The following is a 56,701-nucleotide window of genomic DNA, read 5'->3' as shown; positions in this document are numbered from 1 at the left end:
CTGCGGTGCAGGGAGAGGGCAGTGAGGCCATCCTGCGCGCGCAGTGTGCGCAGGCCTTCGCGGGCCAGGTAGGCCGCGACGATGTCGGCGATCTCGGGTTCGTCCTCGACGATCAGGACCAGGGCATTGAGCGAATGATCCCAGCGCGCGGTCGGGGTGCCGGGTAGATCGGAGGCGGGCATGCAGGGCAAAGGCGGAAGGTGCTTGGGCTCCATCGTATCTCCACACTTCCTCCATCGAAACCCCACCGAGGCCGCGCAGACTGCCGCCATCGTGATTTCGGCCGGTGTTCCGGCAGCTGTGCAGATGAAGAGCAGGAAGAGGCATGCCGCCCTGGTGGCGGCAATCCAGACGCTGGGCGTGCACGCCAGCGGGCCGCGACGATGATGTCCGGTGCGCCCATGAGCGCGATACTGCAACCGGCGCACGTGGAGGCGGCCGAGGCGCGGCTGTGGGACGCGCTGATCCAGTGGCAGCCGCAGCAGGTGAACGCACTGCTCTCGCCAGCGCTGTTCCTGACCGACTACGATGGCCGGCGGCAGGATGCCTCGGCGTTGCTGGCGGGCTGGAATGCGCGACGCATCCGCATCGTTGCCATCGAGCGGCAGCAGACCGAGCAGCTCGCCTGCGGCGCCATGGTGCTGGTCACCGGCGAGATGCGCCTCCATCTCGACGGCGAGCACGGTCGGCAGCTGCATGCGATGCGGCTGCTGCGGGTCTGGGCGCGCTGCACGGGCGCACCCGGCGTGCATCTGCTTTCGCTGTGCGTGCTGCCGGCCGCGCCGCGTGCGCACTGAACCGCGTGTTCAGGCCTGCCGCCGGGGTCAGCCTCGCTTCACCCGCTCTCACGGCGCGGCAGGTACGATCAAGTGTTGTTGACGTTATCGCAAGGAGTTCCTCATGCGCGCATCTCCCTGGCTGTTGAGCCTGGCCATTACCGGCGCACTCGCCGCCTGCCAACCGGCCACCGAGAGCCGCCCTGCCGCCGATGGCAGCGAAGCGCCCCCACCGATGGATGCCTCCACCACCGATGAGCGCAGTTACGCGTTCCGCTGTGGCGAGCTGGAAGTGCATGCCACGTATCGCGGCCAGGATTCGGCCACGGTGGTGGTTGCCGATCGCACGTTTGCCATGTCCTCGCAGCCGGCCGCCTCCGGCGCGAAATACGGAGACGGGCAGGGCAACGAATTCTGGACCAAGGGCACCACTGACGGGATCCTGATCCTCAAGGGCGAGCCCGATCGCACCTGCACCGGTACCGGCGAGCAGGGCGGCGAAGCGCCGCCGGCCAATGCGGCCGCCAAGGCCGATACTGAAGCCGGCGCCGATGCAGCCGCCGGGTTCCGCGCGACCGGCAATGAGCCCGGCTGGCTGGCCCAGGTCGGCGCGGGGGCCACCCCGGCGCTGCACATCGAGATGGATTACGGCGAGCGCAAGCTCGAGATCGCCAGCCCCACCCAGGGCCGTGATGGCTGGTCCGGTACCGCTGCTGACGGCACCCCGGTGAAGCTCACCTTCCAGCGCACCGTGTGCCAGGACAACATGAGTGGCCAGGCCTTCGGCGCCACGGCCATGCTTACCGTCGGCGCGCGCCAGTACCACGGCTGCGGCGATTTCGCCGGTGCGCCGTCGTTGGCTGCCAAGCCCTGATCGAAGGGAACGCACCGGATTGCGCACCTGCGCGTCCGGTGCAGGGTCACAAGCCGCGTGGGCAGGGGTTGGGTTGCGCCCGGCTGTCCGCATCCAGCGCGAGCTCGTTACGCGTGCCCAGCAGCATCAGCTCGGTGTGCACCAGGCAGTTGTCGGCGTGGCGCTGCAGCAGCTGATTGAACAGCGCAGCCCGGTCGTCGCAGGTTTCGTGGATCGCATACGCCAGTTCGCGGGCGCGGTCCTCGTCATAGGCTTCTTCGCCAGCGAAGTGCTGGCAGGCGCTTTCGCGCGTCAGAAACGCCTGCACGTCGCCCGGCATCGCGCAGTACATGCGGATGTCCTCGGCCACGAAGATCTCTGCAGGCACTTCGCAGCGCGCATCAGCGGTGTTACCCGCCGGCGCTGTGCCCGTCGCCGAAGGCACGGGCGCCAGCGTCTCGCTCTCCACTGCCCGCGGCGAACACGCCGCGAGCAGCAGGAGCAGGACGGTCGGTGCGGCGCGCTTAGTCGGCACGGCCGGCGAATTCACCGGTGGTGGTGTTGACCAGTACGCGTTCGCCGTTGGCGATGTACTCCGGCACCATGATTTCGATGCCGGTGTTGAGCTTGGCCGGCTTCGGGCGCTTGGTGGCCGTGCCACCCTTGAGTTCCGGCGGGGTCTCGACCACTTCCAGCACCACGCTGGTCGGCAGCTGCACGCCCACCGGGGTCTCGTCGATCACCTGCACGTAGATGCCGGTCAGGCCGTCGGTGATGTAGCCGGCGTCATCGCCGAGCACATCGGCATCGACCATGTACGGGGTGTAGTCCTCGTCATCCAGGAAGACGAAGGCATCGCCGTCCATGTACGAGTAGGTCGCCTGGCGGCGCAGCAGTTCGACTTCCGGCAGGTTGTCGTCGGCGTCGAAGCTGGAATCGAGCTTGTTGCCGCCCGGCACGCTGTACATGATGAAACGGAAGCGGACATTGCCGCCGCGGCCCTGCGGGGAGCTGCGTTCGATGTCGCGGATCTGGTAGACGCCGTTGTTGAATTCGACGACGTTGCCTTTCTTGATGTCGCTGGCTTTCATGGGAATGAAGGTCGGTTCGTGGAGGTGGCGGGTGCCGGAACCGGGCACCCTGCGGGTTGCGTGCTCGCTTACTTCGGCGCCAGACGCACGGCGCCGTCAAGGCGGATGGTCTCGCCGTTGAGATAGGTGTTGCCCAGGATGTAGGCAACCAGCCCGGCAAAGTCTTCCGGCTTGCCCAGGCGCGGCGGGAACGGGATGGAGGCGGCCAGCGATTCCTGCACCGCCGGTGGCATGCCATCGACCATCGGCGTCCAGAAAATGCCCGGGGCGATGGTCATCACGCGGATGCCGAAGCGCGACAGCTCGCGTGCCATCGGCAGGGTCATGCTGACCACGCCGCCCTTGGAGGCGGCATAGGCGGCCTGGCCGATCTGGCCTTCATAGGCGGCAACGCTGGCGGTGTTGATGATCACGCCGCGCTCGCCATCGTCGCCCAGGGTGTTGTGCTGCATGCGGTTGGCGGCCGCCTTGGCGACGTTGAAGCTGCCGACCAGGTTGACCATCACCGTGCCCTGGAAGTTGGCCAGCGGCATCGGCGCCTCCTTGCCCAGCACGCGCCCGGCGCCCAGGATGCCGGCGCAGTTGATCGCGGTGTTCAGCCCGCCCAGGAAGTCGCAGGCGGCATCGATCTGCGTGGCCACGGCGGCCTCGTCGCTGACATTGGTGCTGTAGTAGCGCGCGTTGGCTTCGCCAAGCGCGGCCACGGCGGCCGCACCCTTGTCGTCATTGAGATCGAACAGGGCCACCTTGGCGCCGTTGGCGACCAGGTGCTGGGCCACGGACAGACCAAGGCCGGAGACACCGCCGGTGATGACGGCGCGGACAGAAGACAGCTGCATTGCACGATCCCGCTGGTTCAAGAACCGCTGATTCTAGCGGAAGCGGCCGCCATCACCGTTGTGCACTGCCCACCGCGACCCGGGCTCGCAGCGCCAGGCGCCGCGCGAACTCGTCCGGCGCCAGCCCGGGCGCGAACAGGAAGCCTTGGCCGACCGAGACCCCCAAAGAGGTCAGGAACTGGCGCTGGGCCTCCGATTCGATGCCTTCGGCCACCAGGCCCAGCCCGAGGCTGCGGGCGATCCCGCAGACCGCCTCGCACACCGCCACATCCGAGCGGTTGGCCGGCACCCCCTCGACGAACAGCTGGCTCAGCTTGAGGCCATGGATCGGCAGCCGGCGCAGATAGTTCAGCGCGCTGTAGCCCTCGCCGAAGTCGTCGATGGTCAGCAGCACGCCCATCTCGCGAAGCTGCGCGAAGGTGCGCAGGGTGTCCGGGGCATCTTCGATCAGCACCCGTTCGGTGAATTCCAGTTCCAGCGCGCTGCCGGGCAGATGGAACTCGTCGAGCACCGCGCGGACATGCCGGGCCAGGTCCTCGCCCACGAACTGCCGGTAGGACACATTGACCGCCACCCGCACGATGCCCAGCCCGTCATCCTGCCACTGGCGGACCTGCCGGCAGGCTTCGCGCAGCACCCACAGGCCGATCCGGACGATGTCACCGGTGCTCTCGGCATGGCCGATGAAGATGTCCGGGCGCAGCTCGCCGAGCTGGGTATTGCGCCAGCGGATCAGCGCTTCGGCCGCGATCAGCTGGCCGCTGTGCAGGTTGACCTGCGGCTGGTAGACCAGATGGAACTCGTCATCGTCCAGCGCCCGGTGCAGCCGGCTCTCGATCTGCAGGCGGTCATGCTGGCGCTGGGCCAGCTCGGGCGAGAACACCTGCCAGCCGTTGCGGGTGCGCCGCTTGCAGTCGTACATGGCGATGTCCGCGTTCTGGATCAGCTGCTGCGGGCGCAGCCCATCCTGAGGCGCACGCGCGATGCCGATGCTGGTGGTCACCGGGAATTCGTCGGCACCGAAGCGGAACGGGGTGCTGAACGCACGGGTGATCGCATCGGCCAGCCGCTCGGGTTGATCGGCCTGGTCGCGGGTATCGCAGATCACCAGGAACTCATCGCCGCCGAACCGGGCCAGCAGGCCTTCGGTGCCGATCGCGGTGGCGATGCGGCGGGTGGCGTCGATCAGCAGTTCGTCACCGGCGTTGTGGCCCAGCAGGTCGTTGACGGTCTTGAACCGGTCCAGGTCGATGTACAGCACCGCGACCCGGCAGTGGGTCGGGTTGGCCAAGCGCATGGCCAGGTCGTTGAGCACCGCATCGCGATTCATGATCCCGGTGAGCGGATCGGTGCGCGCCTGGATCCGCAGCGTCTCCTCGGCCTGCTTGCGCGCGGTGATGTCCTGCACGGTGCCGGCGATGCGCGCGGCATCGACATCCCCGGCCTCGGCCTCGCCGATCATCCGCACCCAGAACGAATGCCCATCGCTGCGCTGGCCCTGCAGCTCCAGTTCGAACGAGACCTGGCGGTCGACCACCTCCAGCAGCGCCTGCTGCAGCTGCGCGCGGTCGTCCACGCGCAGGCATTCCAGCAGTTCGGCCATGTCGCGCATCGGCAGCTCCTGGCCGAGGATGCGGGTCGCCTCGTCGGTCAGGTACAGCCGCTGCAGGCCGCGGTCCCACTCCCAGCCGCCGATGTGCGCCAGCGACTGCGCGCGGTCGAACAGCGTGTTGTTGCGTTTGAGTTCGGTGATGTCGCTGAACAGGCCGAACACATGGTCCGGCGCATCGCGCCCGTTGCCGTACACCGGCACGTTGGTGGTGGAGATCCAGATCATCCGGCCGCGCGGGCGGTGGTACAGGCCGACGATGGTGCTGCGCACGATGCGCCCACTGTGCAGCGAGACGCTGGCCGGCCATTGCTCGCGGGTGAGCGGGTGGCCGTGCTCGTCCACGCTGATCCAGTCTTCCGGGGCAAGCATTGCCTGCAGGCTGCCGCCAGTGCCGGCGGTGCCGAGAATGCGATGCGCGGCCGGGTTGGCCGAGACCACCCGCAACTGGCGATCGAACAGGATCACGCCCTTGTCGATGGATTCCATCAGCAGCCGGTAGCGCGATTCGGCCTGCCAGCGGCTGCTCAGGTCGCGCGCCACCGCCACGATGCAGTGCTCGCCCTGGTGCTCGAAGCCGGCCGAATGCACCTCCACCGGGAAGCGGCTGCCATCGCCGCGCATGTTGGTGACCTCGATGACATAGGTCTCGCCCCGGTGCAGCGCCTCCCAGACCGGATCGAGGTGGTCGCCCGGCAGGTCCGGGTTCAGCAGCTCGATCGGTTGTCCGACGATTTCCTCGCGGGGACGGCCATAGGCGCGCACGCCAGCCTTGTTGAGGTCCAGCACCACGCCGCGTTCGCTGAGGATGCTGACCGGGTCCGGGACCGCATCGAACAGCGCGGCATAGCGACGCAGCGCCAGCTGGCGCTCGTCCATGGCTTCCTGCAGGGCCTGCTGCACTTCCTCCAGCAGGCCGCGCAGATCGCCCGGTGACTGTGCCAGGGCGCGTTGCAGGGCGGCCAGCGCGTGGACGTGGGCGGTGAGATGATCACCTACCGCAGCGTCCTTGCGCGGGCCGCCGCTTTTCATGTCGCCGCCAGCGCCCTGCCGGTCTTGCTGCCGGTCTCGCGCCCCAGCCGTGCGGCCAGCCAGCGCCCGGTGGCGGCCAGCGCCGGCAGATCGATGCCGGTGCGCATGCCGATGCCATGCAGCATGTAGACCACGTCTTCGCTGGCGACGTTGCCGCTGGCGCCCTTGGCATACGGGCAGCCGCCCGCTCCGGAGACCGCCGAATCGACCACGCGCACGCCTTCTTCCAGGCAGGCATCGATGTTGGCCAGGGCCTGGCCATAGGTGTCATGGAAGTGCACAGCCAGCGCGGCCATCGGCAGTTCGCCGGCGACCGCCTTGAGCATCGCGCGGGCCTTGCGCGGCGTGCCGACGCCGATGGTGTCGCCGAGCGAGATTTCGTAACAGCCCATCTCGTACAGCGCGCGCGCGACGCGCACTACCTCGCTCACCGCGACCTCGCCCTGGTAGGGGCAGCCAAGCACGGTGGAGACGTAGCCACGCACCTTCACCCCGTCGGCCTTGGCCCGCTCCAGGATCGGTGCGAAACGGGCCAGCGATTCGTCGATGCCGGCATTGGTGTTGGTGCGGTTGAAGGTTTCCGAGGCGGCCGTGAACACCGCCACTTCCTGCACGCCCACCGCGCGTGCGCGGTCATAGCCCTGTTCGTTGGGGACCAGCACCGGGTAATCGATGCCCGGGCGGCGCTCGATGCCGGTGTACACCTCGGCGGCGTCGGCCAGTTGCGGCACCCAGCGCGGGCTGACGAAACTGGTCGCCTCGATGGTGCGCAGCCCGGTCAGCGAGAGTTGGCGGATCAGTTCGATCTTGTCGGCGGTGGCCACCGGCTGGGCTTCGTTCTGCAGCCCGTCGCGCGGGCCGACCTCGACGATGCGGACGAAGTCATCCATGTGCCGGCCCTCCGCGAACGGAGCGACGGACGACCAGCAGGGGGCGGGGTGGGGTAGAGGTCACGGAGATTCCTGTCAGGCGAATGGCGGCCCACGTTCCCCGGCGGGCCACGAAAAGGGGATACGCGGGATGGGCGACAAAGCGGCCATCCCGCCGGCGTACGCGGTCAGCCGGGGTGGTGGCAGACCGCTTCGATGTTGTTGCCGTCCGGATCGAGCACGAACGCCCCGTAATAATCGGGGTGGTAATGCTCGCGGATGCCCGGGGCGCCATTGTCGGTGCCACCGGCCGCCAGTGCCGCACGGTGGAAGGCGTCCACGTCGGCCCGCCGGGTCGCGCTGAAGGCCAGGTGCACGCCGCCATGGGCGCCGGGGGCGTTGCTGATCCAGAAGTCCGGTTTGCCGCTACTCCCGAAGCCGGCGTGGTCATGCTCGCCGGTCTGGGCGGCCGAGACCTGCATCACCACGGTGATGCCCAGCGGCGCCAGGGCCTGCTGGAAGAACGCCAGGCTGCACCCGAAGTCGGCGCAGCGGATACCTACATGGTCGAGCATGACGCTGTCCTCAGTCCTGGGTGACCCAATGCGGGGAGCGCTTGTCGAGGAAGGCCCCGAGGCCTTCCTGGCCTTCGGCCGAGACCCGCAGGCGGGCGATCAGCGCCGCGTTGTCGCGGTCGGTGGCGTCCCGGTCGCGGCCCAGCGCCACGCGCCGGACCAGGTCCTTGGCCGAGGCCGAGGCCACCGGGCCGGCCTTGTCGAGCAGGCCGAGCTGGCGCTGGACGGCCTCGTCGATCCGTTCCGGCTCGATCAGCTGGTGCACCAGGCCGATGCGCAGGGCGGTTTCGGCGTCGAAATGCTCGCCGGTGGCAAACCAGCGGCGGGCCTGGCGCGGGCCGATCGCGTCAATGACATAGGGCGAGATCACCGCCGGCAGCAGGCCCAGGCGGCTTTCGGTCAGGCCGAAGCGGGCGCTGGTGCTGGCGATGGCGATATCGCAGCAGGCCACCAGGCCGACCCCGCCACCGAAGGCGGCACCCTGCACGCGGGCGATCGTCGGCTTGGGCAGCTCGTCCAGGGTCCGCATCAGGCGGGCCAGGGCAAGCGAATCCTGGCGGTTGTCCTCCTCGCTGGCGGCGGCCATGCCACGCATCCACTGCATGTCCGCACCTGCCGAGAAGGAGGCGCCTTCCCCGGCCAGCACCACCGCGCGGACATGGTCGTCGCGTCCGGCGGCCTCCAGTGCGGCGGTCAGCTGGGCGATCAACGAGGCGTCGAAGGCATTGTGCAGGGTCGGGCGGTTCAGCCACAGGGTCAGCACCGAGGCGCTGCGTTCAATCCGTAATGCGTCACTCATGGGCGGGTTTACTCCATACATGTACAGATCATAGCGGGCCGTTGGTCACGGGCAATGACGCGGCGCGGCGATGGTAGAATTGATAACCATTCCTATCATCGAGAAGGCGCTCCGTGACGTTGTCCGATCTGGCGCTGTACAGCTCCGCCCTGGTGGAGTCCGTGCAGGAACTACACGCAAACGATGCGATCGCCCGCCGCCTGAAGGAGCTTGGCTTCGTCAAAGGGGAAGAGGTCCGTCTGGTAGCCCGTGGTCCGGTCGGCGCCGAGCCGCTGCTGGTGCAGGTCGGGTTCACGCGCTTCGCCCTGCGCCGCAGTGAGGCCGCCCGCATCGTGGTCACCGCGCTGCAGGGCCAGGAGGCCCGCGCATGAGCGCTGCCGCCAACGCCCTGCGCATCGCCCTGGTCGGTAATCCGAACAGCGGCAAGACCGCGCTGTTCAACCAGCTGACCGGCAGCCGCCAGAAAGTAGCCAATTACACCGGCGTAACCGTGGAGCGCAAGGAAGGCCGCCTGCGCGCGCCGTCCGGCCGCGAATTCGCCGTCCTCGATCTGCCGGGCGCCTACAGCCTGCAGCCGGCCAGCCTGGACGAGGCGATCACCCGGGACCTGTGCCGGGGCTTCTACCCGGGCGAGGCCCCCCCGGACGTGCTGCTGTGCGTGATCGATGCCACCAACCTGCGCCTGCACCTGCGCTTCGCGCTGGAACTGCGCGAGCTGGGCAAGCCGATGATCGTGGCGCTGAACATGGTCGATGCGGCCGAGCGGCGTGGCATCAAGATCGACGTCCAGGCGCTGGAACAGGCGCTGGGCGTGCCGGTGGTCGAGACCGTGGCGGTGCGCCGCAACGGCGCGGCCAGGCTGGTGGAGCGCCTGGATGCGATGGTGCCGCACCTGCAGGCCCCGGTGGCGGTGCCCGCGGCGCAGGCCGACTACCACGCCCAGGTGCGTGACATCCTCGCCGCCTCGGTCAGCATGCCGACGCGGACGGCGAAGATCGACGACGCGCTTGACCGCTGGCTGCTGCACCCGGTGTTCGGGCTGCTGACCCTGGCGGTGGTGATGTTCCTGATCTTCCAGGCGGTGTATGCCTGGGCCACGCCGGTGATGGACCTGATCGAGGCCGGCACGGCCGCGCTGGGGGGCTGGATCGGCGGCGCGCTCCCCGAGGGCCCGCTCAACAGCCTGCTTACCGACGGCATCATTGCCGGCGTGGGGGGCGTGATCGTGTTCCTGCCGCAGATCCTGATCCTGTTCGCCTTCATCCTGGCGTTGGAAGAATCCGGTTACCTGCCGCGCGCGGCTTTCCTGCTGGATCGCATGATGGCCGCGGCCGGCCTGTCCGGCCGTTCGTTCATCCCGTTGCTGTCCAGCTTCGCCTGCGCGGTGCCGGGCATCATGTCCACCCGCAGCATCCAGGACCCGCGCGACCGGCTGGCCACGATCCTGGTCGCGCCGCTGATGACCTGTTCGGCGCGCCTGCCGGTGTATGCGCTGCTGATCGGCGCCTTCATCCCGCAGAAGCAGATCTGGGGCGTGTTCAACCAGCAGGGCCTGGTGCTGTTCGGGTTGTATGCGGCCGGCATTCTCAGCGCGCTGCTGATGTCCTGGACCATGAAGAAGTGGCGCCGCGACAAGAGCGAGCATCCGTTGATGCTGGAACTGCCGTCCTACCGCATCCCGCACCCGCGTGATCTGGCGGTGGGCCTGTACGAGCGCGGCATGATCTTCCTCAAGCGCGTGGGCGGCATCATCCTGGCGCTGACCATCCTGCTGTGGTTCCTGCTGTCCTTCCCGGGCGCGCCGGAGAACGCGACCATGCCGGCGATCGACTACAGCTTCGCCGGTCAGATCGGCCACGCCATGGCGGTGTTCTTCGCGCCGCTGGGCTTCAACTGGCAGATCTGCATCGCGCTGATTCCGGGCCTGGCCGCGCGTGAAGTCGCGGTGGCCTCGCTGGCCACGGTCTACGCACTGTCGGCCGCCGATGACGATGCCGCCAGCCAGGCGCTGACCCCGCTGATCAGCGATGGCTGGTCGCTGGCCACCGCGCTGTCGCTGCTGGTCTGGTACATCTACGCGCCGATGTGCATTTCGACGCTGGCCACGATCAAGCGCGAAACCAACTCGTGGAAGCAGATGGGCTTTGCCACCTTCTACCTGTTCGCGGCCGCGTACATCGCCTCGCTGATCACCTACCAGGTGACCGTGGCCTTGGGTGGCGGCTGATGGAGACCGGCCTGCTGCTGCAGTACGCCGTGATCGCGCTGGCCGTGCTGGTCAGCGCGTGGGTGGTGATGAAGAAGCAGTTCCCCGGCACCGTGCGCAAGGCGCGCGGGGCGATCGCGCTGGGGCTGGTGAAGCCGCAGCGCGCCGCCTGGCTGCAGGCGCTTGGCCGGAAGATCGCACCACCTGCCACGGGTGGCGGTGGTGCGTGTGGCGGCTGCGACAGTTGTGGGCCGACGCCCCCGAAGCAGCACTGAGCCGCCAGGGCAGGGCTGCGCCAAAACCTCTTGTGCAGCCTCACCACCACCCGCTAGCCTGCGTGCATGACTACCACTCCCCTACGTTTGCTCATCCACGGTGCCTCCGGCCGCATGGGCCAGGCGCTGCTCCGTCTTGCCGCCGACAATCCCGCCCTGCAGGTCGTGGCCGCGGTCACCCGCCGCTCGCCTGCCCAGCGTGTGGTGGACGGCGTGCCGCATTTCGCCAGCAGCGAGCTGGCCGGCGCGCCCCAGTTCGATGTCGCCATCGATTTCAGCCTGCCCGAGGGCTTTGATCCGGTGCTGGCGCTGTGCGTGGAGCGCGGTGCGGGCTTCGTGTCCGGCACCACCGGCGTCAGCGAGACGCAGCGCCAGGCACTGATCCAGGCGGCGGGCCGGATTCCACTGGTCTGGGCCTCGAACTTCAGCCTGGGCGTGGCGGTGCTGGATGAACTGGTGGAGCGGGCCGCAGCGGCGCTGGCCGGCTGGGACTGCGATATCGTCGAATCCCACCACACCCAGAAGAAGGATGCGCCTTCCGGTACCGCCCTGACCCTGGGCGCCGCGGCGGAGAAGGGCGGGGCGCACCCGCACTACGCCAGCCTGCGTGCCGGGGACATCGTGGGCGAGCACCTGGTGCAGTTCACCGGGCTGGGCGAGCGCATCGAGCTGACCCACCGCGCCACCAACCGCGACATCTTCGCCCGTGGCGCGCTGTTTGCCGCGGCCCAGCTGCCGGGCCGCGCCCCGGGCAGCTATCGGGTCCGCGACCTGCTGGATGGCGCCAGCCCGCCGCCCGCCGTCTGAATGGGGCCCGCGCGGCCAGCTGGGGCAGGCGCCTGAACCGGCGCCATGCCCTCTGTCGGGCTGAATAGGGCAATTGCACGCGGATACTGGCGTCGAACCCGGCTTCCCTTTACAATTCCCGCTCGCCGAATCACGACAGCCGGACCGGTCCAGAACCGCAGTCCGCGCTTTTTTGCAGCCGCTTTTTCGTGAAGCGCAGGCGTGACTTCGGCGACCCCTCGGTAGCCAAAGTGAGATTTCCGTGACCCAAGCCGCAATCCTCGTCCTCGAAGACGGCACCGTATTCGAGGGCGAATCCGTAGGCGCGCCCGGCCTGTCCGTTGGTGAGGTGGTGTTCAACACCGCCATGACCGGCTATCAGGAAGTGTTGACCGATCCTTCCTACGCCCGGCAGATGGTCACGCTGACCTACCCGCATATCGGCAATACCGGCATGACCGACCAGGACGACGAAGCGGCCAAGGTGTGGTCGGCCGGCCTGATCGTGCGCGATGTGCCGCGCCGCCCGAGCAACTGGCGCAGCCAGGTGTCGCTGCAGGATTGGCTGATCCAGCGCGGCGTAGTCGCCATTTCCGGGATCGATACCCGCAAGCTGACGCGCATCCTGCGCGAGCGCGGCGCCCAGAACGGTGCGCTGATGGCCGGCGAAGGGCTGAGCGTGGAAACGGCGCTGGAAGCGGCCCGCACGTTCCCCGGCCTGAAGGGCATGGATCTGGCCAAAGTGGTCAGCACCGACAAGCGCTACACCTGGACCGAGGGCCAGCTGGATCTGGACAGCAACGCCTTCGTCAACGCCGCACCGCGTTTCAAGGTGGTGGCCTATGACTTCGGCGCCAAGCTCAACATCCTGCGCATGCTGGCCGAACGCGGCTGCGAGCTGACCGTGGTGCCGGCGCAGACCCCGGCCGCCGAAGTGCTGGCGATGAACCCGGACGGCGTGTTCCTCTCCAACGGCCCGGGCGACCCGGAACCGTGCGATTACGCGATCGCCGCCATCAAGACCTTCCTCGAGAAGAAGGTGCCGACCTTCGGCATCTGCCTGGGTCATCAGCTGCTGGCGCTGGCCTCCGGTGCGAAGACGGTCAAGATGGGCCACGGCCATCACGGCGCCAACCACCCGGTCCAGGACCTGGACGGTGGCCGCGTGATGATCACCTCGCAGAACCATGGCTTCGCGGTGGATGAAGCCTCGCTGCCGGCCACCCTGCGCGTGACCCACCGCTCGCTGTTCGACGGCACCAACCAGGGCATCGCCCGCACCGACGTTCCGGCGTTCTCGTTCCAGGGCCATCCGGAAGCCTCGCCGGGCCCGCATGACGTCGGTCCGCTGTTCGACCGCTTCGTGACCCTGATGGCCGAGGCCAAGGCGTGATGCGCAGCCCCGTGCTGCTGCTGTCGCTGTTGTGCTTCACCGGTGTGGCCCAGGCCGCACCGGCCACGGATGCGGAGGTGCGGGCGGTGGTCCAGTCGCTGGGCCTGGGCACGCTGGGCACGGACATGGCCAAGCTGATGGTCGACAACGTGCCCGCGCTCAATGCGCTGCCCGAGACCGATCGCCAGTGCGCGCATGCGCCGATCAAGAGTCTGCTCGACGCACAGTTCCGTCGTTCGGTGATCTCCGGCCTCGGCAACGACGGCGACGAGGTGATCGCGGAGTGGTCGCGCTTCCTGGGCACCCCCGGGGGCAAGAGCCTCTCCTCGGCCTTCGCCGCTGCGAATCCATCGACGATCGCCGAAAAGTCCAACGTGGATCTGAGTGAAGCTGAGCGCGCCGAAGTGGCTGCGTTCCTGGCCAGCCCGGCCTACACCCGCTTCATCGCCACGCTCGACATCGAATCGGAGCTGCCCGACGACATCGGCGTGCAGCTGGCCAAAGGACTGCAGGACCAGTGCCGGATCGCGCTGAACCCCGACGATATTTCCTGATCGACAGCGTGCGATCACCCCCATCTGCCTCGCTGTCCAGACTTAGAGAAGACAATGCCCAAGCGCACTGACCTTAAAACCATCCTCATCATCGGTGCTGGCCCGATCGTCATCGGCCAGGCCTGTGAGTTCGACTACTCTGGCGCGCAGGCCTGCAAGGCACTGCGCGACGAGGGTTACCGCGTGGTGCTGGTCAACAGCAATCCGGCCACGATCATGACCGACCCGGAGATGGCCGACGCCGTCTACATCGAGCCGATCAACTGGCAGACGGTCGAGAAGATCATCGCCAAGGAAAAGCCCGATGCGCTGCTGCCGACCATGGGTGGCCAGACCGCGCTGAACTGCGCGCTGGACCTGGCCGACAACGGCGTGCTGGAGAAGTACAACGTCGAGCTGATCGGCGCCAAGCGCGACGCCATCCGCATGGCCGAAGACCGCGAGCTGTTCCGCGTGGCGATGGGTGAGATCGGCCTGGAGTGTCCGTCCGCCGCGGTGGCGCACACGCTGGAAGAAGCAATCGAGATCCAGACCCGCGTCGGCTACCCGACCATCATCCGCCCCAGCTTCACCCTGGGCGGCAGCGGTGGCGGCATCGCCTACAACCGCGAAGAGCTGGTCGATATCGTGACCCGCGGCCTGGAGCTGTCGCCGACCACCGAAGTGCTGGTGGAAGAGTCGGTGCTGGGCTGGAAGGAATTCGAGATGGAGGTGGTGCGCGACACCGCCGACAACTGCATCATCGTCTGCTCGATCGAAAACCTGGACCCGATGGGCGTGCACACCGGTGACTCGATCACCGTGGCCCCGGCCCAGACCCTGACCGACAAGGAATACCAGCGCCTGCGCGATGCCTCCATCGCCGTGCTGCGCAAGATCGGTGTGGACACCGGCGGCTCGAACGTGCAGTTCGGCATCAGCCCGACCACCGGCCGCGTGGTGGTGATCGAAATGAACCCGCGCGTGTCGCGCTCCTCGGCGCTGGCCTCCAAGGCCACCGGCTTCCCGATCGCCAAGGTCGCGGCCAAGCTGGCCGTGGGTTACACCCTGGACGAATTGAAGAACGAGATCACCGGTGGCCTGACCCCGGCCTCGTTCGAGCCGTCGATCGACTATGTCGTCACCAAGATCCCGCGCTTCGCCTTCGAGAAGTTCCCGGCCGCCGACGCACGCCTGACCACCCAGATGAAGTCGGTGGGCGAGGTGATGGCGATGGGCCGCACCTTCCAGGAGTCGCTGCAGAAGGCCCTGCGTGGCTTGGAAACCGGCAAGATCGGGCTGGACCCGACCGGCCTGGACCTGGCCAACGAAGACGACATCACCACCCTCAAGCGCGAGCTCAAGGCCCCGGGCCCGGAGCGCCTGTTCTTCGTGGGTGATGCGTTCCGCGCCGGCTTCAGCGTGGAAGAGGTCTTCGCGCTGTCGCACATCGACCCGTGGTTCCTGGACCAGATCGAAGAGATCATCCAGGCCGAGGCCGAGGTGGCCGCCGACGGCATCGATGCACTGGACGCCGCACGCCTGCGCAAGCTCAAGCGCGCCGGTTTCTCCGACGCCCGCCTGGCCGAACTGACCGGCACCAACGAAGCGGCCGTGCGCGCGCTGCGTCGTGCCCACAAGGTACGCCCGGTGTACAAGCGCGTGGATTCGTGCGCCGCCGAGTTCGCCACCAGCACCGCCTACCTGTACTCGACCTACGAGGACGAGTGCGAAGCGGCCCCGAGCAACCGCGACAAGATCATGATCCTGGGCGGCGGTCCGAACCGCATCGGCCAGGGCATCGAGTTCGACTACTGCTGCGTGCACGCCGCGCTGGCGCTGCGCGATGATGGCTTTGAAACCATCATGGTCAACTGCAACCCGGAAACCGTCTCCACTGATTACGACACCTCCGACCGCCTGTACTTCGAGCCGCTGACGCTGGAAGACGTGCTGGAGATCGTCGAGCTGGAACAGCCCAAGGGCGTGATCGTGCAGTACGGCGGCCAGACCCCGCTGAAGCTGGCGCGCGCGCTTGAAGCCAACGGCGTGCCGGTGATCGGCACCTCGCCGGACTCCATCGATCTGGCCGAAGACCGCGAGCGTTTCCAGCAGCTGGTGGACAAGCTCGGCCTGAAGCAGCCGCCGAACCGCATCGCCCGCAACGACCAGGAAGCCCTGCTGCTGGCGCGCGAAATCGGCTACCCGCTGGTGGTGCGCCCGAGCTACGTGCTGGGCGGCCGCGCGATGGAAATCGTGTACGGCGAATCCGACCTGGCCCGCTACGTGCGTGACGCGGTGAAGGTGTCCAACGATTCGCCCGTGCTGCTGGACCGCTTCCTGGACAATGCCGTGGAAGTGGACGTGGACATCATTGCCGACAAGGACGGCAACGTACTGATCGGCGGCGTGATGGAGCACATCGAAGAAGCCGGCGTGCATTCGGGCGATTCGTCCTGCTCGCTGCCGCCGTACTCGCTGTCCGCTGAAACCCAGGCCGAGCTGCGTCGCCAGGTGGTGGAGCTGGCCAAGGCCCTGAACGTGGTCGGCCTGATGAACACCCAGTTCGCGATCCAGGCCGGCGAGAACGGCGAAGACATCGTCTACCTGCTGGAAGTGAACCCGCGTGCCTCGCGCACCGTGCCGTTCGTCTCCAAGGCCACCGGCATGCCGCTGGCCAAGATCGCCGCGCGCTGCATGGCCGGCAAGACGCTGGCCGAGCAGGGCGCCACCAAGGAAATCGTGCCGGGCTACTACTCGGTCAAGGAAGCGATCTTCCCGTTCGCCAAGTTCCAGGGCGTCGACCCGATCCTCGGGCCGGAGATGCGCTCCACCGGTGAGGTGATGGGCGTGGGCCGCAGCTTCAGCGCCGCCTTCGCGCGTGCGCAGGAAGCCGGTGGCATCAAGGCCCCGCCGCTGGGCAAGGCCTTCGTCTCGGTCCGTGATCCGGACAAGAAGCGCGTCCTGCCGGTGGCCCAGGCCCTGCTCGAGCGTGGCTACACCCTGGTCGCCACCCGTGGCACCGCGGCGTGGCTGCAGCAGCACGGCATGGACTGCGAGATCGTCAACAAGGTCGTCGAAGGCCGTCCGCACATCGTCGATTCGATCAAGAACGGCGAGATCGTCTACATCGTCAACACGACCGAAGGTCGCGCGGCGATCAACGACTCGTTCTCGATCCGTCGCGAGGCGCTGCAGCATCGGGTCACCTATTCGACCACCATTGCCGGCGCCAAGGCGCTGGTGCAATCACTGGAATTCCGCGGGACCGGCCCGGTCTGGTCGCTGCAGGAACTGCACAAGGAGTTGAACGCATGAGAGCACCGATCACCCTGAAGGGCGCGCAGCGTCTGCGCGAAGAGCTTGACCACCTGAAGTCGGTCAAGCGCCCGAAGGTCATCGCGGCGATCGCCGAGGCCCGTGAGCACGGCGATCTCAAGGAGAACGCCGAGTACCACGCCGCGCGCGAAGAGCAGGGCTTCATCGAAGGCCGCATCAAGCAGCTGGAAGGCGAGCTGTCGCATGCCGAGATCATCGACATCACCAAGCTCAACGCCGGCAGCAAGGTGGTGTTCGGCGCCACGGTCGAGTTGTCGGACGTGGAGAGTGATGAAGAAAAGCGCTACCAGATCGTTGGCGACCTGGAAGCGGACATCAAGCTGGGCCTGATCGCGATCTCCTCGCCGCTGGCGCGCGCCCTGATCGGCAAGCTGGAAGGCGATGCGGTCACCATCGACGCGCCGGCCGGCCAGCGCGAGTACGAAATCGTCAGCGTCCAGTACCTGGACTGACCGCGATGGCCACGGCGACGTTGTTGCTGCCGGCGCGCAGCCGGTTTCCGGCGGCGCCGTTGCCCGATGACGTCGCCAAGGCGCTGGGGCGTGCGCAGCGCCGCAGCGCCGAGGCAGGCGAACGGGCCCAGCTGCGTCGGCATTTCCAGACGCAGCCGGACGCGTGGTCTGCCGCCGCCCTGACCCGCCAGCTGGATGTCGGCGATGCCGACGGGGCGGTGTGGTTGCGGGCCGATCCGGCCAACGTGGTGCCGGACATGCATGGCGCCCGCCTGATGGGGCACGGGGATACCCTGCGTCCCGATCTGGCCGATGTCATGCACCTGCTGCCGGCGTTGCAGCCGTTGTTTGCCGGGTTCGGTTTCGTGCTGGATGCCCCGGTGCCGTCGCGCTGGTACCTGCGTCTTCCGCCGGGCACGGCCCTGCCAGCCTTTGCCGAGCCGGATGAAGTGCTCGGCGATGATCTATTCGCCCATCTGCCCGAAGGCGATGCCGGCCGCCGCTGGCGCGCCCTGCTGACCGAAGCGCAGGTGGTGCTGCACCAGCATGCGTGGAACCAGCAGCGCGTGAGCGAGGGCAAGCGCGCGATCAATTCGCTGTGGTTCTGGGGTGGCGGTGAGCTGCCCGAACGTGTGACCACCGCGCATGCCCAGGTCCGCAGCCGCGATGCGCTGCTGCAGGCGCTGGCCAAGGCCGCGGGTCTGCAGGCCGATGGCGAGCAGACCGTGGATGCCCTGGTGGACCTGCGCCAGCTGCGTTCGCTGGAACAGCTGGGCAACGATGCGATCCGCCCGTTGCTGGCGGCGATCGCACGCGGGGAGTTGAAGCGGCTGGTGCTGGATTTCGAGGACGGCACCCGCGTGGAGATCGACAAGGCCCAGCGCTGGCGGTTCTGGAAGAAGCCGGTGCAACTGCACGAGCTCTGAGTCCGTCGAAGAACCGCGGGACAGTGGCCGTCTCCGGCGCGCCATCCACGCATGGCGTGGATCTACCGTTTTACTGCCGGTATTCCGGGGTAGATCCACGCCATGCGTGGATGCGTTCCCCGAGCAGTATCATGGTCGCGCACGTCATCGATCGAGCCCGTTTTGACCCAGTCTGAAGCACCCCGTATCCAGCGCCGTCCTGCCGCCGCCGCCAGCGAGTGGCCCTCGTCCATGTTGCCGTTGCTGCAGCGCCTGTATGCCGCCCGCGGCGTCACGGATGCCGCACAGGCCCAGCCGAAACTGGCCCAGCTGCTTGCGCCTGACCTGCTCGGCAGCATGCAGGCTGCGGTGACACTGCTGGCCGATGCGATCGCCAACAACGAACGCATCCTGATCGTCGGTGATTTCGACTGCGACGGCGCCACGGCCTGTGCGGTTGGCGTGCGCGGCCTGCGCATGCTCGGCGCGCGCGATGTTGTGCATGCCGTGCCCAACCGCATGCTGCACGGCTATGGGCTGTCGCCGTCACTGGTGGCCGAACTGGCCCCACTCAACCCCGGGCTGCTGGTCACGGTCGACCATGGCATCGCCTGCCACGCCGGCGTCAACGCCGCCAAGGCGCTGGGCTGGAAAGTACTGGTCACCGATCATCATCTGCCGGGCGAGCACCTGCCGCCGGCCGATGCCATCGTCGACCCCAACATCAGCGGCGATGCGTTCCCCAGCAAGGCACTGGCCGGCGTCGGGGTGATCTTCTACGTGTTGATGGCGCTGCGCCGCCACCTGCGCGAGCAGGGCGCGTACGCCACGGCCACGGAGCCGGACCTGCTGACCCTGCTCGACCTGGTCGCGGTCGGTACCGTCGCCGATCTGGTGGCGCTGGATGACAACAACCGCGCCCTGGTCTCGGCTGGCCTGCGCCGGCTGCGCAGCGGCAAGGGCTGCGTCGGGCTGCAGGCGCTGATCGAAGCCAGCGGGCGCGATGCCTCGCGGCTGACCGGCAGCGACATCGGTTTCGCGCTGGGCCCACGTTTGAATGCGGCCGGCCGGCTGGAAGACATGGCGCTGGGCATCGAACTGCTGCTCACCGAAGACCGCGCACATGCGCGTGAGATCGCCACGACGCTGGAGTCGATCAACACCGAGCGCCGTGCGGTGCAGCAGTTGATGACCGACGACGCCGAGCTGGCCGTGTCCCGTGCGGTGCTCAGTGCCGAGGGCGTGCGCCCGGTTGCGGCCTGCCTGTTCGATGCCGAGTGGCATCCGGGGGTGGTGGGGCTGGTGGCGTCGAAGATGAAAGATCGCCTGCATCGGCCGGTGATTGCGTTTGCGCCTTCAGAGCCAGGTGGCGATTCGCTGCGTGGCTCGGCGCGCTCGATCCCTGGCTTCCATATCCGTGACGCGCTGGCCTTGGTCAACGCCGCGCACCCGGGCCTGATCGACAAGTTCGGTGGGCATGCGATGGCCGCCGGGCTGAGCCTGCCGCACGCGCAGCTGGCCGCCTTCGAGCAGGCCTTTGTGGAGGTGGTGGAACGTACGCTGGACCCGCTCTCGCTGCAGCAGCTGCTGCTGACCGATGGCGAGCTGCTGCCGCAGGAACTGGATTTCGCCCATGCCGAGGCGCTGCGCCTGGCCGGGCCGTGGGGGCAGGGCTTCCCCGAGCCACTGTTCGATGGTCACTTCCAGGTGGCGCGCTGGCAGGTGCTCAAAGAGAAACACCTCAAGCTGAGCCTGCGCGTGCCCGGCCGTGCCGAGCCGATCAGCGCCATCCACTTCAGCGGCTGGACCGGCAATGCACCGGCCAACCAGGTGCATATCGCCTACCGGCTGGTCAGCGATGATTACCGGGGCGGCGGCGCGATCCAGTTGATTGTGGAGCACTGCGCCGACGCGTGACGGCGGCGCGGATGCGGCTTACTCGCGTACCTGCGTCACCAGCGTCGGCATTTCCCAGGCGCCACCGGCGGCAACCAGGCGGCACAACCCGGTGCTGGAATCGGCCGTCTTCACGAACTGCGAGCCGGTCCAGCCCCACGTGGTGGTGGACCAGCAGTCGCCGAGGCCACGGCCCTTCTGCGCCTCCTGGATGGTGCGCACCTCATCCCCCACGGCTGCCGTGGTGACCAGCCGCGGCTGGTACGGCGCGCGGTCGTTGATCACCCAGTAGCCGTCGCCGGTGTTGTAGGCCCCGCGCCAGCAACTCAGCGACACCAGCAGCTTGTCGGCACTGAGCCGCTGTACGGTCAGCGCTTCGGGTTCGCCGTCCGGTGACAGGCTGCCGCCGGCGCCCAACGCTTCGCAGTCGTCGGCCGACGTCACCGCGGCCAGCGCGGCGCGCAGCGCGGGCGACGCGGCGAGCGCCGTATCCGCCGGGCGGGTGGCCACCGGCTTGCCCAGCTGCACGACCGGCACCGGCAGTGCGGGCGGCACCGAGGACTCGGCCAGCGTGCCCTTGCGCATCAGCGCACCGGGTGTGCCCAGGCGGCCCTGGAACGCATCCATCTTCAACAGCACGGCCGAGGCGCCCTGATCGGAAACCGTCCAGCGCGCGCCATCGTCGCCCATAAGCTCGATGCGGCTGTTGCGTGCCAGCGAAGCGAGCAGGGCAGCGAGTTGCTTCGCGGAAAAGTTGGCGGTGCCCTCGGCGGCATCGAACTGCATCGGGCCCAGCGAGGTGCCATTGATACTCAGGCTGAGCCGCTTGGTGGCCGTGTTGTCGTCGTACTGGCCGAGCATCAGTTCCGCGTGGACCGGTTGATCCGGCCCGCCCGCGCGGGTGAGCAGGATCGAGACCGGGTCGCCGCCATTGTCATCGGCCTGATAACCGGCGGCGCGGCAGGTGCGGGTGTTGTCGCAGGCCAGCGTCCAGTCGTGGTGGGTGAACGTCACGCCCTCGATGGGGGCGGCGGCGTTACCGGGCAGGGCGAGCCCCAACAACAGCGGGGCGGTCAACAACAGGCGCATGCGGCATCCTTGGTCCATCAATCCGTGGAGAGCGATCTTGGCCGAGCGCGGATGAGGCGTCCATGACCGGAACAGGCGATTGCCACCGCTCAACCCCGTTGCGGATCGCGGTGCGTTCAATGGAGGGTCATCGGATCAGGAGCGTCACATGGGACTCGCACTGCGCAGTATCGGTCTGCTCGCGCTGCTGTGCTGGCAGCTGCCCAGCGCCCACGCACAGCCACGGCGTTTTCCCTCGCCACGCTCACCCATCCTGCAGGTCGCCGGTGCCGAGGTGCCGGTGCGGTTGACCGAGGCCCGCATCGACAGCCGCGTCGTGGCAGGGCTCGGCGAAACCACGATCGAATTGACCTTCCACAATCCCAATGCGCGCGTGCTGGAAGGGCAGCTGGAATTTCCCTTGGCCTACGGCCAGCAGGTGGCCGGTTTCGCACTGGATATCGATGGCACGCTTCGCGATGCGGTGCCGGTACCCAAGGCGCAGGGACGCCAGGTCTTCGAGGCAATCGAACGCCGCCAGGTCGATCCGGGTCTGCTGGAACAGACCGCCGGCAACCAGTTCCGGCTGCGCATGTATCCGATCCCGGCGCGTGGCGAGCGGCGTGTGCGGCTGGTGCTGCGTGACAGCCTGCCGCCCGTGCCGCAGGGTGTGCACTGGTCACTGCCGGTGTCCTTCGCACGCCAGGCCGAGCAAGTGACGCTGCGGTTGGAGACCAGTGGGACCGGCAAGCCGGTCGGCGTGGGCGTCCATCCTCTCGGGTTTACGTTGAAGACCGATGCCTACGCGGCGCAGTGGCAGGGGCGAGGCGCGGACCTGCCTGCCCAACTGCAATGGAGCCTGCCGCTCGCGCGCAGCACTGACGTGGTCACCGGGCTGCAGGATGGGCAGCGCTATCTGCTGGCCAGCGTGCCGGTCCGCCCCCCGACCGCCGCGCGCGTCCTGCCTGCGCGCATCGGTCTGCTCTGGGATGCCTCCGGTTCGGCCGGTACGCGTAACCGTGCGGCTGAACTGGCCGTGCTGGACCGCTATTTCCAGGCGTTCGGCACGGGCCAGGTCCAGCTGACGGTGCTGCGTGACCGCAGCGAAGCGCCGCGCGAGTTCCCGATCACCCGGGGCAACTGGTCGGCGCTGCGCGAGTACCTGCTGGCGCTGCCTCATGATGGCGCCAGTGCGCTGGGCGACTGGACGCCGAACCGCACGATCGGCGAGTACCTGCTGGTCAGCGATGGCCTGGCCAACTATGGCCGCCAGACGTTGCCCACCCTGTCGCCCGATCAGCGCCTGTATGCATTGAGCAGCGCCGGTGCGAAGACCGACGCGCCGCGCCTTCGTGCGTGGACCAGCGCCCATCATGGTCAGCTGCTGCAGCTGCGCGACGAGGCGGAGGTGGAGACGGTAATGCCGCTGCTGCTGCGGCAGCCCGCCGAAGTGACCGATGTGCTGGCACGTGGCGTGGAGGACGTGAGCGTGGATGCCTCGCGGGCTGCGCAGGGCTGGATTCGCGTCACCGGCCGCGTGCTGCGTCCCGATGCGACGGTGCTGCTGTCCCTGCGTGGTGGCGACAGCGATCCGCAGCCGGTCACGCTCAACGTCGCGAACGCGCGTGCGGTCGACGGCGGCCTGGTCGCTCACGCGTGGGCGAATGACCGGTTGGCAGCACTGGCGGCGGACTCCGCCGGGGCGCCGGCCGCCAAAGCGCTGGCCCGGCAGTTCGGGATCGTGACGGCCGATACGTCGCTGCTGGTCCTGGAGACGCTGGAGGACTATCTGCGCTATGGCATCCGCCCGCCGGCCCCGCTGCGCGCGGCCTACGACCAGCGCCATGCGTTGACGGTGGCCGACGTGGCAACCGAGCGGAAGCGCCGCCTGGATGGCATCGCCGGCCAGTTCGCCGAGCGCGAACAGTGGTGGAATACCCGCTGGCCAAAAGATACGCCGCCGCAGCCCAAGCAGGAATCCCGATCCGTCGCCGCGTCGGTGGCCATGGCGATGGCCGCGCCACCGCCGGCACCTGCAGCGCCGATGGCGCTGGACCGTGTCGAGCTGACCGCCTCGGCGGCGGCCGATGAGGCGGAGGCCACCTCCGAGCGTCGCCCCAAATCGGCACCCAGGGCCAACAGCGGCCAGATCACACTGACGCTGGCACCGTGGGCACCGGATTCGGCCTATGCGCGCCGCCTGCGCGATGCCACGCCGGCGCAGCTGTATCCGCTGTACCTGCAGGAGCGCGAACAGCACGCCGGCAGCAGCGCGTTCTATCTGGACGTGGCCGATCTGCTGCTGGCCAGCGGACAGCGGGAGCTGGCCCTGCGCGTGCTCTCCAACCTCGCCGAGATGGAACTGGAAAACCGCCACGTGCTGCGCGTGCTCGGCTATCGCCTTATGCAGGCCAAGGCGCCCGCGCTGGCGGTGCCGGTGTTCCGCCAGGTGCTGGCGATGGGCGAGGAAGAGCCGCAGAGTTTCCGTGACCTGGGCCTGGCCCTGGAAGCGGCCGGGCAGCACCAGGCGGCGGTGGCATCGCTGTATGAAGTGGTGGTGCGCCCGTGGGATGGGCGGTTCGACGGCATCTCGCTGATCGCGCTGGACGAACTGACCCGGCTGATCGCGCGCGAGCGTGTGGACGCCTCGGCCATCGATCCACGCCTGCGCCGTGCGATGCCGCTGGACCTGCGCGTGGTGCTGAGCTGGGACAGCGACAACAGCGACATGGACCTGTGGGTCACCGATCCCAATGGCGAGCGCGCCTACTACGGCAACCGGCTGACCTACCAGGGCGGGCAGATGTCGCAGGACTTCACCGGCGGCTATGGCCCGGAGCAGTTCTCGTTGCGCGATGCCAAGCCGGGCATCTACCGGATCGAAGCGAACTACTTCGGCAGCCGCGAGCAGCTGGTCACCGGCGCCACCACCTTGATGCTGCGCCTGAGCACCCGATGGGGCAGCCGCGACCAGCGCGACCAGCAGGTCACGCTGCGGTTGAAGGACCGTGCGGAAACGGTGCTGGTCGGGGAGTTCGAGGTGAAGTGAGCCCCCGCAAGCGGAATCCGTGAGGCCGCCGCCGTTTATTTGACGGCGGTGGCCCGAGGCAGGCTGCGCGCCGCCAGCGGCCAGTACCCCGCCAGGGCAATGCCGCCCATGAAGATCGCCGCGTTGCCGATGGCATCGAACACCACCTCCACCACCGCTGCGTCAGGGAGTGCCAGTGCGACGGCGACTGCCTCCAGCACGGGGCTGATGACGAGATACAGCCCGATGACGGCCATGACGCGCCCGATCCGCTGCCACGGTGTGTACGGATCCAGCGGCCAGCCGCGCCAGTGCAGGAAGGCGAACACCAGCAGCAGCCCCAGATACCGCCCCGCGCTGTCTGCCGGGACGAACTCGGTCGTCAGCGCCGCTGCCGTCACGCCGACGCCGAGGGTGGCGAGGATGAGGTGGCGGGTTCGATTACGGCGCGCGGGCGCTGGCAGGCACTGCCAGGCAAGCCAGCCCAAGGCCATCCCGACCAGCCAGCCGCCCAGCACATCGGACAGGAAGTGCCGGCCCAGGTACATGCGTGACAGCGCCATCAACAGCGGCCATCCGATCAGCAGTGCGAGCCGCCAGCCGCGGCTGCGGATGCCGAAGCACAGCACCAGCGCCGTCATCGCCGCCGTGGCCACGCCCACATGACCACTGATGAATCCGTAGTCCGGATCCGGCTGTGCACGCAGGGCGGCAATCGCTTCATCGGTCGGCAGCGTCCAGAACGATCCGGCGGCGCCATCGGCGACCAGCGCGTGGTCCGGCCGGCCCTTGTCCAGCACGTGGATGTCGACATCGCTGGGGCGGGGCAGGGCGGCACCCTGCTTGATCGCGTGCGTGGCCATCGACATCAGCAGTGCCGCCATCATGATGCCCAACCCCGCGCGCAGACGCACCCCGAAGCTGCAGACCACGATCAACAGCACGTACGCCCATTCGTAGCCCAGCGCGCTGACGAAGTTCATCAGCGGCAACATCCACGCTGCATCGAAGAAGGACTGCAGCCACACATGCCAATGGGTCTGGAACATCCGTATTCCTCAGTGCCGGGCCACCGCCCGCGTGACCGGCAACGATAGCGGCTCCCGGCGCAGTCCGAAAAGAGGACGCAGCCAGGCGATGCGCCGGATCAGCCCTTCGTGCAGCACCAGGCAACCCGCCACGGTTCCGGCCAGGACCAGCAGTGGCTCCCACCATGGCCCCAGGTGCAGCGGTTTGAGCCAGAACAGCAGCGCGATGATCAGGCTCTGGTGCAGGATGTACCAGGGATACACCGCCTCGGTGCAGTACGGCAGCCAGCGGAACGGGCGATCCAGATACACCTTGGCCCAGCCGAGCAGGGTCAGCAGCACGGCCCACAGGTACAGCGACTGGCTGGCCATCACCTGCAGCGTCCAGACACTGTCCGGCCACTGCCGCAGCACCGAATCGGCCGGCAACACCCGCCCCAGGAGGCGGATGCCGAAGTACCAGCTCGCCGCAACGGCTGCCACCCACAGGGTGCTCCTGCGCAGCTCGACCACGCGCGCCCAGAACGGGGTGGCGCGGGCAAGCAGGTAGCCGGCGAGGAATACCGTGCCGTACTTGGCGTGCTGGTACCAATCGCCGAACAGCAGGTTGGTGGACGGGAACCGGGGATCGAGCCAGGCCACCCAGCCGAAGGAGAGCAGGCTGGGCACCCCGATCAGCAGCGGCGCCGGCGCACGGGCGAAGCGCTCCACGGCGCGATGCACGGCAGCGGTATCCAGGACGGGCATCAGCAAGGCCAGCATCAGCGTGTAGACCCACAGGTAGGCCAGGTACCACAGGTGGTTCCAGGTGATGCGCAGCTGCCAGCCGGCAAAGCTGTCCTGCGGCCAGGCCGGCATCTGCCAGTAGCGCAGCAGGAACGCGCCGAAGCCGGGCTCGATGCGGCCGTTGGTCACTGCCTCGCAGTAGGGTTGGATCGGCACCACCACCCACATCCCGAACACCAGCGGCACCAGCAACCGCCACGAGCGCAGCACGGCAAAGCGCACGATGCGTGTCTCCGGCCGCATCAAGGCGATGGCGATGCCCGAGAGCAGAAACAACAGCTGCATCCGCCAGCGGTTGACCAGCAGCATCGGCCATTGCAGCCACTCGGCGGTGTGGTCGCTCTTGAGATGGAACCCCCAGCCGTCCACGTAGGCCATGGCGGTGTGATACAGGATGAGCAGGGCGAAGGCGAGTACGCGCAGGGCGTCGATGTCGTGGCGGCGTGGCATGGACGGGGCAGGGAGGGCAGGAGCCTCCACGGTGCGCACTGGCAGGGGGTTCGGCCACGCCAAAGGGCTCTGCCGTGGGTGCCAAGTGACCAATGGCGGTGGCCAAGGGATGGGCGGGGCGCACTACCATGGCGTGATGAGTCAGGCTGACGACCTTTTGCGAATGGACGATTCAATGGCGAACGGACGTGCCGCGCGGTGGCAGCCGGGTGCGCGGATGCTGGTGTGGTCGGTGATCCTGCTGACCACCGCGGTGGCCAATGCGCTGGTGGAAGTGATGGATGCGGGGCGCCGTGGCGAAGACCTGGGCCTGTGGCAGCCGATGATCTGGGAGCTGAGCAGCGTCACGATGATCCTGCTGACGCTGCCGGTCCTGTGGTGGGGCTGCCAGCGTTGGCCGCTGCATGCCGATACCTGGAAGCGCCGCCTGCCGCTGTACCTGCTGGCCAGCGTGGCGTGGTCGCTGGTGCATGTCACCGGGATGATGGGGCTGCGCCATCTCGCTTATGCCGCGCTCGGCTACCACTACCAGGACGATGCCAGCTGGCCGGTACGCCTGGTGTACGAGTACCTCAAGGATGTGCGTGCGTTCTTCACCTTCGTGGCGATCGAGCACTTCTTCAGCTGGTTCGGGCGGCGCCGGCAGGGCGAGGCGCATCTGCTGGCCGCGCCGGACGATGCTCCGCCGGTGGACGCCGTGGAGCGTCCGGAACGGTTCCTGGTGCGCAAGCTGGGGCGCGACTTCCTGGTCGCCACCGGTGATATCGAGTACGCCCAGGCGGCCGGCAACTACGTCAATCTGCGGGTGCGCGGGCACGACTACCCGCTGCGCAGCACCATGGCGGCACTGGAAGAACGGTTGGATCCGGCCGTGTTCGTGCGCGCCCACCGCAGCTGGCTGGTGAACGTGCGGCACCTAGTCTCGATCGAGCCGCTGGACGGGGGCGAAGCCTTGCTGCACATGGACGATGGTGGGCGTGTACCGTGCAGTCGCCGGCAGCTGCCCTCGTTCCGGCAGGCGCTGGCGGTGCAGGCAACGGCCTGACCCGGCCTGGCTGACCGGCACCCTGGCGGAGCAGGGTGCCGGCAGAGAACTCAGCGCTTGCTGTCTTTCTTGATCATCGCGTCGATGCGCCCGGCGCGGGCTTCCGAGCCCGGGTGGGAGGACATCAGGCCGCCCTTGCTGGACAGCTTGCGGAACATGCTGGCCAGGGCGGCCGGGTCGTACTGGTGGCGCTTCATGAAGCGGTAGCCGTATTCGTCGGCAGCGCTTTCTTCCTTCTGCGAGAACTGCGCGTTGACGAAGCCCTCGGCCAGTTCGCCGAGCTGGCCCTGAGTCAGGGTGGCGATATTGGCATTGCCCGAGGCGGCCAGCGTGTCGCGACCGGCCGAGGCCAGCAGTGCGGTACGCATCTTGGTCTTGGAGTGGCCCAGTTTGACGTGGCCGATCTCGTGGCCGATCACGCCACGCACTTCGTCGTCCGAGGCCATGTCCATCAGGCCCGAGTACACGCGCACGCAGCCGTTGGCCATGGCCCAGGCATTGACGTCGTCGGTCAAGTAGACCTTGAAGTTGAGGTTCATGCCGTCTTCATTGGCCAGGCCCTGGGTGATCCTGGCCAGGCGCTGGGCGTAGGGCGAGTTGGCGGGGGCGACCTTGTTCTGCTGGTCCATGTAGACGCAGGCTTCGTCGGCGGCCTTGGCCACGTCCTGGTCGGACAGGGTGAGCGCCTGGCCGGCCTTCAGGCCGGTGCTGGTCAGCTGCTTGAGGTCCAGGGCCGAAGCGGCGGTGGAGGCGGTCAGGCAGGCGAAGGCCAGCAGCAGGGCGGAGGATGACGTCCTCATCGGGGTGGTGCTCCATTTAGTGCGTTGGGGGACGCCGCGGGCAGGGGGCCGCGCGGCGGGGCCGAAGTCTACCGTCTGGCCGGGCGCCCGTGTTCAGCGATCTCGCTTTCCTGCCCGCCGGCGGGTACCTGCCGCCCCGGCCACCGCCGGAAAGGCCCGGATAGGCTATGATGGACAGTCTTTTCGCACGCATTAATCGCCGACATGATCGAGCTCAATCCTGTCCGCCAGCGCATCACCGATCTCACCGATCGCGTGCTCTCGCTCAGGGGGTATCTTTGACTACGACGCCAAGAAAGAGCGTCTGGAAGAAGTAACCCGGGAACTGGAAAACCCGGATATCTGGAACAACGCCGAGTACGCCCAGAACCTTGGCCGCGAACGCGCCAATCTGGACAAGACCGTCGGCGGCATCGCCACGATCCTCGACGGCCTGACCGAGTCGGGCGAACTGCTGGAACTGGCCGAAAGCGAACAGGACGAAGAAACCGCCCTGGCCGTGGTCAGCGACCTGGACAAGTACCAGAAGCACGTGGAGCAGCTGGAGTTCCAGCGCATGTTCTCCGGGCAGATGGACAACGCCGCGGCGTTCGTCGATATCCAGGCCGGTGCCGGTGGTACCGAAGCCCAGGACTGGGCCGAGATCCTGCTGCGCATGTACCTGCGCTGGTGCGAATCGCGCGGCTGGAAGACCGAGCTGATGGAAGTGTCCGGTGGCGACGTCGCCGGCATCAAGTCGGCCACCCTGCGCGTGGAAGGCGATTACGCCTACGGCTGGTTGAAGACCGAAACCGGCGTGCACCGCCTGGTGCGCAAGTCGCCGTTCGATTCGGACAACCGCCGCCACACCAGCTTCACCTCGGTGTTCGTGTCGCCGGAAGTCGATGACAACATCGAGATCGACATCAACCCCGCCGACCTGCGCACCGATGTGTACCGCTCCTCCGGCGCCGGTGGCCAGCACGTCAACAAGACCGAATCGGCGGTGCGTATCACGCACATCCCGACCAATACGGTCGTGGCCTGCCAGACCGGCCGCAGCCAGCACCAGAACCGCGACAACGCGATGAAGATGCTGGCCGCCAAGCTGTATGAGCTGGAGATCCAGAAGCGCAATGCCGAGCGTGACGCGGTGGAAGCCACCAAGTCCGACATCGGCTGGGGCAGCCAGATCCGCAACTACGTGCTCGACCAGAGCCGCATCAAGGACCTGCGCACCGGCATCGAACGCTCCGATACGCAGAAGGTGCTGGACGGCGACCTCGACGAATTCGTCGAAGCCAGCCTGAAGTCCGGCCTGGCCGTGGGTGCCAAACGCACCGACGCCTGACCGTCGGGGCCGCCACGCGCGGCCCCGATCCGTTGTGCCCGGGCCGCGCCCGGTTTCGCAATCCGCCCCGACCATCGGCATGATGGCGGGGACCGTACCTCCCCCCCGACAGACATAGACCCACGCCATGAACGATCAGACCGCCGCGCCGCAGCCCCCCGTCGACGAGAACAGCCTCATCGCCGAGCGCCGCGCGAAACTGACCGCCCTGCGCGGGCAGGGCATTGCCTACCCGAACGATTTCCGCCGCGAGCACTTCGCCGGCACCCTGCAGGCCGAGTTCGCCGATGCAGAGCAGTGGACCGCCGAAGCGCTGGAGGCCAGCGACCGCCAGGTCAAGATGGCCGGCCGCCTGATGGCCAAGCGCGTGATGGGCAAGGCCAGCTTCGCCCAGATCCAGGACGAGTCCGGCCGCATCCAGCTGTTCCTGCAGGGCAGCACGCTGGGCGATGCCTACACCGCCTTCAAGGGCTGGGACGTGGGCGACATCATCGCCGTGGAGGGCGGGCTGACCCGGACCAGGACCGGTGAGCTGTCGGTGAAGGCCACCAGCATCCGCCTGCTGACCAAGTCGCTGCGCCCGCTGCCGGACAAGTGGCACGGCCTGGCCGACGTGGAGCAGCGCTACCGCCAGCGCTATGTCGACCTGATCGTGACCCCGGAGTCGCGCGAGGTGTTCATCAAGCGCTCGCGGATCATCCGCGCCATGCGCGCGTGGCTGGACAACCGCGACTTCCTGGAAGTCGAAACGCCGATGATGCATTACATCCCCGGCGGCGCCACGGCCAAGCCGTTCACCACCCACCACAACGCGCTGGACCTGGACCTGTACCTGCGCGTGGCCCCGGAGCTGTACCTCAAGCGCCTGGTCGTGGGTGGCCTGGAGCGCGTGTACGAGATCAACCGCAACTTCCGCAATGAGGGCGTGAGCACCCGCCACAACCCGGAATTCACCATGATGGAGCTGTACGAGGCCTACGCCACGTACACCGAAGTGATGGACCTGACCGAAGGCGTGATCCGTGACGTGGCCAGCAAGGTGCTGGGCACCACCACGGTGGAGTGGGACGGTGCCACGATCGACCTGGCCCCGGCGTTCCGCCGCTGGCGCATGGACGAGGCGGTGCGCCACCACAACCCGGAGATCAGCGCCGCCGACTGCACCGACCGCGATGCGCTGGCCGCCCACTGCGAGCGCCTGAAGATCCGCATCAAGCCGTCCTACGGCTGGGGCAAGCTGCTGCTGGAGATCTTCGAGGCCACCGTCGAGCACACCCTGATCCAGCCGACCTTCATCACCGACCACCCGGTCGAGGTCTCGCCGCTGGCCCGCGCCAACGATGACCAGCCCGGCTACACCGACCGCTTCGAGCTGTTCATCAACGGCAAGGAGCTGGCCAACGGCTTCTCCGAGCTGAACGACCCGGAAGACCAGGCCGCCCGGTTCCAGGCCCAGGTCACGGCCAAGGAAGGCGGCGATGACGAGGCCATGCACTACGACGCCGATTACATCCGCGCGCTGGAGTACGGCATGGCCCCGACCGGCGGCCTGGGCATCGGCATCGACCGTCTGGTGATGCTGCTGACCGGCAGCGGTTCGATCCGCGACGTGCTGCTGTTCCCGTACATGCGTCCGGAAAACTGAGACCTGGGTCCGGGCGTGCTTGGGGCACGTCCGGCGCGGGGGTTCCGCTGCCGTGGCCGCGCGGGTATGGTTTCTGCGTGGCCTTAACAGGCGCTATGGCGTGATGGCCACAGACCATGACGGGTTGCAGGGAGACGCCGACACCGGCGTCACACTGTGACGACGATCATGAACTGGGGTGTTCATGACGGGAGGCGGACTGATGCAAGGTGCCAGTGTGCAGAGCGGCGGAGTATCCTCTTCGCAGCATGTTCCAGTGTGGTCAAGGAAGAAGGCAGAAGCAGCCTTGAATATTGTCATCGTTGACGATCAGACGTCCGCGCGTACCATGCTGCGCCATGTCATCGAGGACATCGCGCCGGAACTGTCTGTGCACGACTTCGGCGATCCGCTGACGGCGCTTGCCTGGTGCGAGTCGCACGCCGTGGATCTGCTGTTGCTCGATTACCGCATGCCGGAGATGGACGGGCTGGAGTTCGCCCGCCGTTTCCGCCGCCTGCCCAAGCACCGCGACATCCCCGTGATCCTGATCACCGTGGTCGGCGACGAGCCGATCCGCCAGGCCGCGCTGGAGGCCGGGGTGATCGATTTCCTGGTCAAGCCCATCCGCCCGCGCGAACTGCGCGCGCGCTGCTACAACCTGTTGCAGCTGCGCCAGCAGTCGGAGAACGTCAAGCAGCGCGCGCTGTCGCTGGAGCAGCGCCTGCTGGCCAGCATGCACGAGGTGGAGGAGCGCGAGCGCGAAACACTGTCGCGGCTGGCGCGGGCGATCGAATTCCGTGATGCCGGCACCAGTGCCTACCTGGAGCGCATGGCCCATGTCGCCGGGCTGATCGCCGAGCAGCTCGGGCTGCCGGAAGAAGAGGTCAAGCTGATCGAGATGGCCGCGCCCCTGCACGACATGGGCAAGATCGCCATTCCCGATGCGGTCCTGCTCAAACAGGGCAAGCTGAGCGATGAGGAGCAGGCGATCATGCGTCGGCACCCGCGGATCGGCTACGAGCTGCTGAGTGGCAGCCAGAACCGTTTCATCCAGGTCGGGGCCCTGATCGCGCTGCGCCACCATGAGCGCTACGACGGCAGCGGCTACCCGGATGGGCTGGTCGGCGATGCGATTCCGCTGGAAGCGCGGATCGTGGCGGTGGCCGATGTGTTCGACGCGCTGATCTCACCGCGTCCGTACAAGGAAGCATGGACCATGGAAGCCACGCTGGCGTATCTGTATGCCCAGCGGGGCCGGTTGTTCGATCCGCGCTGCGTCGATGCCCTGCTGCGCGGCCGCCTCCAGCTTGATGAGATCTGCGCACAGCACTCCACCGCGTCATCCCGCCCGGGGATGTGATATGCGTCGTCTGTACCCGCGCCTGAAGCACCGCCTGGCGCAGCGCCCGGATACCGAACACGGCCAGGCGATCGTGCGCATCGTGCTGATCACCCTGATCCTGCTGTATGTGCTCATGCCGGGGCCGCGTCACGACCTGCCCCCGGCGCAGTACCACGGGGTGCTGGCGATCGTGCTGACCGGCCTGACCCTCTCGCTGGGGCTGTTCGGCTGGCTGCTGTGGCGGCCGGGGCGCTCGGACCCGCGCCGCGTGGCCGGCATGCTCGCCGATTACGGGCTGATCGCCGCCGGCATGGTGCAGATGGGCGAGCCACTGGCCTGGGTCTACATCGTGGTGATGTGGGTGACGGTCGGCAACGGCATGCGCTACGGCAACAACTATCTGTACGTCGCGGTGGCGATGGCGATGGTCAGCTTCGGCAGCACCGCACTGCTGACCCCGTACTGGCATCAGAACGCGCGGCTGGCATTCGGCCTGTGGCTGGGCCTGGCGGCAGTGCCGCTGTATTTCTCCACGCTGCTGCGCCAGCTCACCCGTGCGATGGCCGAGGCACGCCGCGCGAGCGAGGCCAAGAGCCGTTTCCTGGCCAACATGAGCCACGAGTTCCGCACGCCGCTCAACGGCCTGTCGGGCATGACCGAGCTGCTGGCCACCACCAAGCTCGACGACGAGCAGCGCGAGTGTGTGAACACCATCCAGGCGTCCTCGCGCAGCCTGCTGGCGCTGGTGGAGGAAGTGCTCGATATCTCCGCGATCGAAGCGGGCAAGCTGCGCGTGACCGCCGAGGACTTCGCGCTGGCCGATGTGATCCAGGCCATCGGGTTGATCCTGCTGCCGCAGGCCAAGGCCAAGCGGCTGGATTACCGGGTCAAGGTGGCCGATACCGTGCCGCCGCTGCTGCGCGGTGACCTGGGCCACCTGCGGCAGATCCTGCTCAACATCGCCGGCAACGCGGTCAAGTTCACCGACCACGGCCGTGTCGAAATCCGCGTGGCCGTGCTCGATGCCGAATCCAACGGCGGAGTGCGCCTGCGGTTCGACATCCTCGATACCGGCATCGGTGTCGCCCCGGAGATGCGCCCGCGCCTGTTCGAAGCGTTCGAGCAGGCCGACGTCAGCATGGCGCGCCGCCACGAAGGCACCGGCCTGGGCACGACCATCGCCAAGGGCCTGGTCGAGGCGATGGGCGGGGACATCGGCTACGAAGAGAACCCGCCGCAGGGCAGCCATTTCTGGTTCGAGCTGCCGTTCGCGCCGCCGCGCGTGCCGCTGGGCACGGTCACCCCGGCGCTGGTCGGCGACGGGCTGCCGGACCGCAACGGCAATGTCATTGCGTTCGCCGACCCGTTCCTGCGCCACCGCGCGCGCGTGCGCAGCATGCACATCCTGGTCGCTGACGATCACGAGGCCAACCGGATGGTGCTGCAGCGCCTGCTGCAGAAAGCCGGCCACAAGGTGCTGTGCGTCAACGGCGGTGAAGCGGTGCTCGATGCGATGGCCGAGAGTGATTTCGATGCGGCCATCGTGGATCTGCACATGCCCGGCATGAGCGGCCTGGACATGCTCAAGGAACTGCGCGTGATGCAGGCCGGTGGCGGTCCGCGCACACCGGTGCTGGTGCTCAGCGCCGACGTCACGCCCGAGGCCATCCAACGCTGCACGCAGGCCGGCGCGCATACGTTCCTGGCCAAGCCCGTGGTCGCGGTGCGGCTGCTGGATGTGCTTGCCGATATCGCCTCCAACGGCCAGCTCAAGGCCAGCGCACCGATCGTGCGTACCGCTACCGCGCTGGATGGTGTACTGGACCCGGGCGTGCTCGACGAGCTGGCCTCGCTCGGCATGGGCGACGGTTTCGAACGCGAGTTCATCCGCCAATGCCTGGCCGATGCCGACCAGTGCATCGGCGTGGCGCTGGCCGACGGCGAGCGCAGCGACTGGGTCCATTTCCGCGAGCAGGCGCACGCAATCAAGGGCGTGGCCAGCAATCTGGGCCTGGTCCGCGTTGCCAACCGTGCGGGAGATCTGATGCGCATGGCCGACTGGCAGCTCAAGAGTGAATGGCGGCAGCGCGTGACCCTGCTGCAGGCGGGCATCAAGGAAGGCCGGCAGGCGCTGGATGCGCGTGCGCAGCGCAAGGCGCAGGGGCAGGCCGACGACGGCGGCGACATGCGCTGAGTGGGGCTGCAATAAAAAAAAGCCCGGCGGCAGCCGGGCTTGAACAACACAGGGGAGGGGATGGCTCAGGCGACGTCGAGGGTGGCGCGGCGGGTCTGGGCCTTGATCAGGCGGTCCATGGTGCGCAGCGACTTGTCGCCCAGCGCAAGGGCGGAGTCCACCCAGACCTTGGTGATTTCCAGCAGTTCGTCATAGCGCACGGCCTGGGCCAGGTTGCGCGCGGCGTTCATCGCCAGATACGAATGCGGAATGCGCTGGTGCTGGCGGATCAGATCTTCCACGGCCTTGACGCCCTGGCCCTTGGGCACCAGCACATCGACCACGCCCATGGCATGCATCTCTTCAGAGGAATACACGCGGCCGTCGAGGATGATCTTCTCGGCCAGCTGGGGGGCCACGCGCTTGCACAGGAAGGAATAGGCGCCCATGCCCGGGAACAGCCCGAACAGCACTTCCGGCAGGCCCATGCCGCAGCCTTCCTCGGCCACGATGGTGTGGCAGGCCAGCGCCATCTCCAGGCCGCCGCCGAGGGCATCGCCCTGGATCAGCGCGATCGAGCGCACGTCGCCACCGAAGCCGGTGTGCAGGTGGTGCACGCCTTCCACGCAACGCTGCGCATAGGTCAGCAGGCGGTCGCGGTTGCCCTCGCGGATCAGGCGGGTGAACAGGTCCAGATCGCCGCCCAGGTTGTAGGCATTGGCATCGGAGGCGAGCACGAAATGGCGCAGCTTGCCGCTGTTGCGCTCGGCCGGGCTGCGGGTGATCGCGCTCATGAAGTTCCACATTTCATCGAGCATGTCCTTGCGGCAGCACGGGCGGATGCCGCTGGCGGCATCGGCATGCATGAACAGCCAATGGGCATCGTCGTTGCCGGTGGTTTCCGTGCTGATGGTGGCGTAGCGGTGGTTGACGGGCAGCTTTTCAATGGTGCTCATGGCGATTTCCTCGGAGGCTGGCCCGCTGGGAGGACGGTGGGCGGCGGGCCTGACGGGTCCACACGCCGCGATCCTACACCCCCGGCATCTCACGCAATGCAAAAGGCCCCCGCCGTTGCCGGCAGGGGCCCTGTGAAGATGCAGCCGTTGGGGAACCGTTACGGCGCAGGGGTATCGCGCAGTTCGCGGCGCAGGATCTTGCCGACGTTGGTCTTGGGCAGTTCCTTGCGGAACTCCACGATCCGCGGGTGCTTGTAGCCGGTCAGGTTCGCGCGTGCATGTTCCTTGACCATCTCGGCGGTGAGGTTGGGGTCCTTCTTGACGATGACCACCTTGACCACTTCACCGGACTTCTCATCGGGCACGCCCACCGCCGCGACTTCGAGCACGCCGGGCATCATCGCGATGACGTCTTCGACCTCATTGGGGTACACGTTGAAGCCGGACACCAGGATCATGTCCTTCTTGCGGTCCACGATGTAGAAGAAGCCCTGCTCATCCATCCGTGCCATGTCGCCGGTGTGCAGCCAGCCCTCGGCGTCCACCGCCTGCGCGGTATCTTCCGGGCGCTGCCAGTAGCCCTTCATGACCTGCGGTCCCTTGATGCACAGCTCGCCGACTTCGCCGACGGCCAGCGTCTTGCCGGCGTCATCCTTGACGCAGGCATCGGTGGACGGGATCGGCAGGCCGATCGCACCGTTGTACTCGGCCAGGTCGAGCGGGTTGATGCAGGCGGCCGGCGAGGTCTCGGTCAGGCCGTAGGCCTCGACCAGGGTGACGCCGGTGACCTTCTTCCAACGCTCGGCGACGGCGCGCTGCACCGCCATGCCGCCGCCCAGGGTGACCTTCAGCGAGGAGAAATCGACCTCGTCGAAGCCGGGGGTGTTGAGCAGGCCGTTGAACAGCGTGTTGACGCCGGTGATCGCGGTGAAGCGGGTCGCCTTGAGCTCCTTGACGAAGCCCTTCATGTCGCGCGGGTTGGTGATCAGGTAGTTGCAGCCACCGAACTTCATGAAGACCAGCCCGTTCGCCGTCAACGCGAAGATGTGGTACAGCGGCAGGGCGGTGATGATCACCTCCTTGCCCATCTCGATCCCCGAGGCGGAGATCCAGGCCGAGGCCTGCTGCATGTTGGCGACCAGGTTGCGGTTGGTCAGCATCGCGCCCTTGGCCACGCCGGTGGTGCCGCCGGTGTACTGCAGGAAGGCGACATCGTCGTGGTCGATCTCGACCTTGGGCAGGGTGTGGCGGCTGCCCAGCTTGAGCGCCTGGTTGAAGCGGATCGCGCCGCGCAGGCTGTAGTTGGGCACCATCTTCTTGATGTACTTCAGGACGAAGTTCACCACGATGCCCTTGGCGCCGAGCATGTCGCCCAGGCCGGTGGTCACCACCTGCTTGATCGGGGTGTCGGCAATGACCTGCTGCACGGTGTCGCAGAAGTTGTCCACGACCACCAGCACGGCCGCGCCGGAATCCACCAGCTGGTGCTTGAGCTCGCGGGCGGTGTACAGCGGGTTGACGTTGACCACGGTCAGGCCGGCACGCAGCACGCCGAACGTGGCGATCGGGTACTGCAGGCAATTGGGCATCATCAGGGCAACGCGGTCGCCCTTCTTGAGCTGCAGCTCACCCAGCAGATAGGCGGCGAACTGTTCGACCAGTGCGTCCGTTTCCCCGTAGGTCAGGACCTTGCCGAAACTGGAGTAGGCGGGGCGGTCGCGGAACTTGGCCACCGAAGTGTCGAAGACGGCCGAGACCGAATGGAACTCGTTGACGTCGATCTCGGCGGGTACGCCTTTGGGATAGCTCTGCAGCCAGGGTCGTTCCAGACTCATATTCCCCCTCCAGGAAACGTGGATGATGTAAAGCGATGACGGAGAGTATCCGTCGTTTCATGCCTCGGCAGCATACCGTCCCGAATGGAAAACGCGAAGGGCCGGTGAACAACGGCGGCAGCGGGGCGGCGGGGCAGGGTGGCGCCGGCGATAAATGACGTTTGCAGCCGCATGTGTTCGCTCATCCGTCCATCCCTGCTCATCGCGGTGGCTCGTCAGCGCAGGTGTCGTGGCACTGCAGTGCAGCTTCCAGCACCGGCACGGCCCAGTCGGGTGTCTGCCGCAGTTGGGCGACGTCATCGGCCGCAGGCCAGGTCAAACGGCCACCGTCCATCTGCAGCACAAGCTGTGGATCGGCAACCGGTTGGCCAGGACCGGCCTCTACACTGTTGTCGTACACCTGCAGCTGTGCAAGCGCTGGCAGCAGGGCGATCAGGTTCTGCAGCGCCAACGGGTAGCGGCGGTGGATGTCCGCATCGCTGATCGGGTGGCCACCGGCCGCAACGCGTGCGCGCACCCGTGCGATGTGCTGCTGGGGCGAGGCCAGGCCGCAGTACCAGACCAGTACGTCATGCGTGGCGCAGGCCTCGGCCAGGGTCGCGGCGATCGACTGCCCGCCCAGGGTGGTTTCGAAGGCGTGGTTGCGGCGTTCGGCGATGGCAGAGCGCAGCCGGCTGAAGCCTTCCGTCCACGCCCGGCCATTGGCCTCGCGCTGATTCATGCCGAATTCGCGGCACAGCTGGCGGGCCCAGTCGTCGGGATTGAACCAGTCCAGACCCGCTTGGCGGAGCAGATGACCCCCAATGGAGCTCTTGCCTGCGCCGTTGACCCCTGCCAGCACGAACAGGAAGGGCCGTGCAGGCATCAGTAACCGCTGCCTGCGGCCACCTTGCCCTTGAGGCGTGCCGGCTTGCGCAGCAGCGCGCGCGCCTTGTTGGCGGCCGCGGCGCTGTCCAGCACGGCAAGGCGATCATCGAAGCGCTGACGGAGCTGCTGCAGGGCCGGGGCCTGTTCGCGCAGGGACGCGAGGTCCCGCTGCAACGACACGACCTCGGCCTGCATGGCCTGGTACTGCTGGGCGGACAGAATGACGGCCTGCGGCTCGTTGTGATTGGTGACCAGTACGGCCTGCTGTTCGCGGACGTCCTGCATCACCTTGCGCCAGTGCTCCTTCACCGTCGAGGCGGTCGTGCGGGTCAGCTCGGTGATCGGGTCGAACTTGAGCGCGTGCAGCATGGCGGCGGCTCCCTGGCGGATGGCGCCCAGTGTAGCCCGATCCGTACGAATTGTGAGAAATATGGGATTTATGAAATTTATGAAAATGAGGACTGGTGGCTGCGCCGGCTATCCCTCGTCCGCCCTGCGGCGCAGGGTGCGGCGGGAACGCCAAACAGCAGCAAGGGGGCGTGTGCCCCCTTGCTGTCGTGCGATCCCTCTACCGGAGAGGGCGTAATTGGCGCCGTGCCAGGCGCTTACTTCTTTCCGGCCAGCTGACGCAGCACGTACTGCAGCAGGCCGCCGTGCTTGAAGTACTCCACTTCCTTCGGGGTCAGAAGCATCACATGGGCCTCGAAGGTCTTCTTCGTGCCATCGGCCTTGGTCGCGGTGAGGGTGGCCGTCTTGCTGGCACCATCCTCCAGGCCGGTGATGTCGATCACTTCCGAACCGTCCAGGCCCAGGCTCTGCGCGTTGTCGCCGTTCTTGAACTGCAGCGGCAGCACGCCCATGCCGACCAGGTTGGAGCGGTGGATGCGCTCGAAGCTCTCGGCGATGACCGCCTTGACGCCCAGCAGGTTGGTGCCCTTGGCCGCCCAGTCGCGCGAGGAGCCGGTGCCGTATTCCTTGCCGGCGAAGACGACCAGCGGGACGCCCTCGGCCTTGTACTTGACCGCCGCATCGTAGATCGCCAGCTTCTGCGGCTCGCCGCCATCCTTCGGGAAGTACAGGGTGTTGCCGCCTTCTTCGCCGCCGAACATCAGGTTCTTGATGCGGATGTTGGCGAAGGTGCCGCGCACCATGACGTCATCGTTGCCGCGGCGGCTGCCGTAGCTGTTGAAGTCGGCCGGCTGCACGCCGCGCTCCTGCAGGAAGCGGCCCGCCGGGGAATCCTTCTTGATGTTGCCGGCCGGGGAGATGTGATCGGTGGTGATCGAATCGCCGAACAGGCCCATCACCCGCGCCCCGTGCACGTCGTCGATGTGGCCGACGTCCATGGTCATGCCTTCGAAGTAGGGCGGGTTCTTGATGTAGGTCGAGCTGCCGTCCCACTCATACAGATCGCCATCGGGCGACTTGATGGTGTTCCAGCGGGTGTCGCCCTTGAACACGTCGGCATAGTTCTTCTTGAACATCTCCGGCCCGATGGTCGCGGCAATCACATCGCCGATTTCCTTGTTGCTCGGCCAGATATCGCGCAGGTACACCGGCTGCCCATCGCTGCCCGTGCCCAGCGGCTCGGTGGTCAGGTCGATGTCGGTGGTGCCGGCGATGGCGTAGGCGACGACCAGCGGCGGGCTGGCCAGGTAGTTCATTTTGACTTCCGGGTGCACGCGGCCTTCGAAGTTGCGGTTGCCCGACAGCACCGAGGACACCACCAGGTCACCGGCGGCAATGCCGGCACTGACTTCGGTCGGCAGGGGGCCGGAGTTGCCGATGCAGGTGGTACAGCCGTAGCCGACCACGTAGAAGCCGACCTTCTCCAGCTCGGTCAGCACACCGGCTTTTTCCAGGTAATCGGTGACCACGCGCGAGCCTGGGCCGAGCGAGGTCTTGACCCACGGCTTGCGGTCCAGGCCCTTGGCCGCCGCGTTGCGGGCGAGCAGGCCGGCACCGATCATCACCGCCGGGTTGGAGGTGTTGGTGCACGAGGTGATCGCGGCGATGACCACCGCGCCATCCTTCAGCCGGAATTTCTGGCCATCCAGTTCGACATCGCTGTAACCCTTGGCCAGCTGTTCGTTGCCGACCGCCGCGCCGCCACCTTCGTTGACGAACTTGGCGACATCATCGTTGCGCTTGTCGCGGTTGGTGGTCAGGCCGACGAGGTTCTCGCGGTAGTTCTGCTTGACGTCTTCCAGCAGCACGCGGTCCTGCGGGCGCTTCGGGCCAGCCAGCGACGGCTTGACCTGGCCCATGTCCAGTTCCAGCGTGGCGCTGTAGCTGGCGTGCGCGGTGTTGGCGTCATGCCACAGGCCCTGGGCCTTGGCATAGGCTTCCACCAGCGCGATCTGCTCCTCGCTGCGGCCGGACAGGCGCAGGTAGGTCAGTGATTCTTCATCGATCGGGAAGATGCCGCAGGTGGCGCCGTACTCCGGGGCCATGTTGCCGATCGTGGCACGGTCGGCCAGCGGCAGGTGCTGCAGGCCTTCGCCGAAGAACTCCACGAACTTGCCGACCACGCCGTGCTTGCGCAGCATCTGGGTGACGGTCAGCACCAGATCGGTGGCGGTGGCGCCTTCGGGCATGCGGCCGGTCAGCTTGAAGCCGACCACCTGCGGGATAAGCATCGACGACGGCTGGCCCAGCATCGCCGCTTCCGCTTCGATGCCGCCCACGCCCCAGCCGAGCACGCCGATGCCATTGATCATGGTGGTGTGGCTGTCGGTGCCGAACACGGTGTCCGGATACGCAACCGCCTTGCCATCCTTCTGCGCGGTCATCACCACGCGGGCCAGGTTTTCCAGGTTCACCTGGTGGACGATGCCGGTGTTGGGCGGCACCACCTTGAAATTGTCGAACGCCTTCTGGCCCCAGCGCAGGAAGCCGTAGCGTTCCTGGTTGCGCTGGAATTCGATCTTGCCGTTGAGGTCCAGCGCATCGGGTGTACCGAACACATCGACCTGCACCGAGTGATCGATCACCAGCTCGGAGGGGATCTGCGGGTTGATCTGCTCCGGGCGTCCGCCGAGCTTGACCACGGCATCACGCATCGCGGCCAGATCGACCACGCAGGGCACACCGGTGAAATCCTGCAGGACCACGCGCGCGGGCATGAACGCGATCTCGATGTCCGGTTCGGCCTTGGGATTCCACTGGGCGACGGCCTGGATGTGGTCCTTGCCGACGGTCACGCCGCCATCCTCGTGCCGGAGCAGGTTCTCCAGCAGGATCTTCATCGAGTAGGGCAGGTGGGAGATGTCGAACGTCTGTCCGAGCTTGGGCAGGCTGAAGTAGTCGTAGGTGGTGCCGCCGACGTCCAGCTGGCTGCGGGTGGAGAACGAATCGCTCATTGCAGATGACTCCTCTTGCGGATGGCTTGCGTTGGCCCGCCCGAGGCAGACCTGCTTGCGTTCGCCGCTGACCGGTGGGGCCCGCGATCGTCCTGAGTATGAACGATTCAGGGCAGTGACCACCTGCGGCAGTTGGTCTCAGGCTACATGGAGATATGTATCCCTCATGTCACGGATGAGACAGATCCTTTCTGTGCCAAGGGTCCTGGCGGCCAGATCAGTACTCCAGTGGAAGTATGCCCCCGGAAGTATGTATAATTTGTGCATACTTTGGAGGGCGTACCGATGGAAGCTACCGTTGCAGAACGCGGGCAGATCACCTTGCCCAAGGCGGTCCGTGATGCGCTTGGCCTGACCAAGGGCACCCAGCTGAAGGTGGAGCTCGAGGGCAGCCGCATCATCCTGCGCAAGAGCGTGGACGATGCGATCTCCCGTGCCCGCGGCAAGTTCGCGCTGGATGGTTTCGATTCGGCCGAAGCGGCTGTGCGCGCGGTCCGCGACGAGGAATGAGCGCGTGATGATCGCCGTCGATTCACCGGTGCTGATCGAGCTGCTCAGCAATGGCCCGCAGGCCGACGCGGTCGAAGCGGGCCTGCGCCAGAGCCTGGTCGGCGGGCGCGTGGTGATCTGCGGGGTGACCCTCGCCGAGATCTGCGCGTCGCTGCGCGGCGGCGCCGAAGTGCAGGAGGCGCTGGAGGAAATGGGCGTCCATTTCAGTCCGCTGGAGGCCAAATCCGCATTGCGCGCCGGTGAGATGCACCGCCGGCACCGGCAGCGGGGCGCCAAGCCACGCGGGCTGGACGAATTCATGGTCGGGTCGCATGCACTCCTGCAGTGCGATGGCCTGATCACCTGGAACGACACGTTTTACCGCGACTACTTCAAGGGCCTGAAGCTGATCGTGCCGCACGCCTGAGCCCATACTTTTAAACCGCATTCTTTCAAAGAATCACCCGGGAGTTGTCATGTTGGAAGCCTACCGCCACCACGTAGCCGAGCGCGCCGCGCTTGGCATCCCGCCGCTGCCGCTGAGCGCCCAGCAGACGGCCGACGTCATCGAGCTGCTGAAGAACCCGCCGGCGGGCGAAGCCGAGTTCCTGCTGGAACTGCTGACCCACCGCGTGCCGGCCGGCGTGGATGACGCCGCCAAGGTCAAAGCCTCGTACCTGGCCGCGATCGCGCTGGGCAGCGAAGTCAATCCGCTGATCACGCGCGAGCGCGCCACCGAACTGCTGGGCACCATGCTCGGTGGTTACAACGTCGCCCCGCTGGTGCAGCTGCTGGACGACGCCACCGTCGGCGCGATCGCCGCCGATGCGCTGAAGAACACCCTGCTGGTGTTCGATGCCTTCCACGATGTGCAGGAAAAGGCCAAGGCCGGCAACGCGAACGCCCAGGGCGTGCTGCAGAGCTGGGCCGATGCGGAGTGGTTCACCAGCCGCCCGCAGGTGCCCGAGAGCCTGACCATCACCGTGCTCAAGGTGACCGGCGAAACCAACACCGATGACCTGTCGCCGGCCCCGGACGCCACCACCCGCCCGGACATCCCGCTGCACGCCCTGGCGATGCTGAAGAACAAGCGTGATGGCATCGAGCCGGAAGAAGACGGCAAGCGCGGCCCGGTCAAGTTCATCGAATCGCTGAAGGACAAGGGCCACCTGGTCGCCTACGTGGGCGACGTGGTCGGTACCGGTTCGAGCCGCAAGTCGGCCACCAACTCGGTGCTGTGGTTCACCGGCGAAGATATTCCGTTCATTCCGAACAAGCGCTTCGGCGGTGTGTGCCTGGGTTCGAAGATCGCCCCGATCTTCTACAACACGATGGAAGACGCCGGCGCGCTGCCGATCGAACTCGACGTGTCGCAGATGAACATGGGCGATGTGATCGAGCTGCGCCCGTACGACGGCAAGGCGCTGAAGGACGGCGCGGTGATCGCCGAGTTCAAGGTCAAGTCCGACGTGCTGTTCGACGAAGTGCGCGCCGGTGGCCGCATTCCGCTGATCATCGGCCGTGGCCTGACCGCCAAGGCGCGCGAAGCGTTGGGCCTGGCTCCGACCGATCTGTTCCGCCTGCCGATGGACCCGCCGGATACCGGCAAGGGCTTCTCGCTGGCGCAGAAGATGGTTGGCCGCGCCTGTGGCCTGCCGGAAGGCCAGGGCATGCGCCCGGGCACCTACTGCGAACCGAAGATGACCTCGGTGGGCTCGCAGGACACCACCGGCCCGATGACCCGCGACGAGCTGAAGGACCTGGCCTGCCTGGGCTTCTCGGCCGACCTGGTGATGCAGTCGTTCTGCCACACCGCCGCGTACCCGAAGCCGGTGGACGTCAAGACCCACCACACTCTGCCGGAGTTCATCTCCACCCGTGGCGGCATCTCGCTGCGTCCGGGCGATGGCGTGATCCACAGCTGGCTCAACCGCATGCTGCTGCCCGACACCGTCGGCACCGGCGGCGACTCGCACACCCGTTTCCCGGTGGGCATTTCGTTCCCGGCCGGCTCGGGCCTGGTCGCCTTCGCGGCCGCCACCGGCGTGATGCCGCTGGACATGCCCGAATCGGTGCTGGTCCGCTTCAAGGGCACGATGCAGCCGGGCGTGACCCTGCGTGACCTGGTCAACGCGATCCCGCTGTACGCGATCAAGTCCGGCCTGCTGACCGTGGCCAAGGCCGGCAAGAAGAACATCTTCTCCGGTCGCATCCTGGAAATCGAGGGTCTGCCGGATCTGAAGGTCGAGCAGGCGTTCGAACTCTCCGATGCCTCGGCCGAGCGTTCGGCGGCCGGTTGCTCGGTGCACCTGAACAAGGAGCCGATCATCGAGTACCTCACCAGCAACATCACGCTGCTGAAGTGGATGATTGCCGAGGGTTACCAGGACGCCCGTTCGCTGGCGCGCCGCATCGAGAAGATGGAAGCCTGGCTGGCCAACCCGGAGCTGCTGGAGCCGGATGCCGACGCCGAGTACGCCGCCGTCATCGAGATCGACCTGGCCGACATCCACGAGCCGATCGTGGCCTGCCCGAACGATCCGGACGACGTCAAGACGCTGTCCGACGTCGCCGGTGCGGCGATCGACGAGGTGTTCATCGGGTCGTGCATGACCAACATCGGTCACTTCCGTGCGGCGGCCAAGCTGCTGGAAGGCAAGCGCGACATCCCGACCAAGCTGTGGGTCGCCCCGCCGACCAAGATGGATGCTTCGGAGCTGACCAAGGAAGGGCATTACGGCACCTTCGGCACCGCCGGTGCCCGCATGGAAATGCCGGGCTGCTCGCTGTGCATGGGCAACCAGGCGCAGGTGCGTGAGGGCGCGACGGTGTTCTCCACCTCGACCCGCAACTTCCCGAACCGCCTGGGCCGCAACTCCAACGTGTACCTGGGTTCGGCCGAGCTGGCCGCGATCTGCTCGCGCCTGGGTCGCATCCCGACCAAGGAAGAGTACATGGCCGACATCGGCGTGCTGGATGCCAGCAGCAAGGACATCTACCGCTACATGAACTTCGACCAGATCGAGGACTATCAGGACGTGGCCGGTACGGTTGCTGCCTGATCCGATGCCGGGCGCTGCCCGGCTTCGGTAACCCATCGGTCACTGGCCGATGGATGAAACACGAAAACACCCGGCGCGAGCCGGGTGTTTTTTCATGTGCACGATCAGGTCGCCGGAAACCGGAACGGCCAGGCGTCGTCGGTCACCTCGTTGCGCTCGGCGCAGACTTGGCGGAAGGTTTCCACGAACGCCTGCTGCAGTCGGGTGGGGTGCCAATCGGCGCGGGTGGTGAGGCCGATGCGGCGGCGCAGGTCATCGCCGGCCCGGCCTACCTCGCAGAGCAGGCCGGCGCGGCGTTCGAACACGAACTGATCGCGCGACATCAAGGTGAGCCAATCATCTTCGAGCAGCAGGCCGCGCGTGATCAGCACCGAACCACACTCGATGCGCAGCCGCGGCGGTTCGTGGCCGTGCTGCCGGAACATGTGTTCCCAGCGCGCCCGCACCGGTGCGCCGGTCGCGGCGATCACCCACGGGTAGTCCAGCAGCCGGGCAAAGCCGAAGCCCTTGGTCGCGGCCAGGGGATGACCGCTGCGCGCGACAATGACCGGGTCGTCGTCGAACAGCCCTTCCTGGGCGATGTCGCGCACCGGCAGCCTGTCGCGCATCGCGCCGATCAACAGGTCCAGGCTGCCCTCGCGCAGATCGCCCAGCAGTTCGGCGTAGGGGCCTTCGATCACGTTCACGGTGGCGCCCGGATAGGCCCGCGCGAAGCGTGCCAGTACCTGGGGCAGCAGGATCGCCCGCGCGAGCGGCATGACCCCCAGCGAAACCCGGCCGCCCTGCTGCGAGCGCAGCGAGGCGAGCTCATCGATGCCGGCGCCGAGTTCGGACAGGGCCAGCCGGACCAGGCGCAGCATGCGCGTCGCCGCCGGAGTGGGCTGCACGGTCTTGCCTCGGCGCACGGTCAGCGGTGTTTCGATCACCTCGGACAACTCGTGCACCGCACGGTAGATCGCGGGCTGCGACACGCCCGCGCGACTGGCAGCCAGGGTGAAGCTGCCGGCCGTATCCACCGCCGCCAGGGCGCGCAGCTGGCCCAGGGTGACGCGGCGTTCGACAGCCGGCATCGCCGGCAGCCGCTGCGCGCGACGGGCCACGCGGACACCGTGCGTGATGTAGTCCAGCGCGCGTTCGATGCGGGGGACCAGCAGGTCGGCCGCCTCGGTGGGCGACATGCCACCGGGCTGCCGGTCGAAGAGCGGCGCGTCCAACTGTTTCTCCAGCCGCGCGATGGCCTGGGTCAGGGCCGGCTGGGACAGGTTCACGTGCGGAGCGGCGGCGCTGATGCCGCCGTGGTGGTAGACGGCGGCAAGGGCGTGCAGATGCTTGAGGTTCAGATCCAGAGGGCTGCTCATGCATCAACTATAACCAAACCCAATGGCTGTTTCGAAAAACGATCTTGAGGGGGCAGGCCGGGCAACGACAGACTGCGTCATCGTCAACGAAGGATGGATGGATGTCCCGGGTAGTTTCTTCTATCGAACGCGCTGCTCCGGCGGCGATCCAGGTGCTGGCAGAGGCCGGTGTCGCCACCGCGCACGAAGCGCAGGGCCGCAGCGGCCTGCTGCATCCACGGCTGCGCCCGATCTACAGCGGCGTCCGCATCGCCGGCAGCGCGGTCACTGTATCGGTGCCGCCGGGCGACAACTGGATGATGCACGTGGCGATCGAACAGCTGCGCGAGGGCGATGTACTGGTGGTCGCGCCCACCAGTGATTGCACGGACGGCTACTTCGGCGATCTGCTGGCGACCTCGGCCCAGGTGCGCGGCTGCCGCGGGCTGGTGATCGACGCCGGCGTGCGCGACGTGCGTGACCTCACCGCGATGGGCTTTCCGGTCTGGAGCCGCGCGGTCCACGCACAGGGTACGGTCAAGGAAACGCTGGGTTCGGTGAATGTGCCGGTGGCCTGCGGCGGGGCGCTGGTCCAGCCGGGCGACGTGGTGATCGCAGACGATGACGGCGTCTGCATCGTGCCGCGTGCCGATGCAGACCGGGTAGCCGCCGACGCACGGGCGCGCGAGGCGCGCGAGGCCGACAAGCGCGAACGCCTGGCCAAGGGCGAGCTCGGCCTGGACATCTACCAGATGCGTGAGCGCCTGGCGGCCAAGGGCCTGCGCTATGAGTAAGGGCGTGCGCGCGATGTGGATGCGCGGTGGCACCTCCAAGGGCGGGCTCTTCCTCGCGTCGGAGCTGCCCGCCGCGCCGGCCGCGCGTGATGCCTTCCTGCTGCGTGCGTTCGGTTCGCCCGATCCGCGCCAGATCGATGGCATGGGCGGCGGCGATCCGTTGACCTCCAAGGTCGCCGTCGTGGCGCCTTCCAGTCGCGCCGATGCCGACGTGGAGTACCTGTTCCTGCAGGTCTTCGTGGACCAGGCCGTGGTGAGCGATGCGCAGAACTGCGGCAACATGCTGGCCGCGGTCGGCCCGTTCGCGATCGAGCGCGGGCTGGTTGCCGCCACCACGGATCAGACCGAGGTGCGCATCTTCATGTGCAACACCGGTACGCTCGCCGTGGCCAGCGTACAGACGCCGCAGGGCAAGGTGGCCTACGACGGTGAGGCGCGCATCGATGGTGTCCCTGGCAGCGCCGCGCCGGTGCCGCTGGCGTTCGCCGATGTTGCCGGCTCCAGCTGTGGTGCCCTGCTGCCGACCGGCCAGGCCGTGGATGTCATCGACGGCGTGCAGGTGACGCTGATCGACAACGGCATGCCGTGCGTGGTGCTGCGTGCCGGCGATGTCGGGATCAGCGGGCATGAGGACCGCGCCACGCTGGATGCGGACGAGGCGCTCAAGGCACGGTTGGAGGCCATCCGCCTGCAGGCCGGCCCGCTGATGCGGCTCGGCGACGTCCGTGCCCAGTCGGTGCCCAAGATCATGCTGGTGGCCGCGCCGCGCGCGGGCGGGGCGATCAGCGTCCGTTCCTTCATTCCGCACCGCTGCCACTCCTCCATCGGCGTGCTCGGCGCAGTGACGGTCGCCACCGCCTGCCTGCTGCCGGACTCACCCGCGCACGCCCTGGCGGTGCTGCCCGGCGGCCTGCACCAGACGCTGGAGATCGAACATCCCAGCGGCAGCACCGCGGCCGTGCTTGATCTGGATACGGCCGGGCAGGTGTCCCGCGCCGCCGTACTGCGCACTGCGCGGAAGCTCTTCGACGGCGTGCTGTTCGACTGAATACGTACGACGTCCTTATTCTTGTGACCTGGGAGGGTTGATATGACCGTTGTAGAGAAGCGGCCGAGCCGCTTCGGCATTGTTGGCCAGCTCTGGTTCCAGGTGCTGGCCGGTACGCTGATCGGTGTGTTGTTGGGGTGGCTGCAGCCAGACATCGGCTCGGCGATGAAACCCTTCGGCGACGCCTTCATCAAGCTGATCCGGATGATGATCGGTCCGATCATCTTCGTCACGGTGGTGCATGGCATCGCCGGCATGCGCGACATGCGCAGCGTGGGCCGCCTGGCCTTGAAGTCGCTGATCTACTTCGAAGTCATCACCATCCTGGCGCTGATCGTGGGCCTGGTCGTGGTCGATGTCTGGAAGCCCGGCGCCGGCATGAACATCGACCCGGCCACGATCGACATGGCCAGCATCCAGGGCTACGTGCACAGTGCGCACGACCAGTCGATCGTGTCCTACATCATGGCGATCATCCCCAATACGCTGGTCAGCGCCTTCACCGAAGCGCATGTGCTGCAGGTGCTGTTCGTGGCGGTGCTGTTCGGCGTGGCGCTGGCCTCGATCGGCGAGCGCGGCGCGCCGGTGATGAAGGTGATCGAGTCGACCTCGAGCGCGCTGTTCAAGATCATCGGCTACATCATGTACTTCGCCCCGATCGGTGCATTTGGTGCGATCGCCTTCACTGTCGGCCAGTTCGGCGCGGGTTCGCTGCTGTCGCTAGGCGAGCTGATCATCGAGTTCTTCGTGGTCTGCGGGCTGTTCACCGTGCTGGTGCTGGGCAGCGTGTGCTGGTGGACCGGCGCCAGCCTGTGGCGGCTGCTGGGCTATCTGCGCGATGAGATCGTGATCGTCGCGGCGACCACCTCCACCGAAACGGTGCTGCCGCGCCTGATCGAGAAGATGAAGAAGCTGGGCTGCGAGGAAGGCGTGGTCGGTTTCGTGATCCCCGCCGGTTACTCGTTCAACCTGGATGGCACCTGCCTGTACCTGACCACCGTGGCGCTGTTCCTGGCCCAGGCGACCAACACCGAACTGACCGTGTGGCACCAGCTGGGCCTGATCGCGGTGCTGCTGCTGACCTCCAAAGGGGCGGCTGGCGTGGCCGGTGCGGCATTCGTGGTGCTCGCGGCGACGCTGGGCACGACCGGCACCATTCCGGTGGCGAGCATCGCGTTGATCCTGGGCATCCACCGGATCCTGGCCGAGGGGCTGACCTTCGTGAACCTGATCGGCAATGCGATCGCGGTGCTGGTCATCGCCAAGTGGGAAGGCAAGCTGGATGAGAAGGTGCTGGCCGAGCAGATCGGCACCCGCCGCCTGCGCCGCCGCGTGCTGACCGCCGCCACGGTCTGATCCTCCCGCCGCGGCGCTGCCGCGGCCTCCCGACATCCATCCGTTGCGCGGCTCCGGCCGCGCACAGGAGGCGCTTGTGTCCCGTTTCTCCCGCAACACTCTTTCACTGCTGGTGGCTGCCAGCCTGGCGGCGCCGGCGTTCGCCGCGTCCTCTGCAACCCAGGGCGGTCTGCCTGATGGCGTCGATCTCACGCTGGACCTGGTCGGCAACGTCGCCTCCAATCCGGTCGGCGGTGTCGAGCAGGGCACCGAAGGCTCGTACTGGGTGATGGCCCAGTCCAAGCTGGATCTGGACACGCTGTGGGGTATCCACAACACCGAGGTCGACGCGCAGTGGGCCTGGTTCGCCGGCCGCAACCTGGCACGCGAGAAGATCGGCAATTCGATCAGTGCCCAGCAGACCTGGCGGCCGGTGGCCGGCGGGCGCCTGACCCGCCTGACCCTGCGCCACCGCTTCGACAACGGCCTGAGCATCATCGCCGGGCGCGCCCCGGTGAACAGCTACTTCAACAGCTCCGCGCTCAACTGCGTGTTCATGAGCAACGCGATGTGCCTGACCCCGTATGGGGCGATCACCGACCTGGGCATCACCGCCTACCCGAACGCGTCCTGGGCCGGGATCGTGCGCTACGACGTGAACGAGCGCTGGTATGCGCAGGCTGGCGCGTTCGACGACAACAACGAGTTGAACAAGGCTGGCAAGAACGGCCTGGACTTTTCGGTGGGCGAGGGCACCGGCACCATCACCGCCTATGAAGTGGGTTACCAGACCAGCTTCGCCAATGACCGCCTGCCACGGACCTACCGGCTGGGCATGTACCGCAACAGCGATGGGGGCAAGAGCTCCTACTACGACGCCGACGGCAACTCCGCGGCGCTGACCGGCAGACCGACCGCCGTGCAGGACGGTGCGCGGGCGGGCGGGTATGCGATGGCCGACCAGACCGTCTGGCGTGGCGAAGGCAAGCGCAACCTCGCACTGTTCGCACGGGCATACGTGAACACGGGCAACGAAGCACCGATCGATACCTTCTTCTCGGCCGGCTTCGTCAAGACCGGTACCTTCGCCGGCCGCGAGCAGGACACGCTGGCGATGTTCGTCTCCAACACCCATTTCAGCGATGAACAGATCGACTTCCTGCGCGACCGGCGCACCCGAAACGGCGGTAGCGGGGCTCCTCATGCGGACGAAATCATCGCCGAACTCAGCTATGGCTGGGCCGTGCACAAGGGGATCCGCGTGATGCCCAACCTGCAGTACGTCATCAACCCCGACCCCATCTACGCGCCGACCCGCACCACCGACATCCCCGATGCGCTGATCGTCGGGCTGCGCGTGGACATCCACTTCGCCCAGCTGTTCGGCTGGTGATTCCTCCGCCACGAGGCCCTTGCATGATCATCGACTGCCACGGTCACTACACGACCGCCCCCGCCAGCCACGACGCCTTCCGCAAACAGCAGATCGCGCACTACAACGATCCCTCGCTGCCTGTGCCGGTCTATCCGGACATCAGCGATGCGGAACTGCGCCAGAGCGTGGAGGGCAACCAGCTGCGCCTGCTGCGCGAGCGCGGTGCGGACATGACCATCTTTTCCCCCCGCGCCAGCACGATGGCCCACCACATCGGCGATGAACGGGTCAGCGCCGAGTGGACCCGCCGCTGCAACGACCTGATCGCCCGCGTGGTGGCGCTCTATCCGGAAACCTTCATCGGCGTGTGCCAGCTGCCGCAGTCGCCTGGCGTACCGATCGCCCACTCCATTGCCGAGCTGGAGCGCTGCGTCAACGAACTGGGCTTCGTCGGCTGCAACCTCAACCCCGACCCGTCCGGCGGACACTGGACCGGCCTGCCGCTGACCGACCGCGCCTGGTATCCGTTCTTCGAGAAAATGGTGGAACTGGACGTGCCGGCGATGGTGCACGTCTCGGGCAGCTGCAATGCCAACTTCCATGCCACCGGCGCGCACTACCTCAATGCCGATACCACGGCGTTCATGCAGTTCCTGCAGGGCGACCTGTTCCGTGACTTCCCCGACCTGCGCTTCATCATCCCGCATGGCGGCGGCGCGGTGCCCTACCACTGGGGGCGCTTCCGCGGGCTGGCCGACATGCTGGGCAAGCCGCCGCTGAACGAGCACGTCATGAAGAACGTGTTCTTCGATACCTGCGTCTATCATCAGCCGGGCATCGATCTGCTGTTCAAGGTCATCGACATCGACAACATCCTGTTCGGCTCGGAAATGGTGGGCGCGGTGCGGGGCATTGATCCGGAGACCGGGCAGTTCTTCGACGACACGCTGCGCTACGTGAACGCGCTGGGCCTGTCCGAAGGCGACCGTTACAAGGTTTGCGAAGGCAACGCGCGGCGCGTCTACCCGCGCCTGGATGCACAGCTGAAGGCAAGGGGTCTGTGAGATGACGACGTTCGTGAAAGACGCTGACTGGCTGGATTTCTGCCCGGACCCGAGCGTGCCCGGTTTCGTGCCGCCGCCCGGGGCGGTGGATGCGCATTGCCACGTGTTCGGCCCGGGCGACCGGTTTCCGTATGCCCCCGAGCGCAAGTACACCCCGTGCGATGCAGGCAAGGACCAGTTGTTCGCGCTGCGCGACCGGCTGGGTTTCGAGCGCAGCGTGATCGTCCAGGCCACCTGCCACGGCGCCGACAACAGCGCCCTGGTCGACGCCCTGCGCAGCGCGGAAGGCCGCGCCCGTGGCGTGGCGACCGTGCGTGACAGCGTGACCGATGCCGAGCTGCAAGCGCTGCACGAAGCTGGCGTGCGCGGGGTTCGCTTCAACTTCGTCAAGCGGCTGGTCGACCCCAAGCCGGATGCCTACTACCGCGCGATCATCGAGCGCATCGCGCCGCTGGGCTGGCACGTGGTTGTCTACTTCGAGGCGGCCGACCTGGCCGAACGCTGGGACTTTTTCACCTCGTTGCCGACCACCGTGGTGGTGGATCATATGGGGCGCCCGGACGTCACCCAACCCGTGGATGGCCCGGCGTTCCAGCAGTTCGTGCGGCTGATGGCCGAGCACCCGAATGTGTGGAGCAAGGTGAGCTGCCCGGAGCGTCTGTCACGGAGCGGCCCGCCGACCTACGACGACGTGGTGCCGTTCGCCCGGCATCTGGTGGAGCGCTTCCCCGATCGCGTGCTGTGGGGCACGGACTGGCCGCACCCGAACCTGAAATCGCATATGCCCGATGACGGCGCGCTGGTGGATGTCATTCCCCGGATCGCGCCGACCGCCGAGCTGCAGCGCAAGCTGCTGGTGGACAACCCGATGCGGTTGTACTGGGCATAGGGCCAGCGGGCGGTCCGCCGCAGTCAGCTGCGCGCCAACGCCATCAAGCGCTCGGCGATCCGCTCCAGCGGCACCATTTCCTCGGCCGCGCCGATCCTCACCGCGCTGCCGGGCATGCCCCAGACCACGCTGGTGGCCTCGTCCTGCACCAGGGTCGGGGCGCCGGCGTTGCGCAGGTCCAGCAGGCCGCGGGCGCCGTCGTCGCCCATGCCGGTCAGGATGGCGCCGATGGCGTTGGCCCCGGCACTTTCGGCCACCGAGCGGAACAGCACATCGACCGCCGGCTTGTGGCGGTTGATCGGGGGGCCATCGTCGATCCGGCAGCGCCAGCGGGCACCGTCGCGGATCACGCGCAGGTGCTTGCCACCAGGGGGCAGGTAGGCGTGGCCGGGCAGCACCGCTTCGCCGTCACTGGCCTCGCGCACCGACATCGCCGAATGGCGGTCCAGGCGCTCGGCGAAGGGCGTGCTGAACTGCGCCGGCAGATGCTGGGTCATCACCACCGCCGGGGCGTCTGCCGGCAGGCCCTCCAGCACCACGCGCAGGGCTTCGGTACCCCCGGCCGAGGCACCAATGGCGATCAGGCGGTCGGTGGTGCGGAACTGGATGGAGCGGGGCACGGCCACGGGCGCAACGGCATCAAGCGTGATGCGCGGCGGGTTCGGCCGCGACAGGGGCCGCACGCGCGAGCGCGCGGCCATCTTGACCTTGGCGATGATCTCCTCGGCGTAGCCCTGCAGGCCGCGGGCGACGTCGAGCTTGGGCTTGGAGACGAAGTCCACCGCGCCCAGCGCCAGCGCCTGCAGGGTGGTGTCGGCACCGCGCTCGGTCAGCGAGGAAATCATCACCACCGGCAGGGGGTGCAGGCGCATCAGGTTTTCCAGGAAGGCCAGCCCGTCCATGCGCGGCATTTCCACGTCCAGCGTGATCACATCCGGCGCCAGGCGCTTGATCTTCTCGCGCGCCAGCAGCGGATCGGCCGCGGTGCCGACCACCTCGATACCGGGATCGCTGGCGAGGATCTCGCTGAGCATCTGGCGCACGACCGCCGAGTCGTCGACGATCAGGACCTTGCAGGGCACACCGTGGCTCATTCGAACAGCTCCACGCCACCGGTGACGGGGGCTTTGGACAGGCGGGCGCGCACGGCCGATTCGGTCGCGGCCACTTCGGCTTCGTGGGCGTGCGGCAGTCGCTGCACCACCACGCGCCCGGTATCGGCGAAGAACCACACCTTGCGCGGGTGGATGCCGCACAGGTCCTCGGCGATGATCGGGATGTGCTCGGCCTGCAGGTACTGGCGGACGAACTCGGCGTTGCGGGTGCCGACCGGATTGCTGGTGAATCCCTTGAGCACGTTGGCACCGCCGAACACTTTGGCCTCCAGGCGCTTGCGGTGGGCGCCGCGCTTGAGCAGGTCGTTGATCAGCAGTTCCATGGCATAGCTGCCGTAGCGTGCAGGCGCGCCATCACCGACGTTGCCCTCGGGCAGCAGGAAGTGGTTCATCCCGCCGATCTTGAGCACCGGGTCGCGCAGGCAGGCGGCCACGCAGGAGCCCAGGGTGGTGGTCAACGCGGTGGCGTCGTCCACGGCCAGGTACTGGGTCGGCAGCAGCTTGGCTGCGGTGACCTGGAAGCGGCTGTCGAAGTACCGCATCACCTCGTCGTTGCGGATCGGCAGACTCATGCCGGCGCTCCCGGCGCGCGTTTGTACAGCGTGCGGCCACAGGGCTGGATCAGGTCGGCGGCGTGCAGGTAGTTCTCCGAGTGACCGGTGTAGAGCAGGCCGTCATCGCCCATGTGCTGGATGAGCCGCGAGAGGATGCCGCGCTGGGTGGGTTTGTCGAAGTAGATCATCACGTTGCGGCAGAACAGGGCATCGAACGGGCCGCCAACGTCGTAACGGGTGGCGAGCAGGTTGAGCGGGCGGTAGTCGATCAGGTCGCGCAGCGCGGGGTTGACCCGGCAGTGACCTTCGTTGGGACCGGTGCCGCGCTGGAAGTAGCGCTTGCGGATCGCCGGATCCAGCCCGGCGACGCGGTCGATCGCGTAGACGCCACGGCTGGCGGTGGCCAGCACCTGGGTGTCCACGTCGGTGGCCAGGATGCGCACCGGCGGCTTGAGCGTGCCGAAGGTCTCGCAGGCGGTGATCGCCATCGAGTAGGGCTCCTCACCGGTGGAGGCCGCGCACGACCACAGCTGCAGCGTGCCCTGGCCGGCGCGCAGGCGCAGTTCCTCGGCCAGCTTCTCGAAGTGGTGCGGCTCGCGGAAGAAGGCGGTCAGGTTGGTGGTGAGCGCATTGGTGAACGCCTGCCATTCGTCGCCGCCGTGGGCTTCAAGCTGGTCCAGGTACTCGCTGAAACTGCGCATGCCCAGCGCCCGCAGCCGGCGCGACAGCCGGCCGTAGACCATGTCGCGCTTGGCCGGCGCCAGCGAAATGCCGACCCGCTGGTAGATCAGTTCGCAGACGCGGCGGAAGTCGCGGTCGGCGAACTCGAATTCGCGAGCGTTCGGTGAAGCGGCGTTGGCGGGGGGCGTGGACACGGGCGGACTCGCAGGGGAAGGGGATGCGGCGACCGGGTGATCGCCGCGGGCACTCAGAACGCTTGCCAGTTGCCGTCATCGGCCGGCGTGCTGCGCGCGGGACGCATCGGCGTGGCGGCACGCGGGGCCGCCGGCGTTGGGCGGCTGGCGGGACGCACCGGCGGCATCCCGGCAACCGCGCGGGCGGTGACCGCGCTGACGGCCTGCGCGACCTGGTCGTCCAGGCGGAAGATGGCCACGGCATCGGCCAGCTGGGTGGCCTGTTCTTCCATCGCGCGGGCGGCAGCCGTGGCTTCTTCCACCAGGGCGGCGTTCTGCTGGGTGGTCTCGTCCATCTGCACCACGGTCTGGTTGACCTGGTCGATGCCGGCGGACTGCTCCTGCGAGGCCGCCGAAATCTCGGCCATGATGTCGGTCACGCGCTGCACCGAGGCGACGATCTCGCCCATGGTCGCGCCGGCCTGGTTGACCAGCTGCGAGCCTTCGGCGACCTTGCCGACCGATTCGTCGATCAGGCCCTTGATCTCCTTGGCCGCGCCCGCCGAGCGCTGGGCCAGGGTGCGCACTTCGGAGGCGACCACGGCAAAACCACGTCCCTGTTCCCCGGCACGTGCCGCCTCCACCGCGGCGTTCAGCGCCAGGATGTTGGTCTGGAAGGCGATGCCGTCGATGACCGAGATGATCTCGGCAATCTTCTTCGAGGAGGTCTGGATCGCGGCCATGGTGGTGACCACTTCGCCGACGACATGGCCCCCCTGGGTGGCGACGGTATGTGCGCCGATCGCGAGCTGGTTGGCCTGGCGCGCGTGCTCGGCGTTCTGGCGCACGGTGGAGGTGAG

Annotated in this window: 49 protein-coding genes (1 of these 49 running past the window's edge); 27 read left to right on the top strand and 22 right to left on the bottom strand. The window is 67.4% G+C overall.

The features are described from left to right. Nucleotides 1–182, bottom strand: the 5' end (the start) of a protein-coding gene (locus HMPREF3113_RS12280) for a response regulator (RefSeq protein ID WP_070472905.1). 568 nt of this gene lie to the left of the window's left edge; 182 of the gene's 750 nt are visible here — the first part of the coding sequence; it begins with the start codon at nucleotides 180–182; the stop codon falls past the left edge of the window. A 219-nt stretch (nucleotides 183–401) separates the two neighbouring features. Between HMPREF3113_RS12280 and HMPREF3113_RS12275 the strand changes: the two genes are divergently transcribed. Both HMPREF3113_RS12275 and HMPREF3113_RS12270 read left to right on the top strand, forming a co-directional pair. After that, complete coding sequence (locus tag HMPREF3113_RS12275; protein WP_175440353.1) at nucleotides 402–797, top strand: nuclear transport factor 2 family protein; 396 nt, start codon at nucleotides 402–404, stop codon at nucleotides 795–797. A gap of 103 nt (nucleotides 798–900) precedes the next feature. Further along, nucleotides 901–1,650, top strand: a complete 750-nt coding sequence (locus HMPREF3113_RS12270) for an MliC family protein (protein ID WP_019182974.1) — start codon at nucleotides 901–903, stop codon at nucleotides 1,648–1,650. A gap of 46 nt (nucleotides 1,651–1,696) precedes the next feature. Here HMPREF3113_RS12270 and HMPREF3113_RS12265 read toward each other — a convergent pair whose 3' ends face one another. The 7 genes from HMPREF3113_RS12265 to HMPREF3113_RS12235 form a co-directional block, all read right to left on the bottom strand. Beyond that, on the bottom strand, nucleotides 1,697–2,164 hold the full coding sequence (locus HMPREF3113_RS12265; RefSeq protein WP_070473205.1) for a hypothetical protein: 468 nt from the start codon (nucleotides 2,162–2,164) through the stop codon (nucleotides 1,697–1,699). Beyond that, the gene (gene yeiP, locus HMPREF3113_RS12260; RefSeq protein ID WP_019182972.1) at nucleotides 2,154–2,720 is read right to left on the bottom strand and encodes an elongation factor P-like protein YeiP; all 567 of its coding nucleotides are present in this window, start codon (nucleotides 2,718–2,720) and stop codon (nucleotides 2,154–2,156) included. Before yeiP ends, HMPREF3113_RS12265 begins: the two co-directional genes overlap by 11 nt. A 68-nt stretch (nucleotides 2,721–2,788) precedes the next feature. Continuing rightward, entirely contained in the window at nucleotides 2,789–3,559 is a 771-nt protein-coding gene (locus HMPREF3113_RS12255) for an SDR family NAD(P)-dependent oxidoreductase (protein ID WP_070472899.1), read from the bottom strand. Nucleotides 3,560–3,611: 52 nt separating this feature from the next. Next, entirely contained in the window at nucleotides 3,612–6,200 is a 2,589-nt protein-coding gene (locus tag HMPREF3113_RS12250) for a sensor domain-containing protein (protein ID WP_070472895.1), read from the bottom strand. Then, nucleotides 6,197–7,090 carry a hydroxymethylglutaryl-CoA lyase gene (locus tag HMPREF3113_RS12245; RefSeq protein ID WP_070427287.1) on the bottom strand — a complete coding sequence of 298 codons (894 nt, stop codon included), beginning with the start codon at nucleotides 7,088–7,090 and terminating at the stop codon, nucleotides 6,197–6,199. The genes HMPREF3113_RS12250 and HMPREF3113_RS12245 overlap by 4 nt, the downstream gene beginning before the upstream one ends. 167 nt (nucleotides 7,091–7,257) lie before the next feature. After that, nucleotides 7,258–7,644, bottom strand: coding sequence for a VOC family protein (locus tag HMPREF3113_RS12240; protein WP_070472892.1), 387 nt, complete (start codon nucleotides 7,642–7,644; stop codon nucleotides 7,258–7,260). A 10-nt stretch (nucleotides 7,645–7,654) separates the two neighbouring features. After that, a complete protein-coding gene (locus tag HMPREF3113_RS12235; protein ID WP_019182967.1) occupies nucleotides 7,655–8,443 on the bottom strand; it encodes an enoyl-CoA hydratase-related protein in 789 nt (262 codons plus the stop codon). A gap of 113 nt (nucleotides 8,444–8,556) precedes the next feature. Between HMPREF3113_RS12235 and HMPREF3113_RS12230 the strand changes: the two genes are divergently transcribed. The 10 genes from HMPREF3113_RS12230 to recJ all read left to right on the top strand — a co-directional run bounded on the left by HMPREF3113_RS12230 (nucleotide 8,557) and on the right by recJ (nucleotide 20,249). Continuing rightward, nucleotides 8,557–8,814: a FeoA family protein gene (locus HMPREF3113_RS12230; protein ID WP_019182966.1), complete on the top strand. Its 258-nt coding sequence runs from the start codon at nucleotides 8,557–8,559 to the stop codon at nucleotides 8,812–8,814. Then, the gene (locus HMPREF3113_RS12225; RefSeq protein WP_070472889.1) at nucleotides 8,811–10,670 is read left to right on the top strand and encodes a ferrous iron transporter B; all 1,860 of its coding nucleotides are present in this window, start codon (nucleotides 8,811–8,813) and stop codon (nucleotides 10,668–10,670) included. Before HMPREF3113_RS12230 ends, HMPREF3113_RS12225 begins: the two co-directional genes overlap by 4 nt. Then, nucleotides 10,670–10,924, top strand: coding sequence for a DUF6587 family protein (locus tag HMPREF3113_RS12220; RefSeq protein ID WP_070427290.1), 255 nt, complete (start codon nucleotides 10,670–10,672; stop codon nucleotides 10,922–10,924). The genes HMPREF3113_RS12225 and HMPREF3113_RS12220 overlap by 1 nt, the downstream gene beginning before the upstream one ends. 66 nt (nucleotides 10,925–10,990) lie before the next feature. After that, nucleotides 10,991–11,731, top strand: a complete 741-nt coding sequence (gene dapB, locus HMPREF3113_RS12215; protein WP_083298792.1) for a 4-hydroxy-tetrahydrodipicolinate reductase — start codon at nucleotides 10,991–10,993, stop codon at nucleotides 11,729–11,731. Between the two features lie 241 nt (nucleotides 11,732–11,972). Beyond that, on the top strand, nucleotides 11,973–13,103 hold the full coding sequence (gene carA / locus HMPREF3113_RS12210; RefSeq protein ID WP_019182959.1) for a glutamine-hydrolyzing carbamoyl-phosphate synthase small subunit: 1,131 nt from the start codon (nucleotides 11,973–11,975) through the stop codon (nucleotides 13,101–13,103). Beyond that, nucleotides 13,100–13,657, top strand: coding sequence for a hypothetical protein (locus HMPREF3113_RS12205; RefSeq protein WP_139146366.1), 558 nt, complete (start codon nucleotides 13,100–13,102; stop codon nucleotides 13,655–13,657). The genes carA and HMPREF3113_RS12205 overlap by 4 nt, the downstream gene beginning before the upstream one ends. Before the next feature lie 54 nt (nucleotides 13,658–13,711). After that, a complete protein-coding gene (gene carB / locus HMPREF3113_RS12200; protein ID WP_070472886.1) occupies nucleotides 13,712–16,954 on the top strand; it encodes a carbamoyl-phosphate synthase large subunit in 3,243 nt (1,080 codons plus the stop codon). A gap of 8 nt (nucleotides 16,955–16,962) precedes the next feature. Further along, nucleotides 16,963–17,427 (top strand): transcription elongation factor GreA, encoded by a 465-nt coding sequence (greA, locus tag HMPREF3113_RS12195; protein ID WP_026069738.1) that lies wholly within the window; start codon nucleotides 16,963–16,965, stop codon nucleotides 17,425–17,427. Between the two features lie 5 nt (nucleotides 17,428–17,432). Then, nucleotides 17,433–18,353, top strand: a complete 921-nt coding sequence (locus HMPREF3113_RS12190; protein WP_070472883.1) for a phosphoglycerate mutase — start codon at nucleotides 17,433–17,435, stop codon at nucleotides 18,351–18,353. A 231-nt stretch (nucleotides 18,354–18,584) separates the two neighbouring features. Further along, nucleotides 18,585–20,249 carry a single-stranded-DNA-specific exonuclease RecJ gene (gene recJ, locus HMPREF3113_RS12185; RefSeq protein ID WP_254665292.1) on the top strand — a complete coding sequence of 555 codons (1,665 nt, stop codon included), beginning with the start codon at nucleotides 18,585–18,587 and terminating at the stop codon, nucleotides 20,247–20,249. An 18-nt stretch (nucleotides 20,250–20,267) separates the two neighbouring features. Here the strand turns inward: recJ and HMPREF3113_RS12180 are convergent, their stop codons facing one another. Beyond that, entirely contained in the window at nucleotides 20,268–21,317 is a 1,050-nt protein-coding gene (locus HMPREF3113_RS12180) for a DUF1176 domain-containing protein (RefSeq protein ID WP_070472877.1), read from the bottom strand. A gap of 148 nt (nucleotides 21,318–21,465) precedes the next feature. Between HMPREF3113_RS12180 and HMPREF3113_RS12175 the strand changes: the two genes are divergently transcribed. Further along, a complete protein-coding gene (locus HMPREF3113_RS12175) occupies nucleotides 21,466–24,345 on the top strand; it encodes a VIT domain-containing protein (protein ID WP_070472873.1) in 2,880 nt (959 codons plus the stop codon). A 35-nt stretch (nucleotides 24,346–24,380) separates the two neighbouring features. Here HMPREF3113_RS12175 and HMPREF3113_RS12170 read toward each other — a convergent pair whose 3' ends face one another. Further along, nucleotides 24,381–25,373, bottom strand: coding sequence for a phosphatase PAP2 family protein (locus HMPREF3113_RS12170; RefSeq protein ID WP_070472870.1), 993 nt, complete (start codon nucleotides 25,371–25,373; stop codon nucleotides 24,381–24,383). 9 nt (nucleotides 25,374–25,382) lie between these two features. Further along, nucleotides 25,383–26,588 (bottom strand): acyltransferase family protein, encoded by a 1,206-nt coding sequence (locus HMPREF3113_RS12165; protein ID WP_070472867.1) that lies wholly within the window; start codon nucleotides 26,586–26,588, stop codon nucleotides 25,383–25,385. A gap of 175 nt (nucleotides 26,589–26,763) precedes the next feature. On the opposite strand from HMPREF3113_RS12165, the gene HMPREF3113_RS12160 reads away from it, so the two are divergent. Beyond that, entirely contained in the window at nucleotides 26,764–27,633 is an 870-nt protein-coding gene (locus tag HMPREF3113_RS12160; protein ID WP_070472864.1) for a LytTR family DNA-binding domain-containing protein, read from the top strand. Between the two features lie 50 nt (nucleotides 27,634–27,683). On the opposite strand, the gene HMPREF3113_RS12155 is transcribed toward HMPREF3113_RS12160, so the two are convergent. Continuing rightward, nucleotides 27,684–28,433 (bottom strand): M48 family metallopeptidase, encoded by a 750-nt coding sequence (locus HMPREF3113_RS12155; protein WP_019182947.1) that lies wholly within the window; start codon nucleotides 28,431–28,433, stop codon nucleotides 27,684–27,686. Between the two features lie 204 nt (nucleotides 28,434–28,637). Here HMPREF3113_RS12155 and prfB point away from each other — a divergent pair. From prfB to HMPREF3113_RS12130, 4 genes are all read left to right on the top strand, one after another. Next, nucleotides 28,638–29,763 (top strand): peptide chain release factor 2 gene (prfB, locus tag HMPREF3113_RS12145; protein WP_102788438.1). Its coding sequence is split into 2 segments (ribosomal slippage): nucleotides 28,638–28,712 and nucleotides 28,714–29,763, totalling 1,125 coding nucleotides; the frame shifts between segments, so codons are not numbered across the junction. Nucleotides 29,764–29,890: 127 nt separating this feature from the next. Beyond that, nucleotides 29,891–31,408, top strand: a complete 1,518-nt coding sequence (gene lysS / locus HMPREF3113_RS12140) for a lysine--tRNA ligase (RefSeq protein ID WP_070472856.1) — start codon at nucleotides 29,891–29,893, stop codon at nucleotides 31,406–31,408. A gap of 202 nt (nucleotides 31,409–31,610) precedes the next feature. Continuing rightward, complete coding sequence (locus HMPREF3113_RS12135) at nucleotides 31,611–32,750, top strand: cyclic di-GMP phosphodiesterase response regulator RpfG (protein ID WP_019182944.1); 1,140 nt, start codon at nucleotides 31,611–31,613, stop codon at nucleotides 32,748–32,750. A 1-nt stretch (nucleotide 32,751) separates the two neighbouring features. Next, nucleotides 32,752–34,926 carry an ATP-binding protein gene (locus HMPREF3113_RS12130; RefSeq protein ID WP_070472853.1) on the top strand — a complete coding sequence of 725 codons (2,175 nt, stop codon included), beginning with the start codon at nucleotides 32,752–32,754 and terminating at the stop codon, nucleotides 34,924–34,926. Nucleotides 34,927–34,991: 65 nt separating this feature from the next. Here the strand turns inward: HMPREF3113_RS12130 and HMPREF3113_RS12125 are convergent, their stop codons facing one another. The 5 genes from HMPREF3113_RS12125 to acnA all read right to left on the bottom strand — a co-directional run bounded on the left by HMPREF3113_RS12125 (nucleotide 34,992) and on the right by acnA (nucleotide 41,925). Beyond that, nucleotides 34,992–35,861 (bottom strand): crotonase/enoyl-CoA hydratase family protein, encoded by an 870-nt coding sequence (locus tag HMPREF3113_RS12125; RefSeq protein WP_070472850.1) that lies wholly within the window; start codon nucleotides 35,859–35,861, stop codon nucleotides 34,992–34,994. Nucleotides 35,862–36,019: 158 nt separating this feature from the next. Beyond that, the gene (locus HMPREF3113_RS12120) at nucleotides 36,020–37,696 is read right to left on the bottom strand and encodes a long-chain fatty acid--CoA ligase (RefSeq protein WP_046273435.1); all 1,677 of its coding nucleotides are present in this window, start codon (nucleotides 37,694–37,696) and stop codon (nucleotides 36,020–36,022) included. A gap of 199 nt (nucleotides 37,697–37,895) precedes the next feature. Further along, on the bottom strand, nucleotides 37,896–38,561 hold the full coding sequence (locus HMPREF3113_RS12115; protein ID WP_070472847.1) for an ATPase: 666 nt from the start codon (nucleotides 38,559–38,561) through the stop codon (nucleotides 37,896–37,898). Further along, nucleotides 38,561–38,932 (bottom strand): type II toxin-antitoxin system prevent-host-death family antitoxin, encoded by a 372-nt coding sequence (locus HMPREF3113_RS12110; protein WP_070427301.1) that lies wholly within the window; start codon nucleotides 38,930–38,932, stop codon nucleotides 38,561–38,563. The genes HMPREF3113_RS12115 and HMPREF3113_RS12110 overlap by 1 nt, the downstream gene beginning before the upstream one ends. A gap of 236 nt (nucleotides 38,933–39,168) precedes the next feature. Next, nucleotides 39,169–41,925 carry an aconitate hydratase AcnA gene (gene acnA, locus HMPREF3113_RS12105; protein WP_070472844.1) on the bottom strand — a complete coding sequence of 919 codons (2,757 nt, stop codon included), beginning with the start codon at nucleotides 41,923–41,925 and terminating at the stop codon, nucleotides 39,169–39,171. Nucleotides 41,926–42,210: 285 nt separating this feature from the next. Here acnA and HMPREF3113_RS12100 point away from each other — a divergent pair, with 285 nt between their 5' ends. The 3 genes from HMPREF3113_RS12100 to acnB are packed head-to-tail and all read left to right on the top strand — an operon-like array spanning nucleotide 42,211 to nucleotide 45,476. Beyond that, nucleotides 42,211–42,435, top strand: a complete 225-nt coding sequence (locus HMPREF3113_RS12100; RefSeq protein WP_019182937.1) for an AbrB/MazE/SpoVT family DNA-binding domain-containing protein — start codon at nucleotides 42,211–42,213, stop codon at nucleotides 42,433–42,435. Nucleotides 42,436–42,442: 7 nt separating this feature from the next. Next, on the top strand, nucleotides 42,443–42,841 hold the full coding sequence (locus HMPREF3113_RS12095) for a type II toxin-antitoxin system VapC family toxin (RefSeq protein ID WP_019182936.1): 399 nt from the start codon (nucleotides 42,443–42,445) through the stop codon (nucleotides 42,839–42,841). A gap of 49 nt (nucleotides 42,842–42,890) precedes the next feature. After that, nucleotides 42,891–45,476, top strand: a complete 2,586-nt coding sequence (acnB, locus tag HMPREF3113_RS12090; protein WP_019182935.1) for a bifunctional aconitate hydratase 2/2-methylisocitrate dehydratase — start codon at nucleotides 42,891–42,893, stop codon at nucleotides 45,474–45,476. Between the two features lie 104 nt (nucleotides 45,477–45,580). Here the strand turns inward: acnB and HMPREF3113_RS12085 are convergent, their stop codons facing one another. Continuing rightward, nucleotides 45,581–46,834: a LysR family transcriptional regulator gene (locus tag HMPREF3113_RS12085; RefSeq protein WP_019182934.1), complete on the bottom strand. Its 1,254-nt coding sequence runs from the start codon at nucleotides 46,832–46,834 to the stop codon at nucleotides 45,581–45,583. 101 nt (nucleotides 46,835–46,935) lie between these two features. On the opposite strand from HMPREF3113_RS12085, the gene HMPREF3113_RS12080 reads away from it, so the two are divergent. From HMPREF3113_RS12080 to HMPREF3113_RS12055, 6 genes are all read left to right on the top strand, one after another. Continuing rightward, nucleotides 46,936–47,607, top strand: a complete 672-nt coding sequence (locus tag HMPREF3113_RS12080; protein WP_070472842.1) for a 4-carboxy-4-hydroxy-2-oxoadipate aldolase/oxaloacetate decarboxylase — start codon at nucleotides 46,936–46,938, stop codon at nucleotides 47,605–47,607. Then, entirely contained in the window at nucleotides 47,600–48,655 is a 1,056-nt protein-coding gene (locus tag HMPREF3113_RS12075) for a 4-oxalomesaconate tautomerase (protein WP_070472839.1), read from the top strand. Before HMPREF3113_RS12080 ends, HMPREF3113_RS12075 begins: the two co-directional genes overlap by 8 nt. 42 nt (nucleotides 48,656–48,697) lie before the next feature. After that, the gene (gene dctA / locus HMPREF3113_RS12070; RefSeq protein WP_070472836.1) at nucleotides 48,698–50,011 is read left to right on the top strand and encodes a C4-dicarboxylate transporter DctA; all 1,314 of its coding nucleotides are present in this window, start codon (nucleotides 48,698–48,700) and stop codon (nucleotides 50,009–50,011) included. Between the two features lie 76 nt (nucleotides 50,012–50,087). Next, entirely contained in the window at nucleotides 50,088–51,383 is a 1,296-nt protein-coding gene (locus HMPREF3113_RS12065) for a carbohydrate porin (protein ID WP_070472832.1), read from the top strand. A 23-nt stretch (nucleotides 51,384–51,406) separates the two neighbouring features. Continuing rightward, nucleotides 51,407–52,429, top strand: a complete 1,023-nt coding sequence (locus tag HMPREF3113_RS12060) for an amidohydrolase family protein (RefSeq protein ID WP_019182929.1) — start codon at nucleotides 51,407–51,409, stop codon at nucleotides 52,427–52,429. 1 nt (nucleotide 52,430) lies between these two features. Then, a complete protein-coding gene (locus tag HMPREF3113_RS12055) occupies nucleotides 52,431–53,318 on the top strand; it encodes an amidohydrolase family protein (protein ID WP_070472829.1) in 888 nt (295 codons plus the stop codon). 23 nt (nucleotides 53,319–53,341) lie between these two features. Here HMPREF3113_RS12055 and HMPREF3113_RS12050 read toward each other — a convergent pair whose 3' ends face one another. The 4 genes from HMPREF3113_RS12050 to HMPREF3113_RS18990 form a co-directional block, all read right to left on the bottom strand. Further along, nucleotides 53,342–54,412 carry a protein-glutamate methylesterase/protein-glutamine glutaminase gene (locus tag HMPREF3113_RS12050; protein WP_070472826.1) on the bottom strand — a complete coding sequence of 357 codons (1,071 nt, stop codon included), beginning with the start codon at nucleotides 54,410–54,412 and terminating at the stop codon, nucleotides 53,342–53,344. Further along, the gene (gene cheD / locus HMPREF3113_RS12045) at nucleotides 54,409–55,005 is read right to left on the bottom strand and encodes a chemoreceptor glutamine deamidase CheD (protein WP_019182926.1); all 597 of its coding nucleotides are present in this window, start codon (nucleotides 55,003–55,005) and stop codon (nucleotides 54,409–54,411) included. Before cheD ends, HMPREF3113_RS12050 begins: the two co-directional genes overlap by 4 nt. Next, nucleotides 55,002–55,862: a CheR family methyltransferase gene (locus tag HMPREF3113_RS12040; protein WP_019182925.1), complete on the bottom strand. Its 861-nt coding sequence runs from the start codon at nucleotides 55,860–55,862 to the stop codon at nucleotides 55,002–55,004. The genes cheD and HMPREF3113_RS12040 overlap by 4 nt, the downstream gene beginning before the upstream one ends. A 53-nt stretch (nucleotides 55,863–55,915) precedes the next feature. Beyond that, nucleotides 55,916–56,701 (bottom strand): methyl-accepting chemotaxis protein (locus HMPREF3113_RS18990; RefSeq protein WP_254665288.1); only part of this gene is annotated, 786 nt, incomplete at its 5' end.

Source organism: Stenotrophomonas sp. HMSC10F06 (genome assembly GCF_001807865.1).
GTDB classification, from domain to species: domain Bacteria; phylum Pseudomonadota; class Gammaproteobacteria; order Xanthomonadales; family Xanthomonadaceae; genus Stenotrophomonas; species Stenotrophomonas bentonitica_A.
This window is presented reverse-complemented; position numbering and strand designations above follow the sequence as displayed.

What these genes read in the sequence shown, in the direction of transcription:
- HMPREF3113_RS12255 (WP_070472899.1), bottom strand. Translation starts at nt 3,559, where the DNA reads ATGCAGCTGTCTTCTGTCCGCGCCGTCATCACCGGCGGTGTCTCCGGC.
- HMPREF3113_RS12085 (WP_019182934.1), bottom strand. Translation starts at nt 46,834, where the DNA reads ATGAGCAGCCCTCTGGATCTGAACCTCAAGCATCTGCACGCCCTTGCC.
- dapB (WP_083298792.1), top strand. Translation starts at nt 10,991, where the DNA reads ATGACTACCACTCCCCTACGTTTGCTCATCCACGGTGCCTCCGGCCGC.
- HMPREF3113_RS12225 (WP_070472889.1), top strand. Translation starts at nt 8,811, where the DNA reads ATGAGCGCTGCCGCCAACGCCCTGCGCATCGCCCTGGTCGGTAATCCG.
- HMPREF3113_RS12120 (WP_046273435.1), bottom strand. Translation starts at nt 37,696, where the DNA reads ATGAGTCTGGAACGACCCTGGCTGCAGAGCTATCCCAAAGGCGTACCC.
- HMPREF3113_RS12165 (WP_070472867.1), bottom strand. Translation starts at nt 26,588, where the DNA reads ATGCCACGCCGCCACGACATCGACGCCCTGCGCGTACTCGCCTTCGCC.
- acnA (WP_070472844.1), bottom strand. Translation starts at nt 41,925, where the DNA reads ATGAGCGATTCGTTCTCCACCCGCAGCCAGCTGGACGTCGGCGGCACC.
- yeiP (WP_019182972.1), bottom strand. Translation starts at nt 2,720, where the DNA reads ATGAAAGCCAGCGACATCAAGAAAGGCAACGTCGTCGAATTCAACAAC.
- recJ (WP_254665292.1), top strand. Translation starts at nt 18,585, where the DNA reads ATGTTGCCGTTGCTGCAGCGCCTGTATGCCGCCCGCGGCGTCACGGAT.
- HMPREF3113_RS12245 (WP_070427287.1), bottom strand. Translation starts at nt 7,090, where the DNA reads ATGGATGACTTCGTCCGCATCGTCGAGGTCGGCCCGCGCGACGGGCTG.
- HMPREF3113_RS12275 (WP_175440353.1), top strand. Translation starts at nt 402, where the DNA reads ATGAGCGCGATACTGCAACCGGCGCACGTGGAGGCGGCCGAGGCGCGG.
- HMPREF3113_RS12075 (WP_070472839.1), top strand. Translation starts at nt 47,600, where the DNA reads ATGAGTAAGGGCGTGCGCGCGATGTGGATGCGCGGTGGCACCTCCAAG.
- HMPREF3113_RS12050 (WP_070472826.1), bottom strand. Translation starts at nt 54,412, where the DNA reads ATGAGCCACGGTGTGCCCTGCAAGGTCCTGATCGTCGACGACTCGGCG.
- HMPREF3113_RS12170 (WP_070472870.1), bottom strand. Translation starts at nt 25,373, where the DNA reads ATGTTCCAGACCCATTGGCATGTGTGGCTGCAGTCCTTCTTCGATGCA.
- HMPREF3113_RS12235 (WP_019182967.1), bottom strand. Translation starts at nt 8,443, where the DNA reads ATGAGTGACGCATTACGGATTGAACGCAGCGCCTCGGTGCTGACCCTG.
- HMPREF3113_RS12180 (WP_070472877.1), bottom strand. Translation starts at nt 21,317, where the DNA reads ATGCGCCTGTTGTTGACCGCCCCGCTGTTGTTGGGGCTCGCCCTGCCC.
- dctA (WP_070472836.1), top strand. Translation starts at nt 48,698, where the DNA reads ATGACCGTTGTAGAGAAGCGGCCGAGCCGCTTCGGCATTGTTGGCCAG.
- HMPREF3113_RS12250 (WP_070472895.1), bottom strand. Translation starts at nt 6,200, where the DNA reads ATGAAAAGCGGCGGCCCGCGCAAGGACGCTGCGGTAGGTGATCATCTC.
- HMPREF3113_RS12095 (WP_019182936.1), top strand. Translation starts at nt 42,443, where the DNA reads ATGATCGCCGTCGATTCACCGGTGCTGATCGAGCTGCTCAGCAATGGC.
- HMPREF3113_RS12220 (WP_070427290.1), top strand. Translation starts at nt 10,670, where the DNA reads ATGGAGACCGGCCTGCTGCTGCAGTACGCCGTGATCGCGCTGGCCGTG.
- acnB (WP_019182935.1), top strand. Translation starts at nt 42,891, where the DNA reads ATGTTGGAAGCCTACCGCCACCACGTAGCCGAGCGCGCCGCGCTTGGC.
- carB (WP_070472886.1), top strand. Translation starts at nt 13,712, where the DNA reads ATGCCCAAGCGCACTGACCTTAAAACCATCCTCATCATCGGTGCTGGC.
- HMPREF3113_RS12155 (WP_019182947.1), bottom strand. Translation starts at nt 28,433, where the DNA reads ATGAGGACGTCATCCTCCGCCCTGCTGCTGGCCTTCGCCTGCCTGACC.
- HMPREF3113_RS12100 (WP_019182937.1), top strand. Translation starts at nt 42,211, where the DNA reads ATGGAAGCTACCGTTGCAGAACGCGGGCAGATCACCTTGCCCAAGGCG.
- HMPREF3113_RS12115 (WP_070472847.1), bottom strand. Translation starts at nt 38,561, where the DNA reads ATGCCTGCACGGCCCTTCCTGTTCGTGCTGGCAGGGGTCAACGGCGCA.
- cheD (WP_019182926.1), bottom strand. Translation starts at nt 55,005, where the DNA reads ATGAGTCTGCCGATCCGCAACGACGAGGTGATGCGGTACTTCGACAGC.
- HMPREF3113_RS12055 (WP_070472829.1), top strand. Translation starts at nt 52,431, where the DNA reads ATGACGACGTTCGTGAAAGACGCTGACTGGCTGGATTTCTGCCCGGAC.
- HMPREF3113_RS12060 (WP_019182929.1), top strand. Translation starts at nt 51,407, where the DNA reads ATGATCATCGACTGCCACGGTCACTACACGACCGCCCCCGCCAGCCAC.
- HMPREF3113_RS12270 (WP_019182974.1), top strand. Translation starts at nt 901, where the DNA reads ATGCGCGCATCTCCCTGGCTGTTGAGCCTGGCCATTACCGGCGCACTC.
- HMPREF3113_RS12175 (WP_070472873.1), top strand. Translation starts at nt 21,466, where the DNA reads ATGGGACTCGCACTGCGCAGTATCGGTCTGCTCGCGCTGCTGTGCTGG.
- HMPREF3113_RS12130 (WP_070472853.1), top strand. Translation starts at nt 32,752, where the DNA reads ATGCGTCGTCTGTACCCGCGCCTGAAGCACCGCCTGGCGCAGCGCCCG.
- HMPREF3113_RS12190 (WP_070472883.1), top strand. Translation starts at nt 17,433, where the DNA reads ATGGCCACGGCGACGTTGTTGCTGCCGGCGCGCAGCCGGTTTCCGGCG.
- HMPREF3113_RS12125 (WP_070472850.1), bottom strand. Translation starts at nt 35,861, where the DNA reads ATGAGCACCATTGAAAAGCTGCCCGTCAACCACCGCTACGCCACCATC.
- lysS (WP_070472856.1), top strand. Translation starts at nt 29,891, where the DNA reads ATGAACGATCAGACCGCCGCGCCGCAGCCCCCCGTCGACGAGAACAGC.
- HMPREF3113_RS12080 (WP_070472842.1), top strand. Translation starts at nt 46,936, where the DNA reads ATGTCCCGGGTAGTTTCTTCTATCGAACGCGCTGCTCCGGCGGCGATC.
- HMPREF3113_RS12160 (WP_070472864.1), top strand. Translation starts at nt 26,764, where the DNA reads ATGGCGAACGGACGTGCCGCGCGGTGGCAGCCGGGTGCGCGGATGCTG.
- HMPREF3113_RS12110 (WP_070427301.1), bottom strand. Translation starts at nt 38,932, where the DNA reads ATGCTGCACGCGCTCAAGTTCGACCCGATCACCGAGCTGACCCGCACG.
- HMPREF3113_RS12240 (WP_070472892.1), bottom strand. Translation starts at nt 7,644, where the DNA reads ATGCTCGACCATGTAGGTATCCGCTGCGCCGACTTCGGGTGCAGCCTG.
- HMPREF3113_RS12135 (WP_019182944.1), top strand. Translation starts at nt 31,611, where the DNA reads ATGCAAGGTGCCAGTGTGCAGAGCGGCGGAGTATCCTCTTCGCAGCAT.